Genomic DNA, 57,671 nt, shown 5'->3' on the forward strand with positions numbered 1-57,671 from the left:
GTGACCTGCCCGAAAAGCCGATACTCCGTCTCACGCGGAGTTTCAGCCCTCGAGGCTGCGGTCTTGTACGCCTGCAGCGACATTCGCCAGACCTTCTTCATATTCAACGAGTTTACGCGCCGCCATCAGCGCCTTGTAGTATTCGCGTGCCATCACATGGCGGGAAGCCGCCACGCAGGCGGCCAGAATTTCGGGATTGCGGGACGCCCCCATGAACTCGCTCAGCCGCAGGGCGAACTCGTCATAGACCTTACCCGCCGCCGTCTCGTCCAGGTACATCATCATGACCGGGAAATAGACGCGCTTGGCCGGGGTGTTGGCGTCCTCGGGCTGGAGAATGTCCTTCTCGCGCAGCACCGACGCCTTGTTCTGCAGAATCAGCACGCCGCGGCGGTCGCCGTTCTGGACGACGGCGCCGTTGAGGACGAATTTCTCGCCGGGCTTCAAAGAAAGCTTGAGCGGCATTTGAGAGAGCGTCTCCTGACAGGCTCCCGACGACGATAGGAAGCCGGGACCAAACGCAGCCTAAATGAACGTGGTTAACCATCTATTGTGCGGCGTCGCCGACGCGAGCGGCTGTGCGGAACATCGGACAGGCACCGGGCGTTGCTCTTCCAGCAGGAGACGACACCATGCCCGGGATCGACGGCTATTCAGACGACCAGGCCCAGTCCGAGGTCTATGACGAGACCCACATCGACGATGAGGGCGATGGCGACATCCTGCCGGATGAAGCCGAGCTGGTTCTGGACGTCACCCAGATGGCCGGCGATGCGGACGAAGAGCCGTTCGACGAAGACGCCGTGGACGATCTGGACGAGGTTCAGGGCGCGTCCGGCATCGAGGCTGAGGCCGACGCCCTGCTGGGCGTGGAAGGCGAACGCCTGACCGAGATCGACGGCGAGAGCGCCGGCGGACGCGGCCCGGACGAGGTCGAGCTCGTCTATTCCGGCCTCATGCGCAATGCCCGCGGTGCCCAGGCCAGCGCGGCCCACTGGGAAGCCAAGACCCTTTCAGACGATGACATCGCCGACCTCGGCTACGGCCCCGACGGCAATGACGATCACACCGCAAAATAAGGAGGGCGACATGACGGCTCACACCGACCACACCCCGCCGTCCCCGCGCGACGACTGCGATCCCGAGACCCCGCACGCCCGCAAGGCCGCGCGCGAAACCGGCAAGCCGGACCAGCTGCGCGAGGCCGCCCGGGATTCTGAAGACCGTCAGGAGGCCCTGCTGGACGAAGGCCTCGAAGAGACCTTCCCCGCCAGCGACCCGGTGTCCGCCAAGCGGATTACCTGACGGACGTCAGGTCTTCACCCGCCAGGTCGCGCCCTGGGGCCCGTCCATGACCACGACGTTCAGCGCATTGAGCCGGTCGCGAATGCGGTCCGCCTCGGGCCAGTCCTTGGCCGCACGGGCCGTGGCGCGCTGTTCCAGAAGGCCTTCGACCTCCGTCCGGAGATCGCTGGACACCTCCCCTTCCAGCCATTCCGCCGGATTGGCCTGAAGCACGCCGAGGATCGCCCCGGCCGCGACCAGTTCGCCCTTGGCGCGGGCCACGACGCCGTGGTCGCCCGCGGTCATGGCGCGCTCGATCTCGCTGGACAGGGCGAACAGGCTCGCCATGGCGCCCGGCGTGTTGATGTCGTCCTCGATCGCCTTGAGGAAGTCCTCGGGCGGCTCGTCGCCGTTGGCCTCGACCCCGGCGGCGCGATGCAGCGCGCCGTAAAGCCGGTCCAGCGCCTTGCGGCTCTGGTCCAGCAACGCCTGGTTCCAGTCCAGCGGCTGGCGATAGTGGGCGCTCAGGAGGGCCCAGCGCACCACCTCCCCCGGCATCGCCTTCACCAGATCGTGCAGCAGCAGGACGTTGCCGATCGACTTGGACATCTTCTCGGCGTCGACCGTCAGGAAGCCATTGTGCATCCAGTAGCGGCTGTACTCCGCGTGGGCGTCCGGCGAATGGGCGTGGCCGTGGGCGCAGACGCCCTGGGCGATCTCGTTCTCATGGTGCGGAAACACCAGGTCGATGCCGCCGCCGTGGATGTCGATCGGCAGGCCCAGCGTCTCCTCGATCATGGCTGAGCATTCGATATGCCAGCCCGGACGCCCCGCGCCCCAGGGCGACGGCCAGGACGGCTCGCCCTCTTTCGAAGGCTTCCACAGCACGAAGTCGTGCGGATTCTTCTTGTAGGGCGCGACCTCGACGCGGGCCCCGGCGATCATGTCGTCGAGGTTGCGGCCCGACAGGCGGCCGTAGGTCTCATAGGACGAGACATCGAACAGCACATGGCCCTCGGCGGCATAGGCGCAGCCCTGGTCCATGATCGCGCCGATCTGTTTCACGATCGCGTCCATATGGTCGGTGACGTGGGGCGCGATGTCCGGCGGCGAGACGTTCAGCCGGCTCATGTCCTCCAGATAGGCGGCCTCGTAGCGGGCGGTGACCTCGCCGATCGGCGTGCCCTCGCGGGCTGCCTTCGCATTGATCTTGTCATCCACGTCGGTGACGTTGCGGGCGTAGATCACCTGGTCAGCGCCGTACTGGCGGCGCAGCAGCCGCACGAGCACGTCGAACACCACCGGCGGGCGCGCATTGCCGATGTGGGCATAGTCATAAACCGTCGGGCCGCAGACATAGAGCGTCACCCGGTCCGGATCTCGCGGGGTGAACACACGCTTTTCGCGGTGCAGGGTGTCGTGGATGGTCAGCGGCATAGTGAGGCGGCAGCTTTCAGTTTTCTTGCAGGACGGACCCGCCGTCCCATATAGCGGTCCTGCTGCACAAGCGAACAGCGTCGAGATCAAGAATGAGCGTCATCCCCGTCAAGCCGGTTCTGGTCGGCGACAGCGCCCCTGCCGGGCGTCCGAGCCGCGAGGAGGCCCTCAAGGCCGTCCGCACCCTGCTGGCCTGGGCGGGCGACGATCCCGATCGCGAGGGCCTGCGCGACACGCCCAAGCGGGTGGTCGACGCCTATAGCGAGTGGTTCGACGGCTATGACGCCGATCCGGCCAAGGAGCTGTCGCGGACGTTCGAGGACGTCCAGGGCTATGACGACATGGTCCTGCTGCGCGACATCGAGGTGGAGAGCCACTGCGAGCACCACATGGCCCCGTTCCTCGGCAAGGCCTATGTCGCCTACATCCCGCAGGAGAAGGTCGTCGGCATCTCCAAGCTGGCGCGCGTGGTCGAGATCTTCGCCCGCCGCCTGCAGACCCAGGAAACCCTGACCCAACTGATCGCCGAAGCCATCGAATCAAACCTGCAGCCGGCCGGCGTCGCCATCATGATCGACGCCGAACACCAGTGCATGACGACTCGCGGCGTGCATCACCGCCACGTTTCAACCATCACCACCCGGTTCACTGGCGTCTTCAAGACCGACGCGGCGCTGAAGGATCGCTTCCTGAAGCTTGCGAAGGGCTGATCCGCTCGCCTGAAAGGCGTATTTGGAACAATCCCGGGGCTATGGAACCCCAACCGGACTGAACCCGCTTTACAAGGCGGTTCCGGGACGCCAAGAGACGAACCGAACGTCATAGCTTGCGCTCGCCGCGATCGCGTCGGGCCCGATGGAGAGAGTGACACATGGGCTCCAAACTTTCCGGACCCGCCGGCCAGGGCGGCAAGACGATCGAGCAGAACGCGGACATCAACGTCACGCCGTTCGTCGACATCATGCTGGTGCTGCTGATCATCTTCATGGTCGCCGCGCCAATGGCCACGGTTTCGATCCGCCTCGACCTGCCGCCGGCGACGCCGCCGGCGAACAACGAAAAGCCGAAGGAACCGGTGTACATCACCATCCAGGAAACCGGCTCGATCTTCCTGGCCGATCGCCAGACCACGATCGAAACCCTCGCCGTCGACGTCTGCACGGCCCTCGCCGTCGCCACCGACTGCCGCGAGGAACGCGTCTTCGTCCGCGCCCAGCCGGACGTGACCTACGATCAGTTCATGGAAGTCATGAACACCCTGCAGGAGAACGGCTACTTCAAGGTCGGCCTGCTGAACGAAGACATCGAATAGGCGCCACGCCGCGCTGAACGACCAGAGGCCGCGTCCGACAGGGCGCGGCCTTTCTCGTGGCCGCCATGAAAAGGGCGCCGACAGGGCTGGAACTGTCCCGATCAACCACGGGAGAGACCGGTCATGGGTGCACAACTTTCCGGCCCCGCCGGCCAGGGTGGCAGGACCATTGAGCAGAACGCGGACATCAACGTCACGCCGTTCGTCGACATCATGCTCGTGCTGCTGATCATCTTCATGGTCGCCGCCCCCATGGCGACCGTATCCCTGAAGCTGGATTTGCCGCCGCCCGTCCCCGGAACGATCCCGGAGCCGAAAGAGCCCGTCTACGTCACCATCCAAAGGTCTGGCGATCTCTTCATCGCCGACAGGGCCACGACGATGGAGACCCTTTCGGCCGATGTCTGCGCGGCCGCCGGAGGAGAGCACTGCAGGGAGCAGCGGATATTTGTCCGCGCCCAGCCGGAGGTCACTTACGACCAGTTCATGGCCGTCATGAACGCCCTGCAGGCCAGCGGCTTCCTGCAGGTGGGCTTGCTCAACGAAGACATCGAATAGGGCCTGACGACCGGCGCGCTATTCCACCGACTGCCGCGGCGGAGCCGGGGTGGCGGCGGCCGGAGCCGCATAGGGCCGCTCGCCGGCGGGCTCAGCCGGAGCCGGGGTCGCCGGTGCGGGGGTGCGGGCCGCAGGACGGGCCGCCGGGCGACGGGCCGGTGCACGGGCGGCGCGAGCCGGCGCGGGTGCCGGGGCATCAGCTGCCGGAGCCGGGGCCGGCGCGGGCGCTGCCCCCGCCGCACGCGGCGCGGGTGTGGCGGCGGGCGCGGCGGTCTCGGCCGCGGGTGCAGCGGCTGCAGAGGCAGCAGCCGCGCGGGCGGCCAGCTGCTGGCGCGCCTCAAAGCGGCGGGCCAGCTTCTCGGTCAGGCTCCGTGCGGCGGCGGGCTCCATCTGGGCCATGATCGCGGCCAGTGACCGCGGCCGCATGGCGGCGGCAACCGGCAGGCGGACATCGTCGTCGAGAGTGGCGAAGACGCGCGCAGCCTCGCGGGGACGCATGGCGGAGTAGACCGCCACCAGCCGGTCATTCTCGGCCTTTTCCTGCTCACTGACCTGACCCAGAAGGACGCGCACTTCGGCCTTCACCGCCTCAAGGGCGGCGACCTTGGCGTCCAGCTTCTGCTCGGCCGTCGCCAGCAGCGGCAGCATGGAGGCGAGATCGGCGTCCCGCGCATCCAATTCGGTCCGACGGCCCTGCAACGACTGGATGATGCGGAGTTCGGCCGGCGAAATTCCGGCCTGCTGCGCCAGTTGCTCCGGTGTCAGGGCACAGACGGCGGCTGCGGCGGCCACAGGCGCTGCGGCGGCCCCGGCGGGCGCAACCTCCTCCGCCCAGGCCCGGGCCCCCTCGAACACACCGGGCGCGACGCCGACGGCGCGCACCAGGACCACCCCGCCGATGGCGACGGCGATCAGGGGCAGCAGGCGGGGGATATTGCTCATGGTCGGCGACTCCAGCCCTCAAACCGGCGAACGCAACGCGTTCGCCACAGGGCTACAAAGATGATGCTCAGGCGGCGAAGAGGTCTTCGTCGAGATTGCGTCGGGACTGGTTGAGGCTTTGCTTCGCAGCCTGGTTAGCGGCGCGGCCGGCTGTCAGGGCACCGAGGATGGCGGCGACCGGTGCCGGGGCGCGTGCCGCCGGGGTCATGCCCTGGATGCGTTCCGCCAGGGCGGCCATGCGCAGGGCCCGCTCATCGTCCGCCGCGACGGCCACGGGGGGCCGGGCGGCGACCAGCACGGGCTTCGGCGCTTCCTGGGGCGGCGTGCGTGTGGTGTCCGGCGCACGGGCGATCAGGGCTTCCAGCTGGGCCTTGACCTCACGGGCCTTGACGATGCGGTCGTGCAGCAGATCGGTTTCCTGGCCCGAGGCCCGCAGGCTGGCAAGCGCCGCCTCGGCCCTGCCGGCGGCGGCATTGAGCTCCGTCACGGCGGTGGCGAAGGCCTGCTGGCCGGCACGAAGGGCTGACAGCTTTTTCTCGAGTCGCACGCCGTAGCCGAGCGCGGCCACCAACAGCAGCATCAGCACGCCGTCGAGAATCATTCCGGTCATCAGCGTCTTCCCTTGGTGAGACTGGTCGCGGTTTCGATGCTGATCGGCGATTCAACGCGCACAGCGATATACTGGCCCTTGCGGCCCATCTTGCCGGTCGTGACCGGAATGGAGCCGCAGCGAACCGAAATGTCGGAGTCCGGCGTTGCGTTCAGCATCAGGGTGTCGCCGACCTTCAGGTCCAGCACCTTCGAAAGCGGCACCTGCTGCTCATCCAGAACCGCGCGGACCTCGGTTTCCGTGGTCCAGAGCTCGGTGGCCAGGTGGCCTTCCCAGATGTTGTCGCGGCCGAATTTCTCACCCATGAACTGCTGCAGCAGCATCTTCCGGATGGGCTCGAGCGTGGCGTAGGGCAGCAGCAGCTCAATGCGGCCGCCGCGGTCTTCCATGTCGATGCGCAGCTTGACCAGGATCGCGGCATTGGCGGGGCGGGCGATGGCCGCGAAGCGCGGATTGGTCTCCAGCCGGTCGAGGCTGAAATGCACCGGCGTCAGCGGCTCGAACGCGGCCCGGGCGTCGGCGAGGACGACCTCGACCATTCGCTGGACCAGAACGCGTTCGATCGTCGTATAGGGCCGGCCCTCGATACGCAGGGCCGCGGTGCCGCGACGGCCGCCCAGCAGCACATCCACGATCGAATAGATCAGGTTGGAATCGACCGTCAGCAGGCCGTAGTTGTCCAGCTCCTCGGCCCGGAAAACAGCGAGAATGGCCGGCAGCGGGATGGAGTTCAGATAGTCGCCGAACCGGATCGACGAGATGGTATCGAGGCTGACCTCGACGTTGTCGGAGGTGAAATTCCGCAGCGAGGTCGTCATCAACCGCACCAGGCGGTCAAAGACGATCTCGAGCATCGGCAGCCGCTCATAGCTGACCAGCGCCGAGTTGATGATGGCCCGAATACCGGTCCGCTCGCCGTCTTCGCCATCGCCCAGATCGAACCCGAGGAGGCTGTCGATCTCATCCTGGTTGAGGACGCGTTCGGACAGGGACGACGGACGCGCCTCCTCCGCTCCGGCTTCTTCCCCGAACGGGTCGGCGCTTTCGGCGAAGGCCGCGTCGGTCATGCCTACTGCACCAGCATTTCTTCGATGAGGACGGCGTCCACCTTGCCCGGCGCCGCGATCAGATTGACGCGACGCAGGATCTCGGCGCGCAGCTGGAAGCTGCCGGCTGATCCTGCCAGATCCTCAGGCCGCAGCTCGCGCAGGAAGCCCTGGAACATGTCCTGCATCCGCGGCATCTCGGCCTGGAGCTGCTCGGCCACATGGGCGTCGCGGGTCTCGAGGGTCAGCTTCAGCTTCAGGAAGGTCGGCCGGCCGTCCGGTGCCTGGATGTTCACCACCATGTCCGGCAAGGTGAAGAAGGTGACACCGTCCGGACCCTCCGCGATCACGCCCAGAGATGCATCCGCAGGCCCGTCGGCGGGCGCGCCGTGGCCCCCGCCCTTTTTCTCGGCCTTCTTGTCATGGCCGCCCTTCTTCTCCGCGCCATGCTCGCCCTCTTCGGCAGCGGCCGGCTTGGGCTGCATCATGAAGAAGGCCGCGGCTCCACCGCCGCCCAGCACCACCACGGCGGCGGGGATCACGATGAACAGCAGGGGGAGCTTCTTCTTTTTCGGCGCAGCGCCGTCCTCGCCTTCGGCGGCGGCCCCATCGGAAACGGCAGGCAGGTTTGCAGCCTCGTCGCCGCCCTCCTTCGCGCCTTTCTTCTTGCCGAATTTCAACATGGACCACGCCCCGAGAATCTCTCGGTCCATACGAACGTTTTTTGGTTAACGAGCCGCTAAGAACCGGCAAATCCTGCCGGGTGATCGGGGAGCAATTCCAGGGCAAATGCCCGCCCTCACTGGATTAACCCTGTTGGCACGGGCGTTGCGAGGGGAAAGCCGAAAGGAGCCGCCCCGTGGAAAACGCCGCCTATGTCGGACTGTCACGCCAGATGACGCTGCGCCGCGAGCTCGACATCGTGGCCAACAACATCGCCAATGCGGACACCACCGGCTTCAAGGTCGAACAACTGCTGCTCGGCGCCGAGATCGGCGAGCGGGCCCGCAACGCCTTCGTCCGGCCCGGCGTCAGCTTCGTGCTGGATAACGGCATCGGCCGTGACTACGGCCAGGGCTCACTGGAACAGACCGGCCGCAATCTGGACTTCGCCATCGAGGGCGAAGGCGCGTTCTTCAAGCTCGATGACGGCGCCGGCGAGGCCTACACCCGCGACGGTGCCTTCACCCTTGACCCCGAAGGCCGCCTGACCACCGAGGGCGGCGCGGCCGTTCAGGGCGACGGCGGCGACATCATTCTGGACCGCGCACTGGGCGAGCCCACCGTGGCTGCCGACGGCACGATCAGCCAGAACGGAAATCCGGTCGGTCGCCTTTCGGTCGTTCGCTTCGACGCCCTGGCGGCGCTCGAGAAGGGCGGCGACGGCCTGTACCGCAACGCCTCCAACGCCACCGCCATCGAGGCGACCGACGCCCAGGTGCGTCAGGGCATGCTGGAAGGCTCCAACGTCAATCCGATCCTTGAGATCACCAACCTGATCGAGATCCAGCGCGCCTACGAGAGCGTGACGCGGATGATCGAGAACACCAACGACCTGTCACGCCGCGCCGTCGAGCGGCTGGGCCGGGCCTAGAAAGGGAGACTGAGACATGCGTGCGCTCAGAACCGCAGCCTCGGGCATGGCCGCCCAGCAGCTGAACGTCGAGGTCATCTCGAACAACATCGCCAACATGAACACCGTCGGCTTCAAGCGTCAGCGGGCCGAGTTCCAGGACCTGCTGTACCAGAACGTCGAACGCATGGGCGCGCAGTCCTCCGCCCAGGGCACGGTCGTCCCGACCGGCATCCAGATCGGCGCGGGCGTGAAGGCCGGCAGCGTCTATCGTATCACTGACCAGGGCTCGCCGACCCAGACCGGCGGACGCTACGACGTCGCCGTCGACGGCCGCGGCTATTTCCAGGTCCTGCTCCCGTCGGGTGAGACCGCCTTCACCCGGGCCGGCAATTTTGCCCTCAATGGCGAGGGCCAGCTGGTCACCGATGACGGCTATGCGGTTCAGCCGAACATCTCGATCCCGCAGGACGCGGTGGATGTCACCATCTCCAAATCCGGACAGGTCCAGGTCATCACCGCCGGCACGACCGAGCCCTCCATCGTCGGCCAGCTGGAGCTGGCCAGCTTCTTCAACGAGGCAGGGCTGGAAGCGATCGGCGACAACCTGCTGATGGAGACCGCCGCTTCCGGTGCCGCCAACGTCGGCACGCCGGGCGATGTCGGCTTCGGCCAGTTGCTGCACGGCTATACGGAAGCCTCGAACGTGGACGCCGTCGCCGAGATCAGCGCCCTGATCATCGCCCAGCGCGCCTATGAGATGAACTCCAAGGTCATCACCACCGCTGACCAGATGCTGTCGGTCAGCGCGCAGGTGAAATCGTGAGGTCCCTGATCGTCGGGGCCGTCGCCGCCCTGATGCTTGCCAGTGCCGCTGTCGCAGGGCCGGTCACGCTGAAAGCCAATCCGGTCGACAGCGACGGCCGCGTGACCTTTGGCGATCTGTTCGACGGCGCGGGCGCGGCTTCCGATGTCGTGGTCGGCACCCGTGCGGGCCCTTCGATCGTGTTCGAGGCCGGCCAGCTCCAGAGCCTTGCGCGCCAGTCCGGGCTGGACTGGGCAAATCCGTCCGGGTTGCGCCGCGTGGTCGTGCGAAACGCGGCCGTCGCGCCCGCGCCCGCCCCCCCGGCTTCCGTTTCGGCCTCTGTCGCCAACGCCGTTCCGCCTGTCGTGGCCGCCCGGCCCCAGCCCGTACGCGCGGGCCTGGCCGAGCGCGTTATCGCCCGCAATGACATGGTCGAGGTCGCCTATGAGGTCGGCGGCGTCCGTCTGACCATCACCGGTCGCGCCGAGGGCAATGCGGCCGTCGGCCAGCGCCTGGCGGTTCGAAACCTCCAGTCGAACCGCACCATCGACGCCGTCGCCATCGGCCCGGGCCTGGCCCTGGCCGGGCCCGCCGCCCAGGACGTCCGCGCCACCCAACAGCTCGCCGCCCGATAGAGGGATACAGTTCCATGCGTACCGTCCTGATCGTCACCGTCGCCGCCCTCAGCCTCGGGGCCTGCTCCACCGCCGTCGAGGCCGTGCGCGGTCCGGAACTGGCACCGATCGGCTATCCGGCAGCCCTGGTCCCGACCACCCAGGCCTACCTCCCCTCGCCCGAACAGCAGCACGCTGACCGTGCCGCCAGCGCCAACAGCCTGTGGCGCGCCGGAGCCCGGACCTTCTTCGGCGACCAGCGCGCCCGTCGGATCGGCGACATCCTCACGGTCAATATCGACATTGACGATCGTGCCCAGACCCAGAACACGACGGCCCGCAGCCGGACCAACGACATCTCCGGCGGCGTGACGAATTTCTTCGGCCTCGAGAACAGCCTGGGCCAGGCCTTCCCGGGCGGATTCGATCCGGCCACTCTGGTCGGGATCGAGGGCGCGTCGAACTCCAACGGCTCCGGCTCGGTCAACCGGTCCGAAAAGGTCAGCCTGACCATTGCGGCGGTCGTGACCGACGTCATGGTCAACGGCAATCTGGTCATTCAGGGTCGGCAAGAAGTGCGCACCAACCGTGAGGTCCGCGAACTGACCGTCGCCGGGATCGTCCGGCCCGAGGACATCAGCTCGGCCAACACCATCGCCCATACCCAGATCGCCGAGGCCCGCATCAGCTACGGCGGCCGGGGTGACATCAGCCGCGTCCAGGCCACGCCCGCCGCCCAGTCGCTGGTCGAGCGCTTCAGCCCGTTCTGAGTTTGGGCCGCGGTCACAGGGCTCCGCCCTGTCGATCCGACGCGGCCTCGCTGCGTAAGGCTGTTCGTCGAACGCGCGATAAATTCGTCACAGCCCTGAGCGGGCGGGGATGCGTCCAAGCGGGGCCGTGAACCGTTAATGGAATGTAGCGTTTCGCAACCAGACGCGAGATTCCCTTATGCTCAAGATCGCTATTCCAGCCGTCGCCGCCCTCGGGCTGATCGCCTTCGCCGCCCGGTCGCAGGCGACCAGTCTCGACGTTCAGAGCATCGCCGCGCCGATGGGATGGCATCTGAGCCACGAAGGCTCATTGGCGAAACTGGCCTATGGCGTTGAAAACTCGGATCAGCTGGCTCTGATGCTGACCTGTGAGCGGGGTCAGACCCAGGCGATCGTCTACGGCGACGTCCAGCCCGCCGGCCCCCGGGTGCTCAAGGCGTCCAGGACCTCCGCCATCGATCCCCTCAGCGGCGACCTGGCCGGCGAGACCCGGATCTCGGTCCGCGATCCGGCGCTGCAACAACTGGCCCGAAGCGGCAAATTGGCGGTCGAGGCCGAGGCGGGCCCGTTCGAACTGTCGGCCAGCCCGGCCGAACGCCGCCTGATCGGCGACTTTTTCGCCTATTGCGGTTCCGACCGCGTCTGACCACAACAGTGGCCGGACCTTTCAGCGGGGGCTGAGCCATGATCGCCTTGTTCGTCATAGCGGCCCTGGCCGCGCAAAGCCCGCCGCCAGAGTCAGCCTGGACCTGGACGCTCTACAGCGACGCCGAGCCCGTGGTTCTCGCGCATGAGGTCCCGGACACCGCCGATCTTCGCACGACCCTGGAATGTGATCCCGGCACCAGTGTCGCGCGTCTGACCCTTTACGGCGGCCCGGCCCTGACCGGCATGGCGCGGGTCACCGCCGGTGAATCTTCGGCCGTTGCCGAGGCGGCGGCAGCGAGGGCCGGTGCCACCAGACTGGCGCTGCGAACGGATCATCCCGTATTCGCCGCCTTTGCCGTTGATGGGCGGATGGCGATCGTCATTGGCGGTGAGCGCCGCCCGGTCGATATCCCCGCGGCGCATCTTGCCAAGCTGCGCCGGTTCGCGGAACTGTGCTCGGGCTGATTGCCGGAGACGTCCATGCGCGCCCCAGCCCTGATCATCCTCGCCGGCCTGGCACTCGGCGCCGCAGCCTGCGCCACGGTCGAAACGCCGACTGAGGCGGCACCGGGCGTTGAGTCATCCGGCGCGCCGGTGCCGGTGGCCGACCACGACTGGTTCTACCATCGCGACGGAAGCGAGGCCCGGCTGGTCTATGGTCTGGCAGAGAGCGATGACCTCCGGCTGGGACTGGACTGCAGCCAGGGCAGCGGGCGTCTGGCGCTGAGCGCGGTCGGCGGTCCGGACGCGAAGCCGGAAATCTACATTGAAGCGGGCGGCGAGACGGCGCGGTTTCCCGCACTGTCAGAGCCCTCCCAGCTGAACGACGGCGTGTTTCTGACCGCGGACGCTGACGCGGATGCGCCTGTGTTCCAGCGCTTCCGGCGGGTCGGCTGGCTGGCCCTGTGGCTGGACGGGGAGCGGCAGGCCTATGCCCCCCAGCCGGAGTCGGCACCCAATATCGAACGGTTCTTCGCCTTCTGCGGTTGACGCAGCGGCTCCGCTCCGGTGCAGTCCCGCCCGATCCGGGAGAGGGACCTCATGAAACGCGTTATCACTGCCTGCGCCGTCGCCGTACTCACCGCCGCTGCGACTCCTGTTTTCGCCGGCGCTGCACCGGTTCAGGCCGAGGCCGTCCGCAATGCCGAGAACCCCGCCCTCGCTGCCGTTCTGGCGGACTACGAGACGTATCTCCGCGCCGTGGATCCGATCAATGCGGGCATGGAGGGCGACCGGGCGGCCCTGTCGCGTCTGCCCGACAGCTCCCGCGCCTTCGAGGTGGCACAGGAGCCCGTGCTCCGGGGATTCGCCGACCGCCTGGCCGCGATCGACCCGGCCGGCCTGAGCGAGGATGACCGGCTCAACCACAATTTCCTGACCTATGTGCTTCAGCGTTCGATCGCCCGGATCCCGCTCGACACCGGCCGGATCGACGCCTTCAACTCCGAGGGCGGTCCCGGGCAGAACCTGGCCTATGTCGCCAGCGTCACCCGCATCGCCACCGTCGCTGATGCCGAGGCCTGGATCGCCCGGCTTGAGGCCATGCCGGCGAGCTATGCCGCTCCCCTGGCCAACGCCCGCCGCGGACTCGAGACCGGCCTGGTCCAGCCGCGCTCCATCGTCGAGAACGCCCTGACCCTGATCGGGCCGGAGGCGGCGCTGACCCCGGACGCCGACCCGCTTCTCAAGCCGTTCGCGACCCTGCCCGCCTCCATTCCGGCGGCCCAGCAGGCGGCCCTGCGCGCCCGGGCCGCCCGGGTCGTGGCCGACAGCATCATGCCTCAGCGGCGCGAGTGGGCGCGGTTCCTGCGCGAGGACTATCTGCCCCGCGCGCCCGAGACCCTGGGCCTGGTTCACCGGCCGGGCGGGCGCGAGATGTATGCCTATCTGGTGCGCGGCTACACCACGACCGACCTGACGCCCGACGAGGTCCACGCCATCGGTCTGGAAGAGGTCACCCGCATCCGCGCCCGCATGGATGTCGAGATGCGGGCCGCCGGCTGGACCGGTGATTTCGCAGGCTTCCTCAACTTCCTGAGGACCGATCCCCAGTTCTACACCACCACACGTGAGGACCTGATGGAGAAGGCGTCGGAGATGGCCAAGCGGGCCGACGACGGCCTCCCGGCCCTGTTCGGAACCCTGCCCCGCCTGCCCTATGGCGTCCGCCCGGTGCCGCGCGAGATCGAGGCCAACTACACCACCGGCCGCTACAATCCCGGCTCCGTCGAGAACGGCGTCGCCGGCGGCTATATGGTCAACACCTCCAGCCTGAACCAGCGCGGCCTGTACGAACTCCCGGCCCTGACGCTGCACGAGGCCGCCCCCGGCCACCACATCCAGATCGCGCTGCAGCAGGAGGCCGAGGACGGCCCCTATTTCCGCAAGAGCGTCGACGTCACCGCCTTCACCGAGGGCTGGGGCCTTTACTCGGAATTCCTCGGCGAGGAGATGGGCTTCTACCGCACGCCCTATGAGCGGTTCGGCCGCCTCAGCTACGAGATGTGGCGCGCCTGCCGGCTGGTCTCGGACACCGGCATCCACTGGCTCGGCTGGGACATCGAACAGGCCCGCGCCTGTTTCCGGGATAACTCGGCCCTCGCCCCGCTGAACATCGAGACCGAGCTGCAGCGCTATATCGGCTGGCCGGGCCAGGCCACGGCCTACAAGATCGGCGAGATCCGGCTGCGGGCGATCCGCACCCGGGCGGAGGCCGAACTGGGCGATCGCTTCGACATCCGCCGCTTCCACGACGCCCTGCTGGTCGACGGCCCCCTGCCGATGGCCCTGCTGGACGCGCGGATGGACCGCTGGATCGCGGAAGAGAAGGCGCGGCCCGCCGACTAGAGGCCGAGCGCGGCCCGCACCTTCTTCGTCAGCTTCGCCGCGACAATGCCGTGGGCGATGGCCAGATGTTCGGCCAGATCGGCGTCCGGCCAGTCGGCCGGATCATCCAGATGCACCCATTTGGCGCGGGCCAGATAGGGTGCTGGTTTGGCGCGGCCGTCCCCGGTCAGCACCTCGAAGGCGATGTCAGAGACCTTGAACGACAGACCGCCCATGCCCCCGACAATGGCGAACATCTTGCCGCCGACCTTGTAGGCGTCGTGATCGTCGCCGAACGGGTGGTCCAGCGTCGCGCCGGGCAACGCCAGGCACAGCTTGCCGACCCCCGCGCGGTCCATGATCAGGCCTCCACGCCCACACCGATCGGGCAGACGACGCCCGTCCCGCCGATGCCGCAATAGCCGGCCGGATTCTTGGCGAGATAGCCCTGGTGATAGTCCTCGGCGAAATAGTAGGGGCCCGCCGGCGCGATCTCGGTGGTGATGGTCCCGCGCCCGGCCGCCGACAGCGCCACCTGGTAGGCGTCGCGCGAGGCCCCGGCCTCCGCCCGCTGTTCGTCGGTCAGCCAGTAGATCGCCGAGCGGTAGGTGGTCCCCACGTCATTGCCCTGGCGCATGCCCTGGGTCGGATCGTGGTTTTCCCAGAAGGCCTTGAGCAGTTCGCCGTAGCTGATCTCCTTCGGATTGAAGACCACCTGCACCACCTCGGCATGGCCGGTGCGGCCGGTACAGGTCTCCTCATAGGTCGGATTGGGCGTGATCCCGCCCGAGTAGCCGACCGAGGTCACCCAGACGCCCGGCAGCTGCCAGAAGATCCGCTCCACGCCCCAGAAGCAGCCCATCCCGAGGATAGCCGTCTCGAACCCTTCAGGATGCGGCCCCTTCAGGGGCCGTCCGGTTACGAAATGGACCTCGTCGGTCTGCAGGGGCGTCGCCCGCCCCGGCAGGGCCTCGGCCGCGGTCGGGATTTCGTGGGATTTCTGGAAAAGCATGGCGGGACTCCCTGGCAGGCCACGGTCAGAAGGCCGGGCCTTCCCGATCCGACGCGGCCGGTCGAATGATCATTCTTCCATATGGGGCCTCATGAGCCGCTTGCCGAGGGGGTCCGGGTGTTCTATCAGCCTCGCCTCGCGCCGGATCGACCTCCGGCGTGCTGCGAAGGCCCTCGGGCAACGTCGTGGAAACGGACAGGTGGCGGAGTGGTCGATCGCGCACGCTTGGAAAGCGTGTGTAGGTGAAAGCCTACCGAGGGTTCGAATCCCTCTCTGTCCGCCACGGCACCGAAACAGTTTCAAATCACGAGCCCAAGCAGCCCTGGCTGATTGGCAGGCGCTTGCCACACGGGCTTCGCGAGCCCTGTGCTGCGGGCGTCCGGCGGAGGTCAGTTGCCGTTGGACTGCCCTTGCAAATCCGGGCCAACGCCGGCCCCAAGGGCCCCCTGGACCGCGGCAGGCTGCTCGCTTGACACCCCGGGTTCTGTCACCGGACTATACTGTATGGTGAGAAAGTCGGCGATCTCTGAACTGGAGGAGACTCTCACGACCGCCTTCAGTGAGCGGCGGAGTCCGCTGCGGGCGATTACGTCGCGCGTCGATCCCAACGATGCGGAAGACCTGCTTCAGGACGCCGCCCTTCGCGCCATCGAGACCGAACGCCGGACCCCGGTCCACAAGCCGCTTCATCTGCTGCGTCGCATCCTGCGCAACCTTGCGGTCGATCACGCGCGCGGCCGGGCGCGGACCACGCGGCTGTTCAATCCCGCCGAAGCGCCGGACATCGCCTGTGATCGGGGCGGACCCGAACGCCAACTGGTCGCCAGCGAGCGTCTGCATCGGGCCTTCACCATCATCGACAGCATGCCCTGCCGTCGACGTGAGGTATTTCTCCTGCACCGGATCGATGAACTCACCCACCTGCAGATCGCTCGCCGGCTCGGCATCAGTACCAAGACGGTCGAGAAACATATCAGCCTGGCCATGGTTCAGCTGTCGCGCGAGATTGATCGCGAATGAGTGATAGATTCGGGGTGGGGGTGGAGGCCCTCCGCGCGTCTATAGGGGGGGGGTCAGCAAGGCACGGACGGACGCGATGATCAGGGACGAGCGCGCGCGTGAGGAAGCCGGTCAGTGGTTTGCGATCATGCGCCGCGGCGCAACGACGCTGGAAGAACGCAAGGCCTTTGACCGATGGCGCGCTGATGCCACCAACCAGCGCGCCCTGGATGCCATGCATGAACTCTGGGGCGAGCTGGCTGTCCTGAAGACCCAGGCTGTTCAGCCCGTATCCCGGCCGGTGCCCGGCCGTCGCGCCTTCATGATCGCAGCCTCTGCCGCCGCCATGGTGGCCGTCGGTACGGGGGCCGTTCTGATGCCCCGACTGACTATGACCGAGGTCCGGACCGGTATCGGTGAACAACAGACCCGCGCCCTGCCGGACGGCAGTGTCATGGCGGTCAATGTTGACAGTCGCCTGCAGTATGACTTCGACGACCGTCGGCGGATCAGGATGGATAGCGGCGAGGCTGTCTTCTACGTTCGCAAGGACCCGCACCGGCCTTTCGTGGTCTCCGCCGGGGCCTATGACGTCCGGGCAATCGGTACGGCTTTCAATGTGCGGCGGCGCGGCGACGCGATGGAGGTGTCCGTCAGCGAAGGGGTCGTCGCCATCATCAACCGGGGAGACGGTCGGGAGCTGATGCGCTTGCGCGCCGGTGAAATGAGCGTCCTGCCGCCAGAGCCGGATCGGGCGCGTGCCGCGGTCGTGCCGGTGCCCGTCGAGAGCGTCGCCCAATGGCGGATGCGGGTCCTCGAATACGACGATGTTCCTGTGCAGGCACTGATCGCAGAGCTGAACCGGTTCTACGACAGGCCGCTGCGCATCGACGGGACCGCCCTCGCGAACCGTCGCATCACGGTGCGGCTGCGCGTCGAGGACCGGGATCGCACCTTGCAGACGGTCGCCGAACTGCTCGATGCCCGGGTTGAGCCCGGAGCGGGTTTCGACTCCCTGGTGGCACCCCCCGCCCCCACGAGCTGAACCGTCTCACCCCCGGGGAGGTAGGGGTACGGCGGTTCTCCACGTCTAAGTCAGGAAATGTCCTTGGGAGGGAACAATGCGCAGACTTATGGGTACGGCGATCTTGCGCCGTCTGGCGATGGCGGGTGTGGGAGCGGCTGCCCTGACGGCGGGCCTGCCACCGGTGGCCATGGCCCAGGAGCAGACCGCCACTTTTGAAATCCCCGCACAAAGGCTGTCGTCCGGTGTCCGGGCCCTGGCCAGCCAGGCACGGGTTTCGCTCGCGGCTCCGTCCGATCTCGTTGAGGGCCTCAATGGACCCGCCGTAAACGGTCAGATGAGTGTCCGGGCGGCTCTGAACCAGCTTCTCGCCGGCAGTGGACTGGAAGCCCAGTTCGTCAGCCCGGACAGCGTCCGCATCGTCAGAAGCGCATCCGGGGTCATCACGACCCAGCCGGCCACGGCCAATGCCGAGCTCGAGGAAATCATCGTCGTCGGCTCGCAGATCCGCGGCGCGCGGGTCAATGACGCGCTCCCCGTGACGGTCCTTGATGCGGAAGACCTGGACGGTGTCGCCGCGACCAACGGCGATGAACTGTTCCGCGCCATTCCCCAGGCTGCCGACGTCGCCTTCAACGAGTCCCAGGACGTGGGCGGCATCAATGACGCCCGTGGGGATACGGCTTCGATCAACCTGCGTGGTCTCGGTACCGGCAACACCCTGATGCTGCTGAACGGCCGCCGGATGATCCTGCACCCGGGCACCCAGACCGAGAACCTGGTTCCCGTGGCCACGGTCAACACCAATGCCATCCCGACGATGGGCGTGCGCCGGGTCGAGGTCCTGCTCGACGGGGCCGCGGCCCTTTACGGCACGGACGCTGTGGCTGGCGTGATCAACACGGTCCTCAGGTCTAATTTCGAAGGTCTGTCCGTCGAGGCCGGCGGCGGCGGTGCCGAAGGCACCAGCATGCGCCAGTACGATTTCAGCATTCAGGCCGGCCGTGACTTCAATGATGGTCGCACCAACATCTCGATCATGGGTGACTACAGCACGCGCAGCGAGCTCTGGGCCCGCGAGCGGGAATATTCCCGCACCAGCGATATCCGCGGGCTGGTTGCCGACACGCCTTTTGCGGGTGACACCGACTTCGACAACAGTTCGATCGATACGCCCTGGGGCGAGTTCATTCGTCTGACCAGCACCTTTGGTCCGACAACCCAGGGGACCCGGGTCAATGGCCAGACCCTGACCACCAGCAGCGTCTTCCATCTCCAGCCCAGCACCAACCCGGGCTGCGTGGCGCCGGGCTCGGTGGCCGGTACCTGTTTCGACAACTCCGTCCTCACGACCGCCACTGAGGACGCCAATCTCCGCTATAACGTCAATGATGTGCGGGCCCTGGTCGGAGCGAACGACCGCTACAATCTGTTCACCTTCGTCAATCACGAGTTCGACAACGGCCTGGAGTTCTTCGGCGAGGCCGGCGTCTACTATGCGGACTACAGCACCCAGCGCGAGGCGGAGACCTCACTCGCGAACGCTCCGATCATCATGGCCGCGAACGCCTACTGGAACCCGCTCGGCCCGGTCGGCAGTCCCAACCGTCTGCCCGGACTGTTGACCGGCACCACCGGATCGACCCCCTTCCCCGCCGAGGGCGCGCCCCTGATCATGCAGGACTACCGCGTGCTCGACGCGGGCCCTCAAAGGATCAATGTCGAGAGCCTCTCGACGCGTTTCCTGACCGGCCTTCGCGGTGAATGGAACGGCTTCGACTGGGAATCGGCCCTGGTCTATTCGACCTCGCAGACCGACGACTCGATGCGCACGATCAGCAGCACCCTGTTCGAGGATGCGGTGTCGCGCTCGACGCCGGATGCCTACAATCCCTTCATCGGTGGCAGCCTGGTCGATCCCACGCGGGGCCCTGAGGTCGGCAACTCCCAGGCCATCATCGACAGCTTCATGGTGGATGTCTCGCGGGTGAGCGAAACCACCATGACCATGTGGGACTTCAAGCTCTCCCGGCCCGATCTCTTCGTCATGCCGGCAGGACCTGCGGGGATTGCGGCGGGCCTGGAGCTCCGTCGTGAGACCTTCTCCGATGACCGGGACGATCGCCTCGACGGCACCATCACCTTCACCAACAACGCCGGCCAGACCACCGGCAGCGACGTGATGGGGGCCAGCCCGACGCCGGACACACGCGGCTCGCGCAGCGTCCAGGGGGCCTTCGTCGAACTGGCCGTTCCGCTGGTTTCTGCCGAAATGAACATCCCGCTGGTCCATTCCCTGGACCTGCAGCTGGCGGCGCGCGCCGAGAACTATTCGATCTTCGGATCCGTCGCCAAGCCGAAGGTCGCCCTTGCCTGGCGTCCGGCCTCCTGGATGATGGTGCGCACGGCCTGGTCCGAAGGATTCCGCGCCCCGAACCTGCCGCAGCTCTACGAAGAGGGCGTCGAGCGTTCAAACACCCGCACCGACTGGATTCGCTGCGAGGTCGAGCTCCGGGCCGGCCGGATCGCCAATTTCAATGCCTGTAGCGCCAGTGTCAGTTCCCTCAGCCAGCGCTCCGGCAGCCAGGAGCTCAAGCCGGAAGAGTCCGAGAACTTCACCGTCGGGATGGTCGTTGAGCCGCGCTTCCTGCCTGCCGAATGGGGCGACCTGACCCTGACCCTGGACTACTGGAACATCCAGCAGGAAAGCCTCATCGGGATCTTCGGCGACGCCAATGCCCTGACGCTGGACTACCTGCTGCGCACCCAGGGCGACTCAAACCCCAACGTCGTCCGCGCCGCCCCGACACAGGCCCAGATTGACGCCGCCGCCGGCACCGGGCTGGCCCCGGTCGGTACCCTGATCCGGGTCATCGACAACTATCGCAACCTGCAGCCGCGCGACGTCGACGGCATCGATTTCGGGGCCTACTACAGCCTCGACGACACGCCCTGGGGCGATTTCAGCTGGCGCCTGAACGCCGCCAAACTGCTGACCTTCTTCCAGGACCCCAGCGAGGATTCGACGCTTCTGCTGGCCGCCCAGGCTGCCGGTGACATCGATCCCAGTGTCCGGATTGTCGGTGCCAATGACCTCAGGCTTCAAAACGGACTGCCGGAATGGCGGGCGACCTCGACGGTCACCTGGCGCAACGGCAACTGGGGTGCCGGCCTTTACAGCAGCTATGTCAGCGAGGTGGTCGATACCAGCGCCACCCTGGCCGACGGCACCGAATGGGTGGTCGACGACTGGCTGACGCACAATGTCTATGCCCAGTACGATTTCGACATTCCGGGCGTGCTGAACGACACGCGCATCCGGGTCGGGGTTCGCAATATCGAGGGCAAGGACCCGCCGCTGGCCGATCAGTCGGCCGGCTATCTGGGCAGCCTGCATTCGAACCGCGGACGCTGGTTCTACGCCACTCTGCGCAAGCGCTTCTGACGGGACGGCGGCACCGGGGTGACCGGTGCCGCCTGTCTGCTCCAGCGTCCGGGCCCCGGCCCTGGTCGGCCCGTCCGTCCCTGCGAGATTTGACTGAATGACCGATGCCGCCCCCCGTCCGCCCGAACCTGCCCGGCGAGGCCCCTTCACGCGCTTGACCCGACTGTGGTTTGCCACGGCCCTGTGGAAGCGGATTCTGCTGGGTCTTTTCCTCGGCGTGATCGCCGGCCTGATCCTCCAGGAGCGTGCGGTCGACATCAAATGGCTCGGTGATGCCTTCATCCGGCTGATCCGCATGCTGGTGGTGCCGCTGGTGTTCATCACCATCGTCGCCGGCGTGGCCGCCATGGCCGAACCGCGACGACTCGGCGCGATCGGGACCAAGACCATCGGTCTCTATTTCGGCCTGATGTTGATCGCCAGCAGCCTGGGCCTCCTGATCGGCACTCTCCTGCAGCCCGGCGTCGGGGTCGATCTCAGCGGGGCGGTTCCCATCGTCTCGGGCACGCCGCCCGGGTCGTTTGGCGAAACCCTGATGAACATCATTCCCGTGAATCCGATTGCCGCCATGGCCACGGGCGACGTGCTGGCGGTCATCTTCTTCGCCCTGCTGCTCGGCACCGGCATCCTGGTGGTCGGCGAGCCCGCCCGGCCGCTCCGCCGGCTGTTCGACGCCGGCTCAGCGGTGATGCTGCAGATCACCTCCTTCGTTATGGAGATGGCCCCCTTCGGTGTGTTCGCCCTGATCGCCTGGGTGACCGGCACCAGCGGCGCAGGTGCCTTCCTCAGCGTCTTCAAACTGGCCCTGTGCGTGCTGATCGGTTGCGCCATCCAGACCCTGCTGGTCCACGGCGGCCTGATCCGCCTGCTGGCCCGCCTGCCCGCGCGTCCCTTCTTCCGGGACGTGACCGATGCCGTCGTCGTCGCCTTCACCACCTCGTCCAGTTCGGCGACCCTGCCGGTCGCGATGCGGGTGGCCCAGACCAACCTGGGAGTCAGCCCGACCGTCGCCTCGACCACACTGCCGATCGGTGTCACCCTGAGCATGGACGGGACAGCCCTGTATGTCGCCCTGCTGGCCATGTTCGCGGCCCAGGTGTTCGGCATCCAGCTGACGCTGGTCGACTATCTTATGGTCATCCTGACGACGACCCTGGTCGCCATCGGAACCGCGCCGGTTCCCTCGGCCTCGCTTTTCATCCTCGCCGCCGTGCTTTCGGTCCTCGGCATCAGCGCCGAACAGACGGCCCTGCTCGTCGGTTTCATCCTGCCGTTCGACCGGCCCCTGGACATGATGCGCACCATCCCGAACTGCACCAGTGATCTGTCGGTCGCCGTGGTCGTTGCGCGGTCCGAGGGGGAACTCGACGTGCCGTCCTATCTTGCGAAGCCTGTCGAATGAGCGCGCCGACCCCGCTGCTGAGAAAGGGGTCCATCACCCTTTTCGCCGGCCTCATGGCAGCGTTCTCGCTGTCCGGAGGGGCGCGGGCCCTGCCCCGGGCGGACGAGGCCGCGCCCCGTCAGGCCCTGGTCAGCGCCGCCCATCCGATCGCGGTTGAGGCCGGGCTCCGGATCCTCAGGCAAGGCGGCAGCGCAATGGACGCCGCCGTCGCCGTTGAAGCGATGCTCGGTCTCGTCGAACCCCAGAGCTCGGGCCTCGGTGGCGGGGCTTTCATCATGTATTTCGACGCCGCCACGGGCACGGTCAGCGCCTATGACGGCCGTGAAACCGCGCCGGCGGCTGCCGCTCCGGACATGTTCCTGGACGAGTCCGGTCGCCCGCTGTCACGGGCGCAGGCCATGCTGTCCGGGCGTGCGACGGGGGCTCCCGGGGCTGTGCCGGTCCTTGCGCTGGCCCATGCGGCCCACGGGCGACTGGACTGGGCTCGTCTGTTCGACGGACCGATTGCCGTGGCCGAGGCCGGGTTCACGATCACGCCGCGTCTGGCCGAACACATCCACGGCACCTTTCCCCAGGCGACCGCCCCGGATGTCCTCGGCTATTTCGCACGAGCTGACGGCAGCCGCATGCAGGTTGGCGACCGGCTCGTGAACCCCGCCTATGCCGGGGTGTTGCGCCGGATCGCAGTCGAGGGCCCCGAGGCGCTTCAGCGTGGACCGATCGCCGAGGCCATCGTCCAGAGAACGGCCGGGTCGCCCCTGGCCGGCAGTCTGACGACGGCGGATCTGGCTGCCTATGAGGCACGGGCGGTCGATCCCGTCTGCGGCCCCTATCGCGTCTACACCATCTGCGTGCCGCCGCCGCCGTCCAGCGGCGCGGCCCTGCTGCAGCTGATGGCCCTGCTGGACCGGACTGACATCGCAGAGCGCGGTCCCGACGACCCCATCGCCTGGGTGCAGTTCGCCGAGGCCAGTCGCCTGATGTATGCCGACCGCGACCGCTATTTCGGCGATCCCGATTTCGTTGATGTGCCGGTCGCCGGCCTGCTGGACCCCGCCTATCTGGACAGCCGGGCGGCCCTGGTCGGTCGCCGGGCCTCAGGGACGGCCCCGACCCACGGGGAGCCCGACGGAATTGCTTCACCTGGTCCCGACGCGACAGCCGAACCCCGCGGCACGACCCATTTCGTGGTCGTGGATTTCGACGGAAACGTCGCTTCGGTCACCGCGACGGTCGAGTCCTACTTTGGCTCCGGCCGGATGGTCCACGGCTTCTTCCTCAACAACCAGATGACCGACTTTTCGTTTCGTCCGACCGATCCGGACGGTAGCCCGGCCGCCAATGCCGTGGCCGGTAGCAAACGTCCCCGTTCGTCGATGTCACCGGTCATCGTGCTGGATCGCGAGGGTCGGCTGGTCGCGGCCCTGGGCTCCCCAGGCGGCAGTGCCATCCTGGCCTATAACGCCAAGGCCCTGGTCGGGCTGCTGGCCTGGGACCTGCCCCTGCTCGAGGCGTTCAGCCTTCCAAACCTCGTCGCCCGCGGCGACAATTTCAACGGCGAAGCCTCACGCCTGCCCCCGGGTATGCGAGAAGAACTGGACCGGCGCGGCGTGACCGTGCGCCCCGGCAGTGGTGAGGATTCGGGCCTGCACGGTGTGGTCGTGGGACCGACCGGACTGAGGGGGGCTGCCGATCCTCGCCGCGAGGGGGTAGCGATTATCCTGGAGCGCCTTCCATGAAGACGAAGCATTCAATCCTCTTTGCCGCGGCCCTGCTGTCCCTGCCGGCAACCACCGTCACGGCTGCCGTCGTCCAGGATACGGCCGCGCCGGAGACTGCGGCCCCGGCCACCCTCCCGGAACGGGTGGCCTTCCGTAGTATGGACGACGCACGCACCGAGCTCGTCGGCTACCTCTATTCGCCCGAAGGCGTTCAGGGTCCGGCTCCGGCGGTGGTCCTCATGCACGGGCGGGCCGGTGCCTATTCCTCCCTGGCCGACGGCGTTTACGACGCGACCACCCTGTCCATGCGGCATCGCTACTGGGCGCAGTACTGGGCGGCGCGCGGCTACTACGCCCTGGTCGTCGACGGCTTTGGGCCCCGCGGATACCCCGGGGGCTTCGAGCGCGGCAGCTACGGCGAGCGCCCGGATGCGGTAAACGAGGTCACGGTGCGCCCGCTCGATGCCTATGGTGCCCTGCGCTACCTGCGCACCCTGCCGGGTGTGGACGATGACCGGATCGGGCTGATGGGCTGGTCCAACGGCGGCAGCGCGACCCTCGCGACGATGGCGGACGACAAGCCCGGCGACATGCGCCGCCTGGGATTCCGCGCGGGCCTCGCCATGTACCCGGCCTGCGGCCTGCACAACCGCTTCGACCGTGCCGGCTACAGCCCCTACGCGCCGGTCCGCGTGTTCATGGGCACCGAGGACGAGGAGGTCTCTCACGATCGCTGCCGCGACCTGATCGGCGCCAGCCGGGCGCGCGGTCATGACGTGACCTTTACCTCCTATCGCGGAGCCACCCACAGTTTCGACGACCCGGGCACCCGCCGTCAGTCTGTGCCGGCCAATGCCCGCGCCACGGCCGATGTCCGCCAACAGGCCGAGATATTCTTCGCTGAGGCCCTCGCCCCCCGCCTGCCCTGATGGGCCCTCCGGCGAAACAGCCGGCCGTCAATATGTGAGCTCTCCGATGTTGCTGAAGCCCCTGTCCCTGCTGTGTGCAGTCGTTCTGTCGGCCACCTCCGTGCTCGCACAGGAAGCCCCCGCCCCCGTTCGCCCGGGCGCAGGATCGGGCGGCGATATCGTCAGCTACGACCAGATACATCACCCGGTGGTCGGGCGCGGCGGCATGGTGGTCAGCCAGAGCGCCCCGGCGTCAGAGGTCGGGGTCGACATCCTGCGACGGGGCGGCAATGCCGTCGACGCGGCGGTCGCGGTCGCTCTCGCCCAGGCGGTGACCCTGCCCCGCGCCGGCAACCTCGGCGGCGGGGGTTATATGCTGGTGCATATGGCGGCGACTGCCGATCAGCCCGCCGTCGATCTGGCCATTGACTACTATGGTGTCGCGCCCCGGGCCCTGACCCCGGACCTGCTACTGGATGACAATGGCCGGTTCGACCGGACAACGCCGGCCGGGTTCCGCAACGCCTCCGTGCCCGGGACGGTGGCAGGCCTGTGGGAGGCCCACCAGCGTTTCGGCAGCCTGCCATGGTCCGACCTCGTCGCCCCCGCCATCGCCCTCGCCGAGGACGGTGTCCAACTGAGCGACGGCGAGGCCGAAGCCACCGCGGGACGGGCCGCCGTCCTCGCCCGCGACCCTGGAGCGCGCGAAGCCTATCTGAAGCCGGACGGCACCCCCTATACGGCCGGCGAACGCTTTCGACAGCCCCATCTGGCCTGGAGCCTGCGCCAGGTCCAGGCCGGCGGTGCCGACGCCTTCTATCGGGGCGAACTGGCCCGGCGCATCATCGCCGGGGTCGAGGCCGGCGGTGGGATCATGGACGCTCGCGACATGGCCGACTATCGCGTCGAGATCAGCGAGCCCCTGTGGTCCGATTACCGCGGCTACCGCATCGCCCACATGCCCCCGACTGCCTCGGGCGTGAGCGTTGCCGAGGCCCTGAACATCCTCGAGCTGTGGCCGCTGCGGGACATGGGCTGGGGCAGTGTCGACAGCCTTCACCTGCTGGCCGAGACGTTGAAAGTGGTCTCGGCGGACCGCAGGCTGCTGGGCGGTGGGCCCCAGTGGCGCACGCCCTCAATGGGCCTCGCCAGCAAGGGCTTCGCGCGCGAGCGGGCCGGTCTGATCCGGCTCGACCGGGTCCTCGGCGAGGGAGATGTCCCGGTCGGGGACCCATATCCGCACGAGAGTCGTGACACGACCCATTTCTCCGTTGCCGATGCCGCGGGGAATGTCGTCAGCAACACCTTCACCCTTTCCAACTCCTACGGAGCCCATGTGGCGGCTCCGGGCACGGGGATTCTGCTCAACAACTCCCTCGACAATTTCTCGTGGGGCAGTGCCGACGATACGGTCACGGCCAACCAGCCCGCACCCGGGAAACGGGTCAGGTCGACCATCTCGCCCATGATCGTCTTCGGCCGTGACGACCGGCCCTGGCTGGTGACCGGCACGCCGGGGGGCAGCTATATCGTGCCCACGATGATCCAGCTGGTCGTCAACGTCATCGACCATGATCTCAATGTCGCCGAGGCCGCCATGCGCCCCCGGATCAACCAGGGTGCCGCCGGACGGCCGCTGGAGTTCGAAGCCGGCTATTCCCGCGACATCGAACGTCTGCTGGAGGCCCGCGGCCACGAAGTCAGCCCTTCAGCCACCATGGGCAGCACCCAGTCGATCATGATCGACGGTGACCGGTTCCTCGGTGCAGCCGACACCCGCAGGCCCGATGCCCTCGCGCTCGGAGTCCGCTGAGCGCGCCAGAGCACACAGGTCAGGACCGAGGCACCTTCACCCGCCCCCTCCCGCCCCTGTTCAGGTCCCGCAGAGACAGGTTGACGTTGGACCGCCAGCACCGCCACGCGCTCCCTCGATAACCGCCGGGAGACGCGAACCTCACGCGCGCACCAGGATTTCCCCACCGAACGGGCGGCGCTCAGGCGGAGGCGGTTGTCATTGGCCTGCCCCAACCCGCTCAGCGTGGACGCACGGCGGTGGAGCTTCGGTGGTTTTCAGAACGCGTAACCACCGGGTCACGGGGCCGAGAAACGCGTCATTGGCGGTCAGATCTCCGAAGATGTCTGTCATCGCGAGCAACTCGGACTGGTCAACACCGCCTGCTTTCGCGAGCGATCTCAGTTCGTCCGCCCGGGGGTGACGAAGGGCCAGGGAATGGTCATCGACCAGGGCGAGGCGATGGATCCAGGCCGCGACGGCAAGGGAGAGGCGTCTGATCGGCCTGCCGGCTGCCAGCCTGTCCCGGATCGGGTCCAGCAGCAGATTGATCGATGCGTCCGTATTGATCCGTTCGACGGTGTCGCGAAGCGTGCGGTTGGAAAAGCGCTGCACCAGTCGATCCTGATAGGCTGCCAGATCGACCGGCAGGTCCGCAGGCAGGGTCGGTGACAGTTCCTGTTCCATCAAGGCGCGGATGTAGCGCGCCAGCCTCGGGTCCCGCATCGCCTCAGCGACCATTCGATAGCCCAGCAGCCAGCCCAGTGAAGCCAGCGCCAGATGGCTGGCGTTCAGCAGGCGCAGCTTCATGCGCTCGAACGGCTCCACGTCTGCCGTGAACTGGACGCCGACAGCCTCCCATTTCGGCCGACCGTCGGCGAAATCGTCCTCTATCACCCATTGGGAATAGGGCTCGCAGATGATCGGCCAGGCATCCACCAGCCCCCAGGTCCCTGCCATCGCCGCGACGTCGTCCGGGCGTGTCACGGGCGTGATCCGGTCCACCATGGTCGCCGGGAATCGCGCGTGTTCCGCGATCCAGCCGGCCAGTTCGGCATCAACCAGACCAGCGAAGTCCAGCACTGCAGACCTGAGCAGGCTGCCGTTACCGGGCAGGTTATCGCAGCTCAGCGCGGTGAAGGCCGGTCGGCCGGCGTTCATGCGTCGTCGGTAGGCCTCGACCAGCAGTCCGATGACGGACCCGGGGCGTTGCGGATGGGCCAGGTCCATCACGATGAGGGGGTTGGCCCGGTCCAGCCGCCGCGTGATGGCATCCAGGCAGTAGCCGTTCTCGCTGACAGTCAGACTGACGATGCGGACCCCGGCCCCATCGATGCAGTCCAGGATGACCTCGGTGCCCTCCGGAGCGACGATGTCGACGATCGACCCTACGACCTGGGCCGTCGCCCCGTCGTCGTCGCGCTCGACCAGCGTATAGAGCCAGTCCTGTGCAGAGAGCGCATCGCGGACGCCCGCATCGAAGGGCGTCAGGCCCGCGCCGACGATGCCCCATTCCATCGCCTGACCATCGTTCATCAAGGCGTGGACGTAGCGAGCCATGTGGGCGCGGTGAAACGCACCCGGCCCGAGGTGGACGATGCCCGCGGTGATCTGTGACGGGTCATAGGTCAGACCCGCCACCCCGTCAGGCAGACGATCCAGCGTCGCGCAACAAAGCCTCGGAGGCGTCACGTCTGCTTCGGCGCCGCCCTGGCGGCCAGGGCGAAGGCGATCAGCGAAAGGAGGCTGGACGCGAGTCCGACCCCCGCCAACGCCGGTGCCAGCGCCCCCTCTCCGCCGACACGCTCGCTGATGATCGTCACCAGCGACGGTGCCACGCCAAAGCCGATGAACGATCCCACGACGACAAACGAGCCCAGGCAGAGCGCGCGGAATTGATTGGGAACCAGTACGGCGATCGCCGTGGCCGTGATCAGACCCGTGGCCGTCCCCGCCAGAAGCAGGGCGGTGAGCAGCAGGGCGAAGCCGGGCACGCCCGGCATGATCGGAAACAGGGCGGCGGGCACACCGATCGCCGAGGCGATCACCGCACTGATCAACAGGCCCCTGCCGCCGCCTCGTTTCAGACCTGCGTCCGCTGCGATCCCACCGGCGATCGTGCCGACCAGGCCCGAACCCAGCAACACCAGCCCCATCCAGCCGCCGAACTCGGCGGGCTGCAGTCCATAGGTCCGCATAAGGACGGGCGTGGCCCAGATGCCGGCCGAGGCGTCGGCCATGATGACAGCGATCTGCCCCACAAACAGCGGTGCCAGAAGGCCGCGCCGGTCCCACAGCGCCTGCATGGAGGCCTGGAAGCCCACGGCCGCCTTCTCCACCTCCTGTCGGACGGGTTCGCGCAGCATCAGCAGCGGCAGGACCAGCAGGGCGCTGCCACCCGCGAAGATCAATTGGGTCACGCGCCATGCGGCCATTCCGAACAATGGCTCGGTTCGCGCCGACAGGATTCCGAACAGGGTACCGCCCACGGCGAAGGCCAGGGCGATGCCGACCACCTTGCCCATGGAGAGGAGCAGCAGCGACCGCCCCCGCTTGTCCGGTGGGCAGAGGTCGGCGGCGATGGAGATGGCGACGGGTAGCACGACCGTAAGCCCCAGGGCCGACAGCATGCGGGCGGCGAACAGCATTTCGAACGACGTAGCGAAGGCACTGGCGGCGGCGCCCACGCTCCACAGCACCGCCAGGACCAGCATGATGCGGACCCGGTTGCTGTGATCGGCCATCCATCCGATCGGAATGGACAGCAGGGCAGCGGGGATCGCGGTTGCCATGCCCTGCACCAGACCCATCTGCATATCTGACAGGTTCAGGTCGGTGCGGGCGAACTCCTGCACCGGACCGAACGCCGCCTGGACCGCGCACCCGGCACCGATGCTCAACGCCAGAATCGTCAGGGTCAGGCCGAGCCCACGCGAACGGGGCACAACAGGCCCCGGCTGTGACCCGAGCGTGGCCTCGATCGCGGTTGAATCAGACATGGCCCTGCTCCGGGTTTGCGAGGCCACGCAGGATGTCCCCGATCGAGGCGTCGAAATGGGCGTCCATCGCCTGGACGGCGGCATCGGCGTCGCGATCCATGATGGCGCGGGCCAGGGTGCGATGACGCATCAGCGTCGCAGCGCGGTCCTCGGGGCCCTCGCGGGTCTTCCAGGCCGCGGGCACGGCCTCGTGCATCAGCGGTGCGAACGAGGCGACGATCTGGACGAACAGGGCATTCTTGCCGGCGCGGGCGATGGCATCGTGAAAGGCGATGTCATGGGCGGCGACCTTGTCCATGTCGTCGTGATCACGGTCCATCGCTTCAGCCAGGTCGACGATTGCCCGGGCCTCGGCGTCGGTCCGGTTCTGGGCAGCGAGGGCAGCGGTGCGGATCTCGATCGTGCGGCGCACGTCCCAGACGTCAGCGACGGAAATCTGGGCTGTAGACACGGCGTGATCCAGCGAACTCGCGATCACGGCACCGTCGATGGCGCTGACGCGGGGTTTGCGGCCGTTGCCCACGTCGAGCAGGCGCAGCGCCGCAAGAACGCCGAACGCCTCGCGCATGACCGCCCGGCTGACCCCCAGTTGGCCGGCGAAATGGCCTTCGCCGGGCAGGCTGTCGCCAACGCGCAACCCCTCGGCCCGGATATGGGCGCGGACGGCGTCAATGGCGCGCTGGACCAGCGATCCGCCCTCAACGCCGGAGCGCCCGCTCATGGTCAGTCCGCTCATCAGGCGGCGATCCGGGCGGCCCGGTAATCGGACGGCGAAAGGCCGAACCGACGCCCGAAGGCACGGGCGAAGCTGGCGTTGTTCAGATAGCCGTTCTCGTAGCCGATAGAGGAGATGGGCAGGTCGGTGGTGACCAGCATCCGGCTGGCCTCGGAAAGCCGTCGCTCGGCCAGGGCCTCGGCGACGCTGCAGGCGAACATCTTTCGGAAGCCGCGCGTCAGCTTCTCGCGGTTCATGCCGCAGCGGGCGGCGATGCCATGCAGCGAGAGCTTCTGGCCCCACTGTTCGTCGATCAGCCGGCGCGCCTCCAGCAGACGACGACTGTCGGCCTGCGACAGGTCGCTGTCTCCGGCGGCGGGAACCAGCTCGCCCCCGTCCAGCGCAGCCCAGGTGTCGCAAAGAAGCTCGAGCGCCTTGGCGGTTCGATAGATGTCGCCCGCTTCAGTGTCGCGGTCGCATTCCCGAAGCGCCAGCGCGATGGCGCGCAAGGAACTCGGCAGGTGGAAATCCAGGCGTTCGTCGGCCTGCGGAAGAGTGTCGGCACCGATGCGGGCCAGACCCGAAGGCGAGATGAAGAGCACAATCCGCGTAACGCCTGTATCCTCGGACGCCAGTTCCTCCGCTCGCCCCGATCCCACGAGGCTCAAGGTCGCCGGAGCATCGATGGATCCGAGGTCGAAGGCGACGACGACCGGATCCGGCGGGATCGAAGCCTCCTCGAAGGGACCTCGCCCGGTGAAGACGGTGAACTCGGGCGAAACGACCAGGCAGCGACGCGCGACGGGCGCGGGGTTCGAAGTGATCATGGGCTCCTCCCGCCTCTCTGACGGAGGCTGAGGGGTGACGATGGAGCTATCTGACAGCTTTGGCAAGAGCTATCAGATAGGTTCTGCCTCGGGCGCTCAGAGGCTGAAAATCTTACCGGGATTCAGCAGGTTCTGCGGATCCATCGCCCGCTTTATGGTGCGCATGAGATCGACCGCCTCGCCCAGCTCGGCCACCAGCCAATCCTGCTTGCCCAGTCCGATCCCGTGCTCTCCGGTACAGGTGCCGTCCATGTCGAGCGCCCGCTGGACCATGCGTCGGTTCAAGGCCTCGGCCTCGGCGGCCTCTTCCGGCTTGTTCGGGTCGATGACGAAGACGACGTGGAAATTGCCATCACCAACGTGGCCCAGGATCGGGCCGGGAATGGAGGCACCCTCCAGATCCTGTTTCGTCTGGGTGATGCATTCCGCCAGACGGCTGATCGGAACGCAGACGTCGGTGGGCCAACCGACGCAACCTTTGCGCAGGCCAATGGCGGCATAGTAGGCCTCGTGCCGCGCTTTCCACAGCTTGGCACGTTCCTCAGGCAGGCTGGACCACTGGAATGCACCACCGCCGTTGGCCGATGCCAGGGCCGAGACCGTCTCGACCTGTTCCTGAACGAAGCGCTCCGAGCCATGGAACTCGAAAAAGAGCGTCGTCTTCTCCGGATAGTCGAGCTTTGACCAGGCGTTGACCGCCCGCATCTGAACGTCGTCCAGAATTTCGACCCGTGCCAGCGGAACGCCCAGCTGGATGGACTGAACCACCGTATCGACGGCACCGGCCAGGGTCTCGAAACTGCACACGGCCGAAAGGATCGATTCCGGAATGCCGTGAAGGCGCAGGGTGACCTCGGTGATGATGCCCAGCGTGCCTTCCGAGCCGACGAACAGCCGCGTCAGGTCATAACCCGCCGCAGACTTCCTTGCCCGTCGGGACGTGCGGATGTCGCGTCCGTCCGCCGTGACGACCCGAAGCGACAGCACCGCCTCACGCATGGTGCCATAGCGCACGGCATTGGTGCCCGAGGCCCGGGTCGAGGCCATGCCGCCGATGGTGGCGTTGGCCCCTGGATCGATGGGGAAGAACAGGCCGACATCGCGCAAATGTTCGTTCAGATGCTCGCGCCGGACCCCCGCCTGGACCGTGACGTCGAAGTCCTCGGCGTTCACCTGGACGATCTGGTCCATCCGGGACAGGTCGATGGTCAGACCGCCGTTGACCGGGGTGGTATTGCCCTCGATTGACGTGCCGGCACCGTAGGCGATGATCGGCACGCCAGCCTTTCCGCACAGCTTGACCGCCGCCACCACGTCCTCGGTCGACAGGGCGAAGACGACCGCGTCGGGCAGGACTGTGTCGAAATGCGCCTCGCTGGCTCCGTGCTGGGCCCGCATCGCCTCGCCGAGGTGAAGGCGATCACCGAACACCCCCCGAAGGCTTTCAATGAAGCCATCGGGGAGTCGGCTCGGCTCCAGGGAAAGAGGCAGGGCGTTCACGGTCGATCCAACTCAGGCTGACTTAGAAGCTGTACCCCACGCGCACTCCGACGCGCCGACCGTCACCAATCTGACCCAGGCTTCCCAGCGCCGGCAGGCCGGCGGCAGTCAAGGTGGAGCTGTCGATGTAGGATTCGTAGTACTCCTCGTCGAACAGGTTATTGGAGAAGACCGCAAACTCCAAACTGTCCACCCGGTAGGAAATCGTGGCGTTGGCCAGGAAGTAGCTGTCCAGTTCAGGCGCGAAGGTGTTGGACAGGCCCGCGCCGATCCGTTCGCCCTTGCCCACGATGCCGCCCGAGAAGGTCAGGTCACCGCGACCGAGCGGCACGACGTAATCGCTCTGAAGGCTCATGGTCCAGGCGGGCTGGAACGGGATGCGGTCGGTCGGCAGCAGGCGGCCGGTCGTCTGGCGATAGCGTGTATCGTCGGTGATCCGGGCGTTCTGCAGCAGGCCGCTGGCGCGGATCGTCCAGGCGTCGGTCATCTCGGCGGTGATTTCGGCCTCTACGCCGTAGGAGCGCGCATCGCCGGTGTTCAGGTTGATGCCGACGATGCCCGCCCCGGTGGTCGAGGGTGCCAGGCTGTTGGCGGCGATAATGTCCTTGTAGTCGTTGTAGAAGACCGCACCCTGCAAGGAGACCCGGCGGTCGTCGGTGCTCATCTTGGTCCCGATCTCGTAAGTCCAGACCGAGTCGCCGTCATAGGTCAGGTTCGGCGCCCCCGGGCCGTTGGTGCCGCCGCCGCGGAAACCGCGCGCGATAGACGCGTAGACCATGCGGTTGTCATCGATCCGCTTACGCAACGCTATCCGGGGCTGGACCTCGTCGGCCTCATAACTTGAGTTTCGGGCGCTCTCGAAATCGATCTGCTGGTGATCGTAGCGCAGGCCAATAGTCAGCTCGAGGTCAGGCTGGATATTCCAGAAGGCGGTGCCGAAGACGGCCCAGATGTCCGCGTCGGATCTGGCGAAGGCCGGCACGGTGAGGCTCGCCGGCACCACCAGGGTCGCCGAAGTCTGGTCCAGGGTCTGGTTCGACCGGAACACGCCGACCAGCGAAGTCAGGTTCTCGCTCCAGCGGCTGTCGATCCGGGCCTCGAGGCTCCGGGTCTCGAGGGTATTCTCGCCCGTCGAGCGGAACAGGTTGATCGACTGGAAGTCGCCGTCGCTGTCGCTGTCGGCGTCACGCTTGTCGTAGGAAGCGATGACGGTCAGGTCGTGCTGCTCGCTCAGCGGCATCTGCAGACGACCGTTGACACCGCTGTACTGGTAGTTGGCGACACTGCGGAAATTGGTGCGGGCGTCGTCCACATAGACAGTCGGTCCGGTAGTGACGGCATACAGCGGATTGGTGCCGTTCACCTCGTCATAGTAGGCATTCAGGCTGACGACTGCGGGCCCGGCCTGCCACCGCAGCGCGCCGCGGATCGTGTTCTGCTCCAGCCGATTGGCGTCGTCGAAGCCGAGGAGGCTGTTCTTGATGAAGCCGTCCCGGTTCTGGGTGCCGATCGAAAGGCGGCCGGCCAGCACGCCCGGAACGATCGGTCCGGCCACGGTGGCGCCGACGATGTAGTAGTTGTCCGGCCCGGCATAGGTCGCCGTCAGCCTGCCTTCCAGCACGTCCGTCGGCTGCTTGGTCGTGACGTTGATCGCGCCACCGAGCGTGTTCTGGCCGAACAGGGTCGACTGCGGCCCGCGCAGGACCTCGATCTGTTCGACGGCCAGGGTCGGGCTGTTCAGGTAAGACGTGTTCTGCTGGTAGACGCCGTCCACGAAGATGCCGACGCCGGGCTGAACCGTGTCCAGCAGGGTCGTACCGATGCCCCGGATCGAGATGAAGGCGCGTCCGGCGGCATCGGAGTTGATGTTCAGGCCTGGCGTGATCGCCGCGATATCGCGAACCGAAGTAAACTGGCGGTTCTCAAGCGTCTCGGCCGTGACCGCGGTGACGGCGACAGGCACGTCGATCAGGCGCTCGGAGCGTTTGCGGGCCGTGACGATGATGTCGTCGATCGACGAGGCCTGGTCGGCGGCCGCCGAAGGAGCCTGCGGCGCAGTCTGCGCCGAGGCAATGCCGCTGGACATGGCTGCCAGACCGACGCCGGCCGCAAGAATGGTGATGAAGCGCATTGTGGTTGTCTCCGCCCATGAAGCGCCGGATCTGCTCCGGTCGTTGGGATGAACGTGCGCCCGTCGAGACCTATCTGAAAGGTCGGCGAGTATGCCGATCCGCAGCCAGACTTAGCGCGATGCTGCTTCCCCTGCATCAATGGCCAGCGCCAGCGCGCCCAGCGGACCTGCGCTGTGGCCCAGGCCTGGCTGAACGATGAAGTCGTCGATGACCGCTGCGATCCGATCGGCGACGCCGTAGCCGTTGAGGCTCGCCAGCAGCGTGGCGCGGATGCGCGGAAGAAGATGCGGCTGGCCCATCCCCAGGCCACCGCCCAGCAGGATCCGTTCGGGGGCGGTGGTCAGCACCAGATTGTGACAAAGGGCGGCCAGGGCCGACACCACCACCTCCCAGGCCGCGTCCGTCGTGGACAGCTGCTCGGCAGGCACACCGGCATGCGCCAGGACTGCGGGCCCGGACGCCAGGCCTTCCACGCAATCGCCATGAAAAGGGCAGACACCGGCGAAGGTCGATCCGGGGGGGCTCGGAATGCGAAGGTGCCCCGCTTCGGAGTGCCCCAGGCCGCGCACCGAACGTCCATCGATGATCGAGCCCACGCCGATGCCGGTCCCTACAGTCACATAGGCGAACGACGCGAGACCCTGGGCTGCGCCCCACCGCCCCTCGGCAAGGGCCGAGCCGTTGACGTCCGTGTCAAACCCGACCGGCACGGCCCAGCAACGGAGGGGCCCCAGGAGGTCGAACCCGCTCCAGCCGGGCTTGGGCGTGTTGACGACACAGCCGTAGGTCGGCGATCGCGGATCGAGGTCCAACGGTCCGAAGCTCGCGACGCCGACAGCGTCAAATCCATGCCGTTCCGACCATTGGCGGAGCCGGGCATCAATGGCGTCCATCGTCCGGTGCGGACCAACCGTCTCGATCCGGGCCTCCGAGCGAATGTCGTCCAGGCCCGTGCCCAGCATCATCACACATTTCGTGCCGCCCAGCTCGATGCCGACCTTTAGCGGCACGGCCTTCGCCGAATGGTTCATTCGCGCCACGTGGCGGCGATCGGAAAGTCCGTGTCGGTCTCGGCGCGACCCTTGGCCAGTTGATAGACCTGGCGCGTCCGGGCGTCGTACTCGGGCCATGGCGCAGAGCCGTCCCGGGCGAAGTCGATCCACACCTTCTGAATGCTGTCGGCCAGGGCCTGGGGCGGCGGGGTCTGGCCAAGCAGGCCGGTCGGTCCTGTGGCGGCATCCAGGGTGTTGAACACGAACGGCACCTCCACGGCGTGACATGCGCCAAGCTCTCCGCCCAGTGCAGGCGAGCGCCAGTCCATCTCATAGAAATGGGTGCGGCCCTGATGCGCCTGGGCATAAGCCCGCGCCGGCCAGCGGAACACCAGGTCGTTCAGGGCCCGGGTCAGGGTCGCACCGCCGGAGACGCCGCGCCGCCCCAGTCCATAGCGTTGCAGAATACCCAGCGCCCCCGGCTCGGTCCGGCTGAGCAGAAACCAGGCCAGCAGCCGGCCCAACTTGGCCTTCACACCCGTCGGCACGAAATACAGGTTCATCTCCTCGGCGTTCGTCCCGATCAGAAGATCGACCTCTGCGCCCGCGCCCTTCGCCAGGGCCTGCAGCGGCGGGACCGGGATCACGTCGTCGCCGTGGACCGGCAGGAATTTGCTCAACCCGTAGGCGGGATCGCGGCCGTTCTCGCCACGCATGTCCAGGCCTGCGGTTGGAGCCTGCACGACATCCTGCGCATCGAGCCCGGCCTGAACGCTGGCCGAGCGAAATCCCGCCGCGTTCGCAGATACGCCCAGAAGCTTCGCCAGCCGATGCACGACCTTTCTCATCGTCCTGACCGATCGAACCATCGAGCCGTGCCCGCTTTGCACGATCGCGCGACGGAACAGGCCACGCGCCGGAGGGGAGACCACCAGGTCCGCGATCGACATCGCGCCCGCGGATTCGCCGAAGACCGTCACATTTGCCGGGTCACCGCCAAAGCCCGCGATGTTGTCGCGCACCCACATCAGCGCTGCGATCATGTCGCGCAGGCCGAGATTGGTGGGAACACCGGGAATCGGCAGGAAGCCCTCGATCCCCAGGCGATAGTTGATCGTCACGCAGACAACGCCGTTTCGGGCGAAGCTGGTCCCGTCCTGTGTCGGTGCCGAACTCGCGCCGCCGACCCAGGCCCCGCCGTGGATGAAGACCATAACCGGCAGGCCGGCCGGGTGCGTACCCTCCGGAGTCCAGATGTTCAGGTTGAGGTATTCATCCCCCTGCTCCCACCCGGTTCCGACCAGCGGCGTCAGGTCGAGGGTGGGGAAATCCCTCAGTTGATAGGGTGCCGTTGGCCCGAAAGCGGTTGCGTCCCGGGGCTCGTCCCAGGAGGCGTGCGGCTCTGGCGGCAAAAAGCGCAAATTCCCGACAGGCGGCGCTGCGTAGGGAATACCCAGGTATCGGGCGACGCCGTCGATCACTCGACCCCGCACCCGGCCACTGGAGGTGTTCGCGATCACGGCATCGGTTGGATTCAGCATGGGACTCACAATGGACCGGGCGGGCAGCATCCAGAAGGCGATCTGATTTGCTGACAGGCCGTTTTCATTGACTGATCCGCAGCCACAAGAGCCCGGCCTTCTTCACCCGGATGGCTCCTGCGGGGACGGCGAACCTCTCCCGGGCATGCCCCGCAAACACTGGATCATCGCGACGCCTGCGGCCTGTGTCTGATGTGGCGCCCCGCCAGGGTCTGGATGCCCGCCACGCCCGCGAGGGTAAGTGTACGTTGGAACTCATCGCGTAGAAGCCTGAGGGCGTGAGTTACGCCAGCCTCGCCGGCAGCGGCCAGGCCATAGAGATACGGTCGGCCGATCGAACAGGCGGTCGCGCCGAGGGCCAGGGCCTTGACGATGTCCGAACCGCGCCGGACTCCCCCGTCGCATATGACATCCGGGCCGTCGCCCAGCGCATCTCTGACGGCGGCGATCTGATCGATTGGCGCAGGCGCACCATCCAGTTGGCGTCCGCCGTGGTTGGAGATGATCACGCCGCTCGCACCGGAGCGGATTGCGCGGGTGGCGTCTTCCGGCGTCATCAGCCCCTTGATCGCCAGAGGGCCGTTCCACTCGGATGCGAGCCATTCGACGTCACGCCAGTTCAGGCTGGGGTCAAACTGACGACCGATGAAGTCGAAAAGACTCATCGGGTTCGTAGCAAGGGCGTCCGTCCTGTGACTGACGTTGGCCAGATCGAACCTGGCTCCCGTCAGCGCGGGTATCGACCAGCCGGGATGCAGGGCGAAATCGAGAAGGGAGCGCGCCGTAAGGCGAGGCGGCAGGGACAGACCACTGCGACGATCACGCAGCCGGTTGCCCGCGACCGGCGTGTCGACCGTCAGACAAAGTCCGGCGTAGCCGGCTTCGCGGCATCGCGAGACAAACTCTCGCGTAAGCCCGCGATCCTTGAAGACGTAGACCTGGAACAACATCGGGACAGGAATCGCTTCGGCCAGGTCCTCCAGCCGCGTCGTGCCCATGGTTGAAAGACAGTAGGGGATGCCCTGGGCCGCCGCGGCACGAGCTACGGCGAGCTCGGCGGAGCCATGGAACATCCGGGTCAGGCCGGTCGCGGAGAGCATGAGCGGCCAGGCGGCCGGCTGTCCAAAGATGGTCGTCGCTGTCTGGATTGACGAGACGTCCGTCAGGACATCAGGGACGATCTCGTAGTCCTTGAAGGCATCAACATTGCGCGACAGGGACCATTCCTCGTCTGCCCCGCCGTCCAGATAGTCAAATACTGGACGAGGCAGGCGACGGCGCGCCAGAACTCTCAGGTCTGCGATGCTGTGGGTCTGATCAAGGGAGGGCACGCCTCATCCTACCCCAATGCCACCAGTGATCGGAAGCCGACCTTCCAGCGCTTCCTGACTGTGACCGTCGCGTTGGAGACCGTGCACATCCTTGGTGTGGATCGGCACAGCCTGACGGACAACCACCCTGTGAGGACGAGACGCTCGCAAGCTGACACTCGCCTCTCCTCCCCTCAGCCCACAAGCTGGAGACAGGTTCGTGCCTGACCGCCAGCACCGCCACGCCGTCAGTCGCTAACTGGCGGTTCACGGGTTCCACGAATTTTGCTCTGGCATTCCCGCGACCTGTGAGTAACCAGAGACGGCCTTGGGGTCTCTGCTTCGGGAGAACACCTGCGTTGCGCCGCCCAGAGGACGCAACCTATACTCCGAAGACGCCAACATCTCCCGGCCGGAGACTCGATTGCCCCAACCCATTCGATCTGTCCTGATTGTGGGCGGTGGCACCGCTGGCTGGATGGCCGCCGCGGCGCTGCAGCGCACCCTGGGACCCCACGCGCGCGTGTCACTCGTTGAGTCCGACGAGATCGGCATTGTCGGCGTCGGCGAAGCCACCGTTCCGCCCATCCGCGATTTCAACGCGATGATCGGTCTCGATGAGGCCGAGTTCATGCGGGAGACCAAGGCGACCCTGAAGGTCGCTATCGTGTTCAAGGACTGGGGTCATCTCGGCAACCGCTATGTGCATCCGTTCGGCACCTATGGCCGCGGACCGACGCTCGCTGAATTTCAGCAGACCTTTTTCGCCTTGAAGGCACGCGGCCTTGCCGGCGACCTCGGCGACTATTCCGTCTGCTCCCGGGCCGCCGACGCCGGCAAGGTGGGAGACCGCGATCCCGATCCGCGGTCGCCGAAGAACAGCCTGTTCAGCGCCTATCATTTCGATGCCGGCCTGTACGCGAGGTACCTGCGAAGGATCTGCGAGGGACGCGGGGTCGAGCGCGTCGAGGGCAAGATCGTCGATGTCATCCAGAGGGCGGACGACGGGTTTGTCAGCGGCGTCGCCCTCAAGGATGGACGCGTGCTGGAGGCGGACCTCTTCATCGACTGCACCGGGTTTCGCGCCCTTCTGATCGAGGGGGCATTGAAGGCCGGATATGAGGACTGGTCGCACTGGCTTCCGGTCAACCGCGCCATGGCCGTCCCCTGCGCCAGCGTCAGTCCGCTGACGCCCTACACCCTGTCGACGGCCCGCGAGGCTGGCTGGCAGTGGCGCATCGCCCTGCAGCACCGGACCGGCAACGGCTATGTCTATTGCTCGGACCACCTGTCCGACGACGCGGCGCGCGAGACCCTTCTGGCCAATCTAGACGGCGAGCCGCTGGCCGAACCGCGCCCGCTGCGCTTCGTCACCGGGCGGCGAAAGAAGTACTGGGACAGGAATGTCGTCAGTCTGGGCCTTTCAAGCGGCTTCATCGAGCCCCTGGAATCGACCAGCATCCATCTGGTCCAGGCAGGTATCTATCGCCTGCTGCAGCATTTCCCGGACCGGGATTTCAGCCCGATCAATATCGAAGGCTACAATCGTCGCCTGGGTCGCGAGGTCGAACTGATCCGTGACTTCGTCATCCTGCACTATCATGCGAGCCAGAGGGACGACACGCCGTTCTGGCGGCAGGTGGCGGCCATGCCGATCCCCGACAGCCTGTCCGAGCGGGTGGAGGCATTCCGCGACCGGGCCTTGCTCTACCAGGTCGGCGCCGACGAATACTTCAGCCAGGGCTCGTGGCTGGCCGTGATGTACGGCCAGGGTATCGTCCCGCGCGGACCCAATCCGCTGTACCAATACCAGGACGCCGAGAGGAATGCGGCGGGGCTCCGCCAGTTGTCCGACATCCTCGCCCGCACGGTGGAGAGCCTGCCGGATCACGCAACCTATCTGAAGGCCAACCGGATGTGGTCGGGCGCCGACTGACGGGTCGTCGAGGCAGACTGAACGCCCGGGCATGGGCGACCAGCCAGCCCGTCGACCGGACGCGGGCCGCTCCGCTCAGTGCGAACCGGGCGTTCCCGAGGCGGCGGCGTTCCGGATCCTGGCCTTGGACGCGGCGAGCGCGAAGCCGGCCAGCAGCAGATAGCCGATCAGCGGGACATAGAAGACCGGGTTGAGGGTGGCCGCGCGATCCGCGATCTGGCCCGCGATCGGCGGCAGGACCGCGCCACCGATAATGCCGAAAACCAGCAGGCCGGAGGTGGCCGGGATCGGCGCCGTCGATCGCTCCAGGGTCAGGGTGAAGATGGTCGGGAACATGATCGAGTTGAAGAAGCCGATCGCGATCGCGGCATAGGCGGCGGTCGTCCCGCTGGTCTGGGTGACCACGAGGCAGAGCAAGGCCGCCACGGCCGTGTTGACGATCAGGATGGTGGTCGCCGGGATCCGGGTCAGCATCAGCAGGCCGCCGACGAGACGCCCGACCATGGCTCCGCCCCAGTACCAGGCCACCATACTGCCGGCGGCGGCGAGCGGGACGTTCAGAATATCCGGGCTGTGCAGGAAATTGGTCAGCAGGTCGCCGATCGTCACTTCCGAACCGACGTAGAAGAAGATGGCCAGCGCCCCGAGCACGGCCCAGGGGGACTTCAGCGCCACCAGCGGGGACATCCGGTCCTCGGCGGTCGGCGTGGGGGCCGCGGCGTTGATCGTTTTCCGGGCGGTGAAGATGAAGACGGCCACGACGGCGAAGAACAGGCCCACCGCGAGGAAGGCGAGGTCGATGCTGCGCAGCGACTCGGCCCGCGAGGCCGGATCGGTGATCACCGCATCCGCGGCGAACACGCCTCCCGTGAGAAGGATCGGCGCGGCGATCAGCGGCCCGAGCGTCGTGCCCAGGGAGTTGAAGAACTGCGAGAAATTCAGGCGGGCGTGCGAACTCTTCGGCGCGCCCAGGGCGGCAACCAGCGGATTGGCACCGACCTGCAGCAGGGTTACGCCCGAGGCGATCACGAACAGGGCGATCAGCACGCCGGGATAGAAGTCGGCCAGGGTGGCGATCGGCACGATCAGGCACCCGGCGACCATGGTCACCAGCGCCACGATAATGGCCTGGCTGTACCCCAGCCGGCCGAGAATGGCGGCGGCCGGAATGGAGGCGATGCCGTAGGCGATGAACCAGGCGAAGGTGGTGAGGGTCGCCTCGGTGTAGCTGAGCTCAAACACCCGCCGCACCGCCGCGATCAGCGGGCCGATCAGCGAGGTCACAAAGCCCCAGGCGAAGAACAGGGTCGTCACATAGGCGAACGCCAGGCCCGTGCCCTTCGGCTTGCCGGCTGAAATCTCTGTCATGGCACTCTCCTCGCCTTGTGCGGTCCGTACATAAACTCAGCGATCTTGCATCAGCCGGTGCCATCAGCGCCAGCGGCCCCAGCCGTAGTTACGGGGCGCCGGCCACGGAAGCAGAAGGGCCGCCCCGGTCTCCCGAAGCGGCCCCTCCCCGACCGGTTGGGACGGTCAGTAGCGGTAGTTCACACCGACCAGGAACGTCCGGCCGTAGACCTGATGGTCGATAATCCGGCGCTCGTCACCGTTCTCGTAGGTGAAGAACGGTTCGTCGGTCAGGTTGTTGACTTGGAACTGCGCGGACAGACCTTCCAGCGGCCCGGATTCGAACTGGTAGCCGATCTGGGCGTCGACGATGGATTCGGCACCGACCTGCCGGAGCGTACGGCCGTTGCCGAAGCCGGCGACCTCGCCCAGGAACTCCGAGCGGTAGCGGTTGCTGATCCGGGCCTGCACGCCGTCCCGCTCGTAGTAGAGCGTGACGTTGGCGACCGTTTCCGACAGACCCGGGATCGGCGTCGCCGGATTGCCGGGATCAGGCTGGATTTCGCTCTGGGTCGACGAGATCGAGAACTGGCCGCCGAACCCTTCCAGAGCGGGCGAGATGAAGTCAAACGGCGTGGAAACCGAAAACTCGACGCCGTAGATCGCTCCGCCTTCGCCGTTGGCGGGGGCCGAAACCAGACCCTCGTTGATGACAGCGGCCCCTGCGCCCGTCGGGAAGCCGGTGAAGTCAAACACCTGGTTCTGATTGTAGATGTAGGTGTCCAGGTCCTTGTAGAAGCCCGCGAGCGACACATAGGCAGACCGGCCGAAATACTGTTCGATCGAGATGTCGAAGACATTGGCGATCCACGGCTTCAGCTCCGGATTGCCACCGCCGCCGCTCCAGGGCGAGCTGTTGACCGTGGCTCCGGGCACGTTGAGCGCACTGTTGAAACCGAAGGTCCGGGACGCCCGCATCTCGTCCATCCGGGGCCGGGCCTGGGTCCGGGCCGCCGCCAAGCGCAGGAAGCGCTGGTCGCCGATTTCGAAGATCAGGTTGGCGCTGGGCAGGAACTCGGAATAGGTGTCGCCGCCCGTCACGGCCACCGAACGGGTGCTTGCGCCGCCGCCTGTGGCAGCGAAGCCGCTCGAGCTTTGGTCAACCAGGGCGATCTGGAAGCCGACATTTCCGGTCAGCGGCATGCCGGCGAAAGTCGTTTCCAGGTTGGCCCGCATGAACGGCGTGACGATCGTTTCCTCAACCGACCAGTTCTTGGCCAGGACGTCCGAGTTGGGGTTGCGGACCAGGGTGAAGAAGCCGCTGTTGAGCAGGCCGAGCGTGTCGTAGCTGACCATTCCCGGGATGCCGATGAAGGCGAGCGAGGTCGGGTCGAGACGGTACTGTGTCGGAACGACATTGAAGCCGCCGCCGGCCACGCCCAGGAAGAACTCGTCGGCGATGAGCTCCTTCTCCCGCGTGTTGTAGTTCACGCCGAAGTCCACCGACGTGACCGGGCCGGAGGTGAAGTGCGCCGTGGCCTGCAGACGGGTCGCGAACAGCTCGTCAGTGACCGTCGGGCTGTTCAGGTAGCCGTCCTGCCCGCCGGGGATCACATCCCCGCCCCAGCCCTGGGGGCTGCTCGGGCGGATGAGGTTGAAGTCGGCATAGTTCAGCGTGTTGTCAAACTGCGGAATGCCGTTGCCGTCAATCCGGAAGGTCAGCGAATCCGCAGCGCCCGAACCGTTGTCACCCGTGCCGGCGTAGCTTTCGATGATCTGGTCCGTGCGGTCGACACCGGAGTAGCTCACGTCCGCGACGAGGGTCCAGCGGTCGTTCGGCGTGAACTCCGTGTTGAAGCCCAGGGCCTTGACCTCGCTCTCGCGGGTGTTGACGTCGTTGCGAACGACACCGCGGACGTTGTTGAAGGTGCCCTGGGTGACCAGACCGTCGGCGACGGTATATCCCGGCTGGAGCGAAGCCGATGACCATTGCAGCGGGAACTCGATGCCGCGCAGGATCTGGGTGTTGTCAAACCGCGAATAGAAGGCATCGACCGTGGTGTGCCACTGGTCATTAGGCCGGAACTCGACGACGCCCATGAAGCCGTCGCGCTCAAGCTCGGACGACATCACATAGGGTTTGGTTCCGCCGATGACACGGGTCCCGGCGGCGATGTCCGGATAGCCCCAGGCATTGAAGCGCTCGGACTGGTAGGGCGAGCCCATGTGGGCATATCCAAGGGCGATGCCGATGGTGTCGTCCGCGAACTGATCGATATAGGACACGCTGTAGCGGACACCGTTGTCGGTCGTCCCGGCGTTCAGGGCGCCGATGTCATTCAGCTCGTAACGCACGTTGGCCGCGAAGGCGCGGCGGCCGTAAGCCAGGGGGCGGATGGTCTGCAGGTCGGCGGTGCCGGCAAGGCCCTGACCGATCAACGCCGCGTCGGGCGTCTTGTAGACCGTCACGCCCGAAAGCAGTTCCGACGGATACTGGTCGAACTCCACGCCGCGGTTATCGCCGGTCGTGACCTGTTCGCGACCGTTCAGAAGGGCCGTGGTGAAGTCGGGCCCGAGGCCCCGAATCGAAATCGCCTGGCTGCGGCCGTCGAGACGCTGCGCGGTTAGGCCCGGCAGACGTGCCAGCGACTCAGCGATCGACACATCCGGCAGCTTGCCGATGTCTTCAGCGGTCACGACCTCGACGATGGAGGTGTTGTTCCGCTTTGCCGCGATCGAGCTCTGGATGGACGCGCGGATGCCGGTGACGATGACTTCATCGATTTCCTGCGCTTCGGCGTCGGTCTGCGGCGCATCCTGGGCGGCGGCAGTGCCGACACCGGCCAGAAGGCCGATTGCGCCGAAAGCGGCTCCGGCAAGAAGGCGCGCGCGCCGGGTGACCTTGTAGCTCATCTTCATTCTCCCTGGTGCCGCCGCTTTTCTCGCGAAAGCGTCCGGTTTCATCGCAAAGTTATGCAAACTTCCGGGAACCTTGCAAGCATGTAATACTCTTGCTGGCCACCTCCGTGGCCAAAATGTGACGGAGCAGGCGGGCCTTGCTGCAGTGCACAAGGCGCTTTCTCCTTGCGCTGCCGCATTTTTGACGCCTGAAACATTCGGATTGACAGCTGGCAACTCCACTGCAAAATCTTGCAAACCGATCTGGCGGCCACGCAGCTTCCGGACGACCCGAGGAAAACGACCGATGGGCAGAATCAAACGCTGCAGAAAGGGACCCGGCGCTGTCGCGATCGGCTGCCTGATCGCGGTCGTCTGGGCCGGGCTCGTTGGAGCAGCTTCCGCCCAGACCCTCCCCGACCGGCTCAACGCGCTCCGTGAGCGCGCGCCCGAGGACGAGGTGATCTACTTTGTCCTGCCGGACCGGTTCGCGAACGGAGATCCGTCAAATGACCGGGGCGGGATGACGGGAGATCGTCTGGTCACCGGATACGACCCGACCGACCCGGGGTTTTACCATGGCGGCGATCTGGCCGGCCTGACGGCGCGGCTCGACTACATTCGCGGGCTTGGTGCCACAGCTCTCTGGATCGCGCCCGTGTTCCGGAACAAGCCGGTCCAGGGGCCGCCCGGTCAGGAGAGCGCCGCCTACCACGGCTACTGGATCACCGACTTCACCCGGATAGATCCGCACCTTGGAACGGACCAGGAATTCCGGGCGCTGGTCGACGCCGCGCATGCCCGCGGCATGAAGGTCTATCTGGACATCGTCATCAACCACACGGCCGATGTGATCCAGTATCGTGAGTGTCCGCAGGGCGGTTGCGACTATCGCTGGGCGCGCGACTACCCGATCCAGCGCCGCGGTGGTCTCTCGGGCGAAGCGATAAACGCCGGCTTCGTCGGGGATCGCACGACCGGGGATTTCGCGCGCCTGACGCGGCCCGACTATGCTTACAGCCCCTATGTTCCGGCCGGCGAGGAACACCTCAAGGCGCCGGCATGGCTCAACGAGGTCGGCCTGTACCACAACCGCGGCAACAGCGCCTGGTACGGTGAAAGCGCGCTGGACGGGGACTTCTCGGGCCTCGACGACGTGATGACCGAGCACCCGCGCGTCGTACAGGGCTTCATCGACGTCTATGGATCCTGGATCGAGACCTATGGAATCGATGGTTTCCGGATCGACACCGCCAAACACGTGAATCCCGAGTTCTGGCAGGCCTTCGTCCCCGCCATCCTGGAACGCGCCCGGGCGGCCGGAATCCCGAACTTCCATATCTTCGGCGAGGTCTACGGTTTCGAGCCGGGTGAGTTGGCGCGCCATACGCGGGTCGACGGCCTGCCCAGCGTGCTGGACTTCGCCTGGCAGCGGGCCGTTCAGGAAGCTGTGGCCGGAACCGCGGGGCCAGACCGCATCGCCCGCGTCGTCAACGCCGATCCGGTCTATGCCGGCGGCGCAGCCGCTGCCCTGCGGCTGCCGACCTTTGTCGGCAATCACGACATGGGCCGGATCGGTCACCTGATCCTCAAGGATCGCCCGGACATCAGCGACGCGGAGTTGCTGGACCGCACCGCCCTCGCCCAGGCGCTCATGATTCTCGGGCGCGGCGTGCCGGTGATCTACTACGGAGACGAACAGGGCTTCACCGGTGACGGGGACGACCGGCGCTCGAGACAGGATATGTTCGAGACCCGAACCGCGGCCTACGCCGACGATCGACGGATCGGCAGGGCCTCCGGCCCCTTCGACCCCCATGCCGACCTTTACGTCCGCATCGCCGGACTGAATTCCGTGCGCGCATCGGACGCGAGACTGCGGCGGGGGCGTGTCGTCCTTCGATCCGCGGACCAGACGCCTGGCACCCTGGCGATCTCCCGAATTGACGGGGAGGGAGAAACACTGGTGGCGTTCAATACCTCGATGGAGGCGCGCACGGTCAATGTCACGGTTGAGCCAGGCTCCGGCCTGTGGCGATCTCTCATGGGGGCCTGCCCCGCCCGCAGCTCGGCTCCGGGCGTCATAACCCTGTCCCTGCCCGCTCTGGGCTACCTCGTTTGCGTATCCGAAAGCCCCGCGTGACCGCCCAGATTCTCGAACTCCCCAGGTCCAGGGCCAGCGCCGCCGAATGGTGGCGGGGTGCCGTGATCTATCAGGTCTATCCGCGCAGTTTTGCGGATACGAACGGCGACGGCATCGGGGACCTCCCCGGCGTGACCCGGAACCTGGAGTACATCGCCTCTCTCGGGGTCGACGCCATCTGGATCAGTCCCTTCTTCACCTCGCCGATGAAGGACTTCGGCTATGATGTCGCCGACTATTGCGACGTTGATCCCGTCTTCGGAACGCTCGCCGACATCGACCTTCTGATCGATAAGGCGCACAGACTCGGCATCAGGGTCATTACCGACCTGGTTTTCGCCCATACCTCGGACCAGCACGCGTGGTTCCGTGAAAGCCGTGAGTCGGGCTCGGGCCCCCGAGCCGACTGGTACGTGTGGGCCGACCCGCGTCCCGATGGTTCGCCGCCCAACAACTGGCAATCGGTCTTCGCCGGCCCCGCCTGGACCTGGGACGCCCGGCGCGGCCAGTACTACATGCACAATTTCCTGCCGGAGCAGCCGCAGCTCAACCTGCATAATGTCGCCGTGCAGGACGCACTGCTGGACGTCGCCCGCTTCTGGCTTGACCGCGGTGTCGATGGCTTCCGCTTCGACGCGATCAATTTCGCCATGCACGACCCCCTGCTCCGCGATAACCCGCCGCTGCCGGCGGGCGGCAAGCGGACGCGGCCGTTCGACTTCCAGGACAAGCTCTACAACCAGTCACATCCGGCCATCGTCGACTTCCTTGCGCGGATCAGGGCCCTGACTGACAGCCGCGGCGGCCGGTTCAGCGTGGCCGAGGTCGGCGGTGACCACGCCGATCAGGAGATGCAGACCTTCACGGCGGGCGAGCGCCATCTAAACAGCGCCTATGGGTTCCTCTATCTCTACGCGCCGACGCTGGCCCCCGTGCTGGTGCGCGAGGGAGCCGAGGCATGGCATGGCCGCGACGGCCAGGGCTGGCCGTCCTGGACATTCTCGAATCATGACGCGCCTCGCGCCATCTCGCGTTGGGCCGAAGGCCGCGATCTGAAGGCCGTCGCCGAGATGGCGATGCTCCTGCTGATGACGCTGCGGGGGAATGTCTTCATTTATCAGGGCGAGGAACTTGCCCTGCCCCAGGCCGCGGTTCCCTTCGATCGCCTGGTCGATCCCGAGGCCATCGCCAACTGGCCCGAGACCCTTGGCCGCGACGGCGCCCGGACGCCGCTACCCTGGAACGCCGACCAGCCGCAGGCCGGCTTCTCAACAGTCGAGCCCTGGCTCCCGGTGGATTCGAGACATCTCGCGCTTTCCGTGGACCGCCAGGAACGTGACCCGGCATCCATGCTGCAGACCACACGCCGCCTGGTCGCCTTCCGCAAGGCGCACCCCTGCCTGCTGCTCGGGGACATGAACCTCCTCGAGTCCGGGGCCGACCTGCTCTGCTTTGAACGGGTCTATCGCGGAGAGCGGCTGCTCTGCGTGTTCAACCTGGGCCACGCCCCGACCGGGTGGACAATGCCGCAAGGGCTTCGGGTCATCGAGGCCGTCAACCTCAACGAGACGTATCAGGATGTACTGCCGCCCATGGCGGGTCTGGTGCTGACGGGCACGCGGGGATGACCTCAGCCGCCGCAGCTCTCGCGTACGATCAGGTCAGTGGGGATCCGCTCCGAGCGGCCCACAGAGTCGCCGGGGTTATCGATCAATTTGGACACCAGCAGCCGGCCCGCCTTCATCGTATCCTGCGCGATCGTTGTCAGGGCCGGGCGGCTGTAACGGCTGAAGGGCACATTGTCGAAACCGATGACAGATACGTCCTCGGGCACCCGCAACCCGGCGTGCAGCAAGGCCCGCACAGCGCCCAGGGCGATCTGGTCCGAGGCGCAGACGACCCCGTCGAATTTCACGCCGCGCCGGATCAGGCTGTCGACAGAGGCCTCGGCCGACTCGACCTCGAAATGGGCTTCCATGATCAGGTCGGGATCGACCTCGATGCCCGAGCGGGCGAGGGCTTCCAGATAGCCGCGGTGGCGTTGCATCGCCTCGGGGGGCTCCAGGTCCCCCAGAAAGACGATGCGCTTTCGGCCCAGTCGCGCCAGATGCAGCGTCGCGCGCCGTCCGCCTGCCAGGTTGTCCGACCCGACCGAACAATAGGCCTGGTCCGGCATCTGGGCACCCCAGACCACGAACCGGCCCTCGGTCTCCGCCAGCCGGTTGAGGCTTTGATGCAGGGTACTCTGGCCGAGAAAGATCACGCCATCGGCGCGGCTGGTGTTCATCGCCGCGGACAGGTCATCGTAACTGGTCGGCGAAAAGTGGCTCATGATCACGTCGCAGCCGCGTTCCCGCGCCGCCTCGCCGACCCCGGCCAGCAGTTCGAGGAAGAAGGGATCGCTCAGCCGGCCCTCGCGCCCTTGCGGACGCGGGGTCACGAGGGCGATCACGCCGTCGGCGCCGATCGGCCCGGCGGGCATATAGCGGCGGAACGGGTAGTCATGCTCACGCGCAAGCTTCCAGATCAGCTGCTTTGTTCGGGCATTGACCGCCGGGCTGTCGTTCAACGCGCGCGAAGCCGTCGAAATCGATACGCCCGCCAGTTTGGCCAGGTCCTCCAGGCGTGTGTTGCGTCGGCTCAAGCGAAGGCTCCGGCAGGGCTCAGGTCTGCAAAATTTGCTGCAAACATTGCTTGTTCTGCGCCGTACCGACCGCGCTTGGCAAGGGCCGCACTGTGGAGATTCGCCCTATGCTGACACGCCGCTCCCTGATTTCGACCACCGCCCTGATCGCCACCCTTCCGGCGACCACGGCACAGGCCCGGGATCCATCCGTCAGCGTCGGTGCCACGTCACCCGACGGCGTGCTGTCCGTATCCGTCTCGGTCACCGGCGAAGGTCGGCCCGAATACAGCGTCAGCCGTCTGGGTCGCCTTGTGATCGCACCCTCGCGCCTCGGCTTCCTGCTGACCGACGCGGCCAAGCTGGAGCGCAATTTCACGGTCACGGCCGAGGCCCCGACACAGCATGATGACACCTGGGAACAGCCCTGGGGCGAACGTCGCTTCATCCGGAACCACTACACCCAGCTCCGCGTCCACCTGAGCGAGCGGAGCGATCTCGAGCGGCGGATCGATGTCGTCTTCCGCATCTATGATGACGGCGTCGGCTTCCGCTACGAATTCCCGGACCAGCCCAATCTGAAGACGGTGAAGATCGGAGACGAACTGACCGAGTTCGCGGTCGCCGATCCGGGCACCGCCTGGTGGATCCCGGCGTTCGAGTGGAACCGGGAAGAATATCTCTACAACCGCACCCGGATCGACGCGGTCGGCGTGGCCCAGACGCCGCTGACGGTCCGGTCCGACGATGGCCTTCACATCTCGATCCACGAAGCGGCGCTGACCAACTATTCCGGAATGAACCTGCGCCGGGTCGAAGGCGGGCGGTTCAAGGCAGCGCTGACACCGGGCCTGTCCAACGCGGCGGTCGAACTCGCCACGCCCTTCACCACCCCCTGGCGGACATTGCAAATCGCAGACCGCGCCGGGGCGCTGGTCGAATCCAGCCTGATCCTGAACCTCAACGAGCCCAATGCGCTGGGCGACGTCAGCTGGTTCAGGCCGATGAAATACGTCGGCATCTGGTGGGAAATGCACCTGGACCTGAAGACCTGGAACTCCGGCCCGAGGCACGGCGCGACCACCGACAACGCCATCAAACACATCGACTTCGCGGCCGAACACGGCTTCGGCGGCGTGCTGATCGAGGGCTGGAACGTGGGCTGGGACGGCGACTGGTTCGGGACCGGCTGGAACTACAGCTTCACCCAGGCCTATCCCGACTTCGACATCGAACGCGTCGCCGCCCATGCGCGGCAGAAGGGCGTCGAGATCATCGGCCACCATGAAACGGGCGGCAACGGCTACCACTATGAGCAACAGCTGGACGCCGCGTTCGCCCAGATGCAGCGGTTCGGCTGGCACTCGGTCAAGACGGGCTATGTCGCCGACGCCGGGGGTGCCCGGGTGCGCGGCCCGGACGGCCAGCCCCGCCTCGCCTGGCATGAAAGCCAGCCGATGGCGCAGCACCATCTGCGCGTGGTCGAAACGGCGGCGAGATATCAGGTCGCGGTCAATGCGCATGAGCCGTTCAAGGACACCGGTCTCCGCAGGACCTGGCCGAACATGATCTCTCGCGAAGGCGCACGCGGGACCGAATTCAGCGCCTGGGGCCAGCCCGGCAACCCGCCCGAGCACGAGCCCAATCTGGTCTTCACACGCCTTCTGGCCGGGCCGATGGACTACACGCCGGGCATCTTCGGCATGCAGACGCGCGCGCCGGACGGCATCGCGACCACCTGGGCCAAACAGCTGGCGCTCTATGTGACCATCTACAGCCCCATCGTCATGGCCGCTGACCTGCTCGAAAACTACGAGGCCAATCCCGGCCCGTTCCAGTTCATCAAGGACGTGGTGACCGACTGGTCGGACACCCGGGTGCTGAACGGCGAAATCGGCGACTTCGTCACCATCGCCCGCAAGGACCGCAACTCCGACCAGTGGTTCCTGGGCGCCATGACCGACGAGCATCCGCGCGTGCTGGACACGCCCCTCTCCTTCCTCGATTCCGGCCGCCGCTACCGGGCCGAAATCTACCGCGACGCCCCCGACACCCACTGGAACACCAATCGCGAGGCTATCGTGATCGAGTCGCGCGACGTGACGTCAGCAGACACACTGAGCCTTCACCTGGCACCCGGTGGCGGCCAGGCGATCCGGTTCGTTCCCATCGGCCGAGGACGCCGCGCATGAGCACAACAGCCCCTGACATCAGCCTTGCCGGTCGCACCCGGCCTCGCCTGAGCCAGCTCGCCATCTGGAACATGTGCGTCGGCTTCTTCGGCATCCAGATCGGCTTTGCGCTGCAGAACGGCAACGCCAGCCGCATCTTCCAGACCCTCGGCGCCGAGGTCGACAACCTTGCGATCCTGTGGATCGCGGCACCGCTGACGGGGTTGCTGGTCCAGCCGATCATTGGCCATTTCAGCGACAAGACCTGGGGGCCGCTGGGTCGCCGGCGGCCCTATTTCCTCGTCGGTGCCATCCTGACCTCTGCGGCCATGATCTACATGCCGAACGCCCCGAGCCTCTGGCTGGCAGCAGCCACCCTCTGGGTCATGGATGCGGCCATCAATGTGACCATGGAGCCGTTCCGCGCCTTCGTCGGCGACAACCTGCCGGACGAACAGCGTACCCGCGGCTATGCCATGCAGACCTTCTTCATCGGCACGGGTGCGGTGCTGGCCTCCTGCCTGCCGTGGATCCTGACCAACGTCTTCGCCGTGGTGTCGACCGCAGCCGAGGGCGTGACACCCGACTCCGTCAAGCTGTCCTTCTACATCGGCGCCGCGGGGACGCTTCTGGCGGTGCTCTGGACCGTCTTCTCGACCCGGGAGTACAGCCCCGAGGAAATCGACGCCTTCGAAACCACCCGTACCGCCGCGCTCGCGGCGCAAGGCACCGATGAGCGGCAGGCCCCTGCCCGCGGCTCCACCACCTATATGCTCGGCGGCCTTGTCTGGCTGATCGTGGGCTGCGCCGGGATCTACGGCGTCCGGGCGACGGGCGTCGAAAAGGAGCTCTACGTCCTTTCAGGCTTCCTCGCCGGCTTTGGCGTCCTGCAGATCGTCGTCGGCCTGATGCATCGGGCCCGCGCCTCCAACGGACTGACCGAAATCATCGACGACGTCTTCCGGATGCCCCGGACGATGCGCGGTCTGGCCGTGGTCCAGTTCTTCAGCTGGTTCGCCCTGTTCGCCATGTGGATCTACACCACGGCGGCCGTCACAGCGGTCCACTACGGAGCCACCGACCCGACCTCGGCGGCGTTCAACGAAGGCGCCAACTGGGTCGGCGTCCTGTTCGGCGTCTACAACGGCGTCGCTGCCCTCGCGGCCTTCGCCATCCCGGTCATCGCCCGGCGCACAGGCCGGAAGGTCGCCCACGCCATCAATCTGTCCCTCGGCGGGCTGGGCCTCATCGGCGTCTTCCTGATCCGCGATCCCCAGCTGCTGTGGCTGCCGATGATCGGCGTCGGGATCGCCTGGGCGTCAATCCTCTCCATGCCCTACGCCATACTGGCAGGCGCTGTGCCGGGGCGGAAAATGGGCGTCTATATGGGCATCTTCAACATCTTCATCGTGGTGCCCCAACTCCTCGCCGCCACCATCCTCGGCCTGGTCCTGAAGAGCCTGTTCGACGGTCAGGCCATCATGGCACTGGTCATCGGCGGCGTGAGCTTCTTCATCGCCGCCGCCGTCAGCCTGGGCGTCACCGAGCCCGGGGCCGCCGAATGAGCCTCGACCGGCGATCCGCCCTTGCCGGCCTCGTATGCCTGCCGGTTCTGGGCTGTGCCGGACTTGCCCGCGCGGACGCCCCGGCGAGCGGCCGTCTGGTGCAGCACACAGATGTCGTCTCGGCCCACCTCGGGCCGCGCAATGTCACCGTCTGGCTGCCACCGGGCTATGACGCCGCCGACGCGGCCTGGCCGGTGCTTTACATGCACGACGGCCAGAATCTGTTCGACGGTTCGACCGCCGGCTATGGCGTGGAATGGGGCGTGGACGAGCACATCAGCCGTCTCGGCGGAAACGGCCAGATTCGCATGCCTGTCGTGGTTGGTGTCTGGAACACGCCGCTGCGACTGCGCGAATACGTCCCGGCCGACATGATCCGGGCCCTGCCGGAGGACATCCGCGCGGACCTGCTTTCCCTCTATGGCGGCGAGCCGCTGTCAGATGCGTATCTGCGATTCCTCGTCGAGGAACTGAAACCCTTCATCGACCGGACCTACCGGACCCGGCCAGGTCGCGACGACACGACCATCATGGGCTCCAGCATGGGCGGACTGATCTCGCTCTACGCCCTGATGAAACATCCGCAGGTGTTCGGCGGTGCCGGCTGCGTCTCGACCCACTGGCCGCTGCGGGTCGAGCGACTGGACGACAACCGGCTGGAGCGCTGGCGCGAAACCATTGTCCAGACCTGGAGCCGGGTCATCGCCGAAGGGCTGCCCGACCCGCGCGCGCACCGGCTGTATTTCGATCGCGGTGATGAGACCCTGGACCAATTCTACGCCTTCTTCCAAAGCCGTATCGATACAGTCGTGGCCGGTCGCGGTTGGGGCCCGGACCGCTTCCGCAGCCTGGTGTTCCCCGGTGCCGAACACAATGAAGCGTCGTGGAACCAGCGCCTCGACGCCCCCCTCACCTTCCTGCTCCCCCCCGCCTGACGAGTTCCTGATGCGCATCTCTCCATTCGTCCTCTGCGCCGCCCTGTTCGCCACGGCCGGATGCTCGACATTGCAAGGCCTGCTCCCCGGCGGTGAAGCGGCACCCCTGCCGGATCCGGCCCCGCAGATCGCCGCCGTCGCCCCCGGCGCGCCGGGTGACCAGCCGACCTGGGTCAATGCCGCCAAGACGGGTGTCGGCGCGTCGTACGAGGCCTATGTCGACGGCCAGTACCGCGACGGTGGCCGCACCGGCGACGTCAGTCGCGTCTGGTTCTCGCTCGCCGACGGTGTCCTGACCGAGACCATGTACGGCCTGATCCACGAGGCCCAGATCAAGCAACTCCGCTTCGCCGTCGTTACGGGAACCGGGCTGTCGGTCGAGGGGACGGACACCACCAGCCGCACCGAATATCTGCATACGGATGCTCAGGGCCGCCCGCTGTCGCCGGCCTATCGCATCATCACCACGGACCGCCAGGGGCGGTATGAGATCGAGAAGCGGATCTACACCGACCCGGACTCGCAATCGCTCGTCATCCGGGCCTCCATCCGCGCGCTTCGGGGCGAGGTTACGCCCTACCTGCTGCTTGAGCCGCACATGGCCAACACCGGCGTCGGCGACTCCGGCGACGCCGTGGCTATGGGTTTCACCCAGGTTGAAGACGCCCGGATTGAAGAGCCCGGAGCCCTGTATGCCTACGAAGGCGACACCCACCTCGTGCTTCAGGCCGATCACGCCTTCATCGCCGCCAGTGTCGGCTTCGTCGGCACCTCCGACGGCCTGACGGACCTCGCGGACGGTCGGCTCGACCATGTCTACCGCTCCACCGGAGACGCGTCCGGCAACATCATGCTGACCGGGGGCCTCGGCAACATTGGCGCGGGAGAAACGCTCAGCCGGGACTTCGTGATCGGCTTCGGCGGGTCCCGACAGGAGGCCCGGCAGGCCGCGGGTGAGAGCTTCGCCACCGGCCTTGATGAGGTCCTGGCGCGCTTCAACGGTCAGGGCGACCACGTCGGCTGGGAGGACTATCTCGCCTCCCTGTCCGAACTGCCCCGCATCGCCCGCCAATCCACGGACGGCGGCAAGCTGGCCTGGGCCTCGGCCCTGATGCTGAAGGTGCAGGAGGACCGGACCTATGCCGGTGCCCTGATCGCGTCGCTGTCAAACCCATGGGGCGATACCGTCGATGCGACGGAGTCCTCGACCGGCTACAAGGCCGTCTGGCCGCGCGACTTCTATCAGGTCGCCATGGCCATGGCGGCCCTCGGGGACACGGAGACTCCACGAGCCGCCTTCCGCTACCTGCCCCAGGTCCAGGTCCGCGCCGACACGCCGGGCAATACCGGCGCGACCGGCTGGTTCCTGCAGAAGACCCACGTCGACGGCGAGATCGAATGGGTCGGGGTCCAGCTGGACCAGACCGCCATGCCCATCATGCTGGGCTGGAAACTCTGGAAGGCCGGTCTCGTCTCCGACGCCGAAATGACCGCCATGTATGGCCGAATGATCAAGCCGGCCGCCGACTTCCTCGTCGACGGCGGTACGGTCGGCATCCTCTGGAACGACCGACGGATCACCCCGCCCTGGAGCCAGCAGGAGCGCTGGGAGGAACAGGAAGGCTATTCACCCTCGACCACGGCCGCTGTCATCACCGGCCTGACCGTCGCCGCCGACATTGCGCGCGCCTCGGGCGACCCGGCCTCCGCCACCCGCTACGAGGCCGCCGCGGACGACTATGCGGCGAGGATCGAGGCGCGGATGTTCACCACGTCCGGCGAGTTCGGCGACGGCCGCTACTTCCTGCGCCTCAGCCGGAATGAGAACCCCAATGACAAGCTGCCCCTCGGGGAAAACAACGGCCAGCCCGCCCTGGCCGAGGATCGCATCATCGACGGCGGCTTCCTCGAACTCGTCCGCTACGGCGTTCGGGCCGCCGATGCGCCGTCGATCACGGACAGCCTGCCCGAATACGACGACCAGACGCGCGAGGCCCGTTTCCGCGTCCGCTACGACCTGAACGGCAGTCCCGGTTTCCGCCGCTATGGCAACGACGGCTATGGCGAGAACACCGACACGGGCGGCAACTACGGTGTCGGCGGCATGACGCCGGGCCAGCGCGGTCGGGTCTGGCCGATCTTCACCGGCGAACGCGGCCACTACGAAATTGCCCGCGCCGTCTCGGAGTCCGCACCGGACGCCGCCTTCGAGGCGATCCGCCGGACCTATGTGCGGGGGATGGAATCCTTCGCCAACGACGGGCTGCTGCTGCCCGAACAGGTCTGGGACGGTGTCGGCAATGCCACCCCGCGGCGCTATCAACCGGGTGACGGCACGGATTCGGCGACCCCCCTCGCATGGACACATGCGGAGTACATCAAGCTGCTCCGGTCACTGGACGACCGGTCCGTCTGGGACCGGTACGCCCCGGTCGAGCGCCGCTACGGCCAGCCGGGCGGTTGACCCCACTCCTTTCAGATCGCTTGGGAACGGACGGAGGGCGACGTTGAATCACGCGATAAGCACGACCGAACTCTATCTGTTCGCCATGCTGCTGATCTTCAGCGTGCCGTATCTGATCTGGCGCGGCTTCCGGACGGAGTTCTACGCGCCCCTGGTGGTGGTGCAGATCATTGCCGGCGTCCTGCTCGGGCCGGGTGTGCTCGGAGCCGCGTTTCCCGAGGCCCATGCCGCGGTATTCAATCCCCAGGTCATCATGGCGCTCAACGGGGTCGCCTGGTGGGCGGTGATGATCTTCGTCTTCATCGCCGGACTGGAACTGGACCTCAGCAAGGTCTGGGAACATCGGGTCGAGACGGGCGTGACGGCTGGCCTCGCCCTCGCGACGCCGCTGGCGGCGGGCACCGTGGCGGCTGTCTGTCTGCTGCAGTTTCCGGGCTGGGCCGGATCAGACGGTCAGAACTGGCAGGTCGTGCTCGGTATCGGCATGGCCTGCGCGGTGACGGCCCTTCCGATCCTGGTCTTGCTGATGGAGAAGCTCGAGATCCTGCGTCGGCCTCTCGGCCAGCGCATCTTGCGCTACGCCAGCCTCGATGACATCGCCATCTGGGCGGTGCTGGCGCTCATCCTGCTCGATTGGGACCGCATCGGCCGCCAGGCGGTCTTCATGGTCGGCTTTGCCGTCGCGGCCATGGCGGTGCGCGCCCTGATGCGGCGCATTCCCGAACCCGATCGCTGGTATGTCAGTCTGATCTGGCTGGCGGCCTGCGGGCTGGCCGGCGACTGGTCCGGCCTGCATTTCATGGTGGGGGCATTCCTGGCCGGTGCCGTGCTGGATCAAGGCTGGT

At 66.8% G+C, this 57,671-nt stretch carries 49 protein-coding genes and 1 tRNA gene (2 of these 50 only partly in view); 29 read left to right on the top strand and 21 right to left on the bottom strand.

Translation table 11 applies throughout. The features are described 5' to 3' along the window. Positions 1 to 83 carry the 5' portion of a flagellar biosynthesis regulator FlaF gene (gene flaF / locus KB221_11310; GenBank protein ID WIY68668.1) on the bottom strand. It extends 286 nt beyond the left edge of the window, so 83 of the gene's 369 nt are visible here — the first part of the coding sequence; its start codon is at positions 81 to 83; the stop codon falls past the left edge of the window. Next, positions 43 to 465: a flagellar biosynthesis repressor FlbT gene (gene flbT, locus KB221_11315; protein WIY68669.1), complete on the bottom strand. Its 423-nt coding sequence runs from the start codon at positions 463 to 465 to the stop codon at positions 43 to 45. The genes flaF and flbT overlap by 41 nt, the downstream gene beginning before the upstream one ends. A gap of 167 nt (positions 466 to 632) precedes the next feature. On the opposite strand from flbT, the gene KB221_11320 reads away from it, so the two are divergent. Continuing rightward, complete coding sequence (locus tag KB221_11320; protein ID WIY68670.1) at positions 633 to 1,079, top strand: hypothetical protein; 447 nt, start codon at positions 633 to 635, stop codon at positions 1,077 to 1,079. 10 nt (positions 1,080 to 1,089) lie between these two features. Then, positions 1,090 to 1,305: a hypothetical protein gene (locus KB221_11325; GenBank protein ID WIY68671.1), complete on the top strand. Its 216-nt coding sequence runs from the start codon at positions 1,090 to 1,092 to the stop codon at positions 1,303 to 1,305. 6 nt (positions 1,306 to 1,311) lie between these two features. Here KB221_11325 and cysS read toward each other — a convergent pair whose 3' ends face one another. Then, the gene (cysS, locus tag KB221_11330; protein WIY68672.1) at positions 1,312 to 2,721 is read right to left on the bottom strand and encodes a cysteine--tRNA ligase; all 1,410 of its coding nucleotides are present in this window, start codon (positions 2,719 to 2,721) and stop codon (positions 1,312 to 1,314) included. A 92-nt stretch (positions 2,722 to 2,813) separates the two neighbouring features. On the opposite strand from cysS, the gene folE reads away from it, so the two are divergent. From folE to KB221_11345, 3 genes are all read left to right on the top strand, one after another. Further along, positions 2,814 to 3,431, top strand: a complete 618-nt coding sequence (gene folE, locus KB221_11335) for a GTP cyclohydrolase I FolE (protein ID WIY68673.1) — start codon at positions 2,814 to 2,816, stop codon at positions 3,429 to 3,431. Between the two features lie 161 nt (positions 3,432 to 3,592). Continuing rightward, positions 3,593 to 4,033: a biopolymer transporter ExbD gene (locus KB221_11340; GenBank protein WIY68674.1), complete on the top strand. Its 441-nt coding sequence runs from the start codon at positions 3,593 to 3,595 to the stop codon at positions 4,031 to 4,033. Between the two features lie 123 nt (positions 4,034 to 4,156). After that, positions 4,157 to 4,591 (top strand): biopolymer transporter ExbD, encoded by a 435-nt coding sequence (locus tag KB221_11345; GenBank protein ID WIY68675.1) that lies wholly within the window; start codon positions 4,157 to 4,159, stop codon positions 4,589 to 4,591. An 18-nt stretch (positions 4,592 to 4,609) separates the two neighbouring features. Here the strand turns inward: KB221_11345 and KB221_11350 are convergent, their stop codons facing one another. The 4 genes from KB221_11350 to KB221_11365 all read right to left on the bottom strand — a co-directional run bounded on the left by KB221_11350 (position 4,610) and on the right by KB221_11365 (position 7,872). Continuing rightward, a complete protein-coding gene (locus tag KB221_11350) occupies positions 4,610 to 5,533 on the bottom strand; it encodes a hypothetical protein (protein WIY68676.1) in 924 nt (307 codons plus the stop codon). 67 nt (positions 5,534 to 5,600) lie between these two features. Further along, a complete protein-coding gene (locus KB221_11355; protein ID WIY68677.1) occupies positions 5,601 to 6,143 on the bottom strand; it encodes a DUF6468 domain-containing protein in 543 nt (180 codons plus the stop codon). Then, positions 6,143 to 7,210 (bottom strand): flagellar motor switch protein FliM, encoded by a 1,068-nt coding sequence (gene fliM / locus KB221_11360; protein ID WIY68678.1) that lies wholly within the window; start codon positions 7,208 to 7,210, stop codon positions 6,143 to 6,145. Before fliM ends, KB221_11355 begins: the two co-directional genes overlap by 1 nt. A gap of 2 nt (positions 7,211 to 7,212) precedes the next feature. Then, positions 7,213 to 7,872: a flagellar basal body-associated FliL family protein gene (locus tag KB221_11365; GenBank protein ID WIY70916.1), complete on the bottom strand. Its 660-nt coding sequence runs from the start codon at positions 7,870 to 7,872 to the stop codon at positions 7,213 to 7,215. A 176-nt stretch (positions 7,873 to 8,048) separates the two neighbouring features. Here KB221_11365 and flgF point away from each other — a divergent pair, with 176 nt between their 5' ends. From flgF to KB221_11405, 8 genes are all read left to right on the top strand, one after another. After that, positions 8,049 to 8,783, top strand: coding sequence for a flagellar basal-body rod protein FlgF (gene flgF, locus KB221_11370; protein WIY68679.1), 735 nt, complete (start codon positions 8,049 to 8,051; stop codon positions 8,781 to 8,783). A gap of 16 nt (positions 8,784 to 8,799) precedes the next feature. Further along, on the top strand, positions 8,800 to 9,588 hold the full coding sequence (gene flgG, locus KB221_11375) for a flagellar basal-body rod protein FlgG (protein WIY68680.1): 789 nt from the start codon (positions 8,800 to 8,802) through the stop codon (positions 9,586 to 9,588). Continuing rightward, complete coding sequence (locus tag KB221_11380) at positions 9,585 to 10,202, top strand: flagella basal body P-ring formation protein FlgA (GenBank protein WIY68681.1); 618 nt, start codon at positions 9,585 to 9,587, stop codon at positions 10,200 to 10,202. Before flgG ends, KB221_11380 begins: the two co-directional genes overlap by 4 nt. A gap of 14 nt (positions 10,203 to 10,216) precedes the next feature. After that, positions 10,217 to 10,951 carry a flagellar basal body L-ring protein FlgH gene (gene flgH / locus KB221_11385; GenBank protein ID WIY68682.1) on the top strand — a complete coding sequence of 245 codons (735 nt, stop codon included), beginning with the start codon at positions 10,217 to 10,219 and terminating at the stop codon, positions 10,949 to 10,951. Between the two features lie 178 nt (positions 10,952 to 11,129). Further along, on the top strand, positions 11,130 to 11,597 hold the full coding sequence (locus tag KB221_11390) for a hypothetical protein (protein ID WIY68683.1): 468 nt from the start codon (positions 11,130 to 11,132) through the stop codon (positions 11,595 to 11,597). A gap of 38 nt (positions 11,598 to 11,635) precedes the next feature. Continuing rightward, the gene (locus tag KB221_11395; GenBank protein WIY68684.1) at positions 11,636 to 12,064 is read left to right on the top strand and encodes a hypothetical protein; all 429 of its coding nucleotides are present in this window, start codon (positions 11,636 to 11,638) and stop codon (positions 12,062 to 12,064) included. A gap of 15 nt (positions 12,065 to 12,079) precedes the next feature. Beyond that, positions 12,080 to 12,589 carry a hypothetical protein gene (locus KB221_11400; protein ID WIY68685.1) on the top strand — a complete coding sequence of 170 codons (510 nt, stop codon included), beginning with the start codon at positions 12,080 to 12,082 and terminating at the stop codon, positions 12,587 to 12,589. A gap of 51 nt (positions 12,590 to 12,640) precedes the next feature. Beyond that, on the top strand, positions 12,641 to 14,446 hold the full coding sequence (locus tag KB221_11405) for a DUF885 family protein (GenBank protein WIY68686.1): 1,806 nt from the start codon (positions 12,641 to 12,643) through the stop codon (positions 14,444 to 14,446). On the opposite strand, the gene KB221_11410 is transcribed toward KB221_11405, so the two are convergent. Both KB221_11410 and msrA read right to left on the bottom strand, forming a co-directional pair. Further along, positions 14,443 to 14,784 carry an MmcQ/YjbR family DNA-binding protein gene (locus KB221_11410; protein WIY68687.1) on the bottom strand — a complete coding sequence of 114 codons (342 nt, stop codon included), beginning with the start codon at positions 14,782 to 14,784 and terminating at the stop codon, positions 14,443 to 14,445. The two genes, KB221_11405 and KB221_11410, sit on opposite strands and share 4 nt — an antisense overlap. A gap of 2 nt (positions 14,785 to 14,786) precedes the next feature. Then, entirely contained in the window at positions 14,787 to 15,437 is a 651-nt protein-coding gene (gene msrA / locus KB221_11415; protein ID WIY68688.1) for a peptide-methionine (S)-S-oxide reductase MsrA, read from the bottom strand. A 193-nt stretch (positions 15,438 to 15,630) separates the two neighbouring features. Here msrA and KB221_11420 point away from each other — a divergent pair. The 8 genes from KB221_11420 (at position 15,631) to ggt (ending at position 26,749) form a co-directional block, all read left to right on the top strand. After that, positions 15,631 to 15,720: transfer RNA gene (locus KB221_11420), tRNA-Ser, on the top strand. Positions 15,721 to 15,941: 221 nt separating this feature from the next. Then, positions 15,942 to 16,457: an RNA polymerase sigma factor gene (locus KB221_11425; GenBank protein WIY68689.1), complete on the top strand. Its 516-nt coding sequence runs from the start codon at positions 15,942 to 15,944 to the stop codon at positions 16,455 to 16,457. A 76-nt stretch (positions 16,458 to 16,533) separates the two neighbouring features. Then, the gene (locus tag KB221_11430) at positions 16,534 to 17,481 is read left to right on the top strand and encodes a FecR domain-containing protein (GenBank protein ID WIY68690.1); all 948 of its coding nucleotides are present in this window, start codon (positions 16,534 to 16,536) and stop codon (positions 17,479 to 17,481) included. A 76-nt stretch (positions 17,482 to 17,557) separates the two neighbouring features. After that, positions 17,558 to 20,905, top strand: coding sequence for a TonB-dependent receptor (locus tag KB221_11435; protein ID WIY68691.1), 3,348 nt, complete (start codon positions 17,558 to 17,560; stop codon positions 20,903 to 20,905). 97 nt (positions 20,906 to 21,002) lie between these two features. Then, complete coding sequence (locus KB221_11440) at positions 21,003 to 22,307, top strand: dicarboxylate/amino acid:cation symporter (protein ID WIY68692.1); 1,305 nt, start codon at positions 21,003 to 21,005, stop codon at positions 22,305 to 22,307. After that, positions 22,304 to 24,046: a gamma-glutamyltransferase family protein gene (locus KB221_11445; GenBank protein WIY68693.1), complete on the top strand. Its 1,743-nt coding sequence runs from the start codon at positions 22,304 to 22,306 to the stop codon at positions 24,044 to 24,046. Before KB221_11440 ends, KB221_11445 begins: the two co-directional genes overlap by 4 nt. Beyond that, a complete protein-coding gene (locus KB221_11450) occupies positions 24,043 to 24,957 on the top strand; it encodes a dienelactone hydrolase family protein (protein WIY68694.1) in 915 nt (304 codons plus the stop codon). The genes KB221_11445 and KB221_11450 overlap by 4 nt, the downstream gene beginning before the upstream one ends. Before the next feature lie 46 nt (positions 24,958 to 25,003). Continuing rightward, on the top strand, positions 25,004 to 26,749 hold the full coding sequence (gene ggt / locus KB221_11455) for a gamma-glutamyltransferase (GenBank protein ID WIY68695.1): 1,746 nt from the start codon (positions 25,004 to 25,006) through the stop codon (positions 26,747 to 26,749). Between the two features lie 198 nt (positions 26,750 to 26,947). Here ggt and KB221_11460 read toward each other — a convergent pair whose 3' ends face one another. The 9 genes from KB221_11460 to KB221_11500 all read right to left on the bottom strand — a co-directional run bounded on the left by KB221_11460 (position 26,948) and on the right by KB221_11500 (position 38,765). Continuing rightward, a complete protein-coding gene (locus KB221_11460; GenBank protein ID WIY68696.1) occupies positions 26,948 to 28,369 on the bottom strand; it encodes a mannitol dehydrogenase family protein in 1,422 nt (473 codons plus the stop codon). Between the two features lie 47 nt (positions 28,370 to 28,416). Then, a complete protein-coding gene (locus tag KB221_11465; protein ID WIY68697.1) occupies positions 28,417 to 29,727 on the bottom strand; it encodes an MFS transporter in 1,311 nt (436 codons plus the stop codon). Next, positions 29,720 to 30,463, bottom strand: a complete 744-nt coding sequence (locus KB221_11470) for a FadR/GntR family transcriptional regulator (GenBank protein WIY68698.1) — start codon at positions 30,461 to 30,463, stop codon at positions 29,720 to 29,722. Before KB221_11470 ends, KB221_11465 begins: the two co-directional genes overlap by 8 nt. Then, the gene (locus tag KB221_11475; GenBank protein ID WIY68699.1) at positions 30,463 to 31,269 is read right to left on the bottom strand and encodes an AraC family transcriptional regulator; all 807 of its coding nucleotides are present in this window, start codon (positions 31,267 to 31,269) and stop codon (positions 30,463 to 30,465) included. The genes KB221_11470 and KB221_11475 overlap by 1 nt, the downstream gene beginning before the upstream one ends. 96 nt (positions 31,270 to 31,365) lie before the next feature. Further along, a complete protein-coding gene (locus tag KB221_11480) occupies positions 31,366 to 32,769 on the bottom strand; it encodes an FAD-linked oxidase C-terminal domain-containing protein (protein ID WIY68700.1) in 1,404 nt (467 codons plus the stop codon). A gap of 22 nt (positions 32,770 to 32,791) precedes the next feature. Next, the gene (locus KB221_11485; GenBank protein WIY68701.1) at positions 32,792 to 34,900 is read right to left on the bottom strand and encodes a TonB-dependent receptor; all 2,109 of its coding nucleotides are present in this window, start codon (positions 34,898 to 34,900) and stop codon (positions 32,792 to 32,794) included. Between the two features lie 111 nt (positions 34,901 to 35,011). After that, on the bottom strand, positions 35,012 to 35,932 hold the full coding sequence (locus tag KB221_11490) for an ROK family protein (GenBank protein ID WIY70917.1): 921 nt from the start codon (positions 35,930 to 35,932) through the stop codon (positions 35,012 to 35,014). Next, entirely contained in the window at positions 35,929 to 37,434 is a 1,506-nt protein-coding gene (locus KB221_11495) for a carboxylesterase family protein (protein WIY68702.1), read from the bottom strand. The genes KB221_11490 and KB221_11495 overlap by 4 nt, the downstream gene beginning before the upstream one ends. Positions 37,435 to 37,598: 164 nt before the next feature. Then, positions 37,599 to 38,765 carry an alpha-hydroxy acid oxidase gene (locus KB221_11500; protein ID WIY68703.1) on the bottom strand — a complete coding sequence of 389 codons (1,167 nt, stop codon included), beginning with the start codon at positions 38,763 to 38,765 and terminating at the stop codon, positions 37,599 to 37,601. Positions 38,766 to 39,168: 403 nt separating this feature from the next. Between KB221_11500 and KB221_11505 the strand changes: the two genes are divergently transcribed. Beyond that, the gene (locus KB221_11505) at positions 39,169 to 40,680 is read left to right on the top strand and encodes a tryptophan 7-halogenase (GenBank protein ID WIY68704.1); all 1,512 of its coding nucleotides are present in this window, start codon (positions 39,169 to 39,171) and stop codon (positions 40,678 to 40,680) included. Between the two features lie 75 nt (positions 40,681 to 40,755). Here KB221_11505 and gluP read toward each other — a convergent pair whose 3' ends face one another. Further along, a complete protein-coding gene (gene gluP, locus KB221_11510) occupies positions 40,756 to 42,048 on the bottom strand; it encodes a glucose/galactose MFS transporter (GenBank protein ID WIY68705.1) in 1,293 nt (430 codons plus the stop codon). A gap of 165 nt (positions 42,049 to 42,213) precedes the next feature. Beyond that, entirely contained in the window at positions 42,214 to 44,940 is a 2,727-nt protein-coding gene (locus KB221_11515) for a TonB-dependent receptor (protein WIY68706.1), read from the bottom strand. 292 nt (positions 44,941 to 45,232) lie between these two features. Here KB221_11515 and KB221_11520 point away from each other — a divergent pair, with 292 nt between their 5' ends. Then, positions 45,233 to 47,068, top strand: a complete 1,836-nt coding sequence (locus KB221_11520; GenBank protein ID WIY68707.1) for an alpha-amylase family glycosyl hydrolase — start codon at positions 45,233 to 45,235, stop codon at positions 47,066 to 47,068. Beyond that, a complete protein-coding gene (locus KB221_11525) occupies positions 47,065 to 48,696 on the top strand; it encodes an alpha glucosidase (protein ID WIY68708.1) in 1,632 nt (543 codons plus the stop codon). Before KB221_11520 ends, KB221_11525 begins: the two co-directional genes overlap by 4 nt. Before the next feature lie 2 nt (positions 48,697 to 48,698). Here the strand turns inward: KB221_11525 and KB221_11530 are convergent, their stop codons facing one another. Then, positions 48,699 to 49,712, bottom strand: coding sequence for a LacI family DNA-binding transcriptional regulator (locus tag KB221_11530; protein ID WIY68709.1), 1,014 nt, complete (start codon positions 49,710 to 49,712; stop codon positions 48,699 to 48,701). A gap of 107 nt (positions 49,713 to 49,819) precedes the next feature. On the opposite strand from KB221_11530, the gene KB221_11535 reads away from it, so the two are divergent. The 5 genes in view from KB221_11535 to KB221_11555 are tightly spaced (at most 43 nt apart) and all read left to right on the top strand, a layout consistent with a single transcriptional unit that may run on beyond the window. Next, complete coding sequence (locus KB221_11535; protein ID WIY68710.1) at positions 49,820 to 51,883, top strand: glycoside hydrolase family 97 protein; 2,064 nt, start codon at positions 49,820 to 49,822, stop codon at positions 51,881 to 51,883. Further along, positions 51,880 to 53,427, top strand: a complete 1,548-nt coding sequence (locus KB221_11540) for an MFS transporter (protein ID WIY68711.1) — start codon at positions 51,880 to 51,882, stop codon at positions 53,425 to 53,427. Before KB221_11535 ends, KB221_11540 begins: the two co-directional genes overlap by 4 nt. Further along, positions 53,424 to 54,362, top strand: a complete 939-nt coding sequence (locus tag KB221_11545) for an alpha/beta hydrolase-fold protein (protein WIY68712.1) — start codon at positions 53,424 to 53,426, stop codon at positions 54,360 to 54,362. Before KB221_11540 ends, KB221_11545 begins: the two co-directional genes overlap by 4 nt. Before the next feature lie 10 nt (positions 54,363 to 54,372). Continuing rightward, positions 54,373 to 56,826 (top strand): glucan 1,4-alpha-glucosidase, encoded by a 2,454-nt coding sequence (locus KB221_11550; GenBank protein WIY68713.1) that lies wholly within the window; start codon positions 54,373 to 54,375, stop codon positions 56,824 to 56,826. A 43-nt stretch (positions 56,827 to 56,869) separates the two neighbouring features. Continuing rightward, positions 56,870 to 57,671, top strand: partial view of a cation:proton antiporter gene (locus tag KB221_11555; GenBank protein ID WIY68714.1) — the 5' portion only. 419 nt of this gene lie beyond the right edge of the window; only the first 802 of its 1,221 coding nucleotides appear in the window; its start codon is at positions 56,870 to 56,872; the stop codon falls past the right edge of the window.

Origin of the sequence: Aquidulcibacter paucihalophilus (genome assembly GCA_030285985.1) — a bacterium.
Taxonomy (GTDB): Bacteria; Pseudomonadota; Alphaproteobacteria; order Caulobacterales; family Caulobacteraceae; genus Brevundimonas.

Coding starts and splice junctions, on each gene's coding strand:
- flbT (WIY68669.1), bottom strand. CDS start 465: ATGCCGCTCAAGCTTTCTTTGAAGCCCGGCGAGAAATTCGTCCTCAAC.
- KB221_11320 (WIY68670.1), top strand. CDS start 633: ATGCCCGGGATCGACGGCTATTCAGACGACCAGGCCCAGTCCGAGGTC.
- KB221_11325 (WIY68671.1), top strand. CDS start 1,090: ATGACGGCTCACACCGACCACACCCCGCCGTCCCCGCGCGACGACTGC.
- cysS (WIY68672.1), bottom strand. CDS start 2,721: ATGCCGCTGACCATCCACGACACCCTGCACCGCGAAAAGCGTGTGTTC.
- folE (WIY68673.1), top strand. CDS start 2,814: ATGAGCGTCATCCCCGTCAAGCCGGTTCTGGTCGGCGACAGCGCCCCT.
- KB221_11340 (WIY68674.1), top strand. CDS start 3,593: ATGGGCTCCAAACTTTCCGGACCCGCCGGCCAGGGCGGCAAGACGATC.
- KB221_11345 (WIY68675.1), top strand. CDS start 4,157: ATGGGTGCACAACTTTCCGGCCCCGCCGGCCAGGGTGGCAGGACCATT.
- KB221_11350 (WIY68676.1), bottom strand. CDS start 5,533: ATGAGCAATATCCCCCGCCTGCTGCCCCTGATCGCCGTCGCCATCGGC.
- KB221_11355 (WIY68677.1), bottom strand. CDS start 6,143: ATGACCGGAATGATTCTCGACGGCGTGCTGATGCTGCTGTTGGTGGCC.
- fliM (WIY68678.1), bottom strand. CDS start 7,210: ATGACCGACGCGGCCTTCGCCGAAAGCGCCGACCCGTTCGGGGAAGAA.
- KB221_11365 (WIY70916.1), bottom strand. CDS start 7,872: ATGTTGAAATTCGGCAAGAAGAAAGGCGCGAAGGAGGGCGGCGACGAG.
- flgG (WIY68680.1), top strand. CDS start 8,800: ATGCGTGCGCTCAGAACCGCAGCCTCGGGCATGGCCGCCCAGCAGCTG.
- flgH (WIY68682.1), top strand. CDS start 10,217: ATGCGTACCGTCCTGATCGTCACCGTCGCCGCCCTCAGCCTCGGGGCC.
- KB221_11390 (WIY68683.1), top strand. CDS start 11,130: ATGCTCAAGATCGCTATTCCAGCCGTCGCCGCCCTCGGGCTGATCGCC.
- KB221_11395 (WIY68684.1), top strand. CDS start 11,636: ATGATCGCCTTGTTCGTCATAGCGGCCCTGGCCGCGCAAAGCCCGCCG.
- KB221_11400 (WIY68685.1), top strand. CDS start 12,080: ATGCGCGCCCCAGCCCTGATCATCCTCGCCGGCCTGGCACTCGGCGCC.
- KB221_11405 (WIY68686.1), top strand. CDS start 12,641: ATGAAACGCGTTATCACTGCCTGCGCCGTCGCCGTACTCACCGCCGCT.
- KB221_11410 (WIY68687.1), bottom strand. CDS start 14,784: ATGGACCGCGCGGGGGTCGGCAAGCTGTGCCTGGCGTTGCCCGGCGCG.
- msrA (WIY68688.1), bottom strand. CDS start 15,437: ATGCTTTTCCAGAAATCCCACGAAATCCCGACCGCGGCCGAGGCCCTG.
- KB221_11425 (WIY68689.1), top strand. CDS start 15,942: ATGGTGAGAAAGTCGGCGATCTCTGAACTGGAGGAGACTCTCACGACC.
- KB221_11430 (WIY68690.1), top strand. CDS start 16,534: ATGATCAGGGACGAGCGCGCGCGTGAGGAAGCCGGTCAGTGGTTTGCG.
- KB221_11435 (WIY68691.1), top strand. CDS start 17,558: ATGCGCAGACTTATGGGTACGGCGATCTTGCGCCGTCTGGCGATGGCG.
- KB221_11440 (WIY68692.1), top strand. CDS start 21,003: ATGACCGATGCCGCCCCCCGTCCGCCCGAACCTGCCCGGCGAGGCCCC.
- KB221_11445 (WIY68693.1), top strand. CDS start 22,304: ATGAGCGCGCCGACCCCGCTGCTGAGAAAGGGGTCCATCACCCTTTTC.
- KB221_11450 (WIY68694.1), top strand. CDS start 24,043: ATGAAGACGAAGCATTCAATCCTCTTTGCCGCGGCCCTGCTGTCCCTG.
- ggt (WIY68695.1), top strand. CDS start 25,004: ATGTTGCTGAAGCCCCTGTCCCTGCTGTGTGCAGTCGTTCTGTCGGCC.
- KB221_11465 (WIY68697.1), bottom strand. CDS start 29,727: ATGTCTGATTCAACCGCGATCGAGGCCACGCTCGGGTCACAGCCGGGG.
- KB221_11470 (WIY68698.1), bottom strand. CDS start 30,463: ATGAGCGGACTGACCATGAGCGGGCGCTCCGGCGTTGAGGGCGGATCG.
- KB221_11475 (WIY68699.1), bottom strand. CDS start 31,269: ATGATCACTTCGAACCCCGCGCCCGTCGCGCGTCGCTGCCTGGTCGTT.
- KB221_11485 (WIY68701.1), bottom strand. CDS start 34,900: ATGCGCTTCATCACCATTCTTGCGGCCGGCGTCGGTCTGGCAGCCATG.
- KB221_11490 (WIY70917.1), bottom strand. CDS start 35,932: ATGAACCATTCGGCGAAGGCCGTGCCGCTAAAGGTCGGCATCGAGCTG.
- KB221_11495 (WIY68702.1), bottom strand. CDS start 37,434: ATGCTGAATCCAACCGATGCCGTGATCGCGAACACCTCCAGTGGCCGG.
- gluP (WIY68705.1), bottom strand. CDS start 42,048: ATGACAGAGATTTCAGCCGGCAAGCCGAAGGGCACGGGCCTGGCGTTC.
- KB221_11515 (WIY68706.1), bottom strand. CDS start 44,940: ATGAGCTACAAGGTCACCCGGCGCGCGCGCCTTCTTGCCGGAGCCGCT.
- KB221_11520 (WIY68707.1), top strand. CDS start 45,233: ATGGGCAGAATCAAACGCTGCAGAAAGGGACCCGGCGCTGTCGCGATC.
- KB221_11535 (WIY68710.1), top strand. CDS start 49,820: ATGCTGACACGCCGCTCCCTGATTTCGACCACCGCCCTGATCGCCACC.
- KB221_11540 (WIY68711.1), top strand. CDS start 51,880: ATGAGCACAACAGCCCCTGACATCAGCCTTGCCGGTCGCACCCGGCCT.
- KB221_11545 (WIY68712.1), top strand. CDS start 53,424: ATGAGCCTCGACCGGCGATCCGCCCTTGCCGGCCTCGTATGCCTGCCG.
- KB221_11550 (WIY68713.1), top strand. CDS start 54,373: ATGCGCATCTCTCCATTCGTCCTCTGCGCCGCCCTGTTCGCCACGGCC.